This is a genomic window from Frankia sp. CcI156, assembly GCF_001983015.1.
GTDB classification, from domain to species: Bacteria; Actinomycetota; Actinomycetes; order Frankiales; family Frankiaceae; genus Frankia; species Frankia casuarinae.
This window is the reverse complement of the sequence record NZ_MOMD01000055.1, coordinates 1-46,676: the sequence shown is the minus strand read 5'-3', so window position 1 is coordinate 46,676 and position 46,676 is coordinate 1. Positions and strand designations below refer to the sequence as shown.

Annotated in this window: 45 protein-coding genes and 1 pseudogene; 33 read left to right on the top strand and 13 right to left on the bottom strand. The window is 68.8% G+C overall.

The annotated features are described in order from the left end of the window. The first annotated feature begins 1,256 nt into the window (after window positions 1-1,256). From CcI156_RS18625 to CcI156_RS18600, 6 genes are read left to right on the top strand one after another with little or no spacing between them, the layout of a single operon-like run. Entirely contained in the window at window positions 1,257-2,459 is a 1,203-nt protein-coding gene (locus CcI156_RS18625) for a dehydrogenase (RefSeq protein ID WP_254847511.1), read from the top strand. 48 nt (window positions 2,460-2,507) lie between these two features. Beyond that, on the top strand, window positions 2,508-3,599 hold the full coding sequence (locus CcI156_RS18620; RefSeq protein ID WP_076807180.1) for a TauD/TfdA family dioxygenase: 1,092 nt from the start codon (window positions 2,508-2,510) through the stop codon (window positions 3,597-3,599). Further along, window positions 3,596-4,903 (top strand): AMP-binding protein, encoded by a 1,308-nt coding sequence (locus CcI156_RS18615; protein ID WP_076807178.1) that lies wholly within the window; start codon window positions 3,596-3,598, stop codon window positions 4,901-4,903. The genes CcI156_RS18620 and CcI156_RS18615 overlap by 4 nt, the downstream gene beginning before the upstream one ends. Then, window positions 4,887-5,540, top strand: a complete 654-nt coding sequence (locus CcI156_RS18610) for an HIT family protein (protein ID WP_076807176.1) — start codon at window positions 4,887-4,889, stop codon at window positions 5,538-5,540. The genes CcI156_RS18615 and CcI156_RS18610 overlap by 17 nt, the downstream gene beginning before the upstream one ends. Continuing rightward, window positions 5,537-7,117 (top strand): AMP-binding protein, encoded by a 1,581-nt coding sequence (locus CcI156_RS18605; protein WP_076807173.1) that lies wholly within the window; start codon window positions 5,537-5,539, stop codon window positions 7,115-7,117. Before CcI156_RS18610 ends, CcI156_RS18605 begins: the two co-directional genes overlap by 4 nt. Continuing rightward, window positions 7,114-8,253, top strand: a complete 1,140-nt coding sequence (locus CcI156_RS18600; protein ID WP_076807171.1) for a DUF6624 domain-containing protein — start codon at window positions 7,114-7,116, stop codon at window positions 8,251-8,253. The genes CcI156_RS18605 and CcI156_RS18600 overlap by 4 nt, the downstream gene beginning before the upstream one ends. Before the next feature lie 24 nt (window positions 8,254-8,277). Here CcI156_RS18600 and CcI156_RS18595 read toward each other — a convergent pair whose 3' ends face one another. Continuing rightward, the gene (locus CcI156_RS18595) at window positions 8,278-8,715 is read right to left on the bottom strand and encodes a ribonucleotide reductase (RefSeq protein WP_254847510.1); all 438 of its coding nucleotides are present in this window, start codon (window positions 8,713-8,715) and stop codon (window positions 8,278-8,280) included. Between the two features lie 1,234 nt (window positions 8,716-9,949). Between CcI156_RS18595 and CcI156_RS18590 the strand changes: the two genes are divergently transcribed. Then, window positions 9,950-11,746, top strand: coding sequence for a radical SAM protein (locus CcI156_RS18590; protein ID WP_035733813.1), 1,797 nt, complete (start codon window positions 9,950-9,952; stop codon window positions 11,744-11,746). Between the two features lie 22 nt (window positions 11,747-11,768). Here CcI156_RS18590 and CcI156_RS18585 read toward each other — a convergent pair whose 3' ends face one another. Beyond that, the gene (locus CcI156_RS18585) at window positions 11,769-12,389 is read right to left on the bottom strand and encodes a hypothetical protein (protein WP_035733777.1); all 621 of its coding nucleotides are present in this window, start codon (window positions 12,387-12,389) and stop codon (window positions 11,769-11,771) included. Between the two features lie 82 nt (window positions 12,390-12,471). On the opposite strand from CcI156_RS18585, the gene CcI156_RS18580 reads away from it, so the two are divergent. The 6 genes from CcI156_RS18580 to CcI156_RS18555 all read left to right on the top strand — a co-directional run bounded on the left by CcI156_RS18580 (window position 12,472) and on the right by CcI156_RS18555 (window position 17,688). Continuing rightward, window positions 12,472-13,572, top strand: a complete 1,101-nt coding sequence (locus CcI156_RS18580; protein WP_076807195.1) for an aldo/keto reductase — start codon at window positions 12,472-12,474, stop codon at window positions 13,570-13,572. After that, window positions 13,569-14,399, top strand: a complete 831-nt coding sequence (locus tag CcI156_RS18575) for an endonuclease/exonuclease/phosphatase family protein (protein ID WP_011436236.1) — start codon at window positions 13,569-13,571, stop codon at window positions 14,397-14,399. Before CcI156_RS18580 ends, CcI156_RS18575 begins: the two co-directional genes overlap by 4 nt. A gap of 904 nt (window positions 14,400-15,303) precedes the next feature. Next, window positions 15,304-16,083 carry a ribulose-phosphate 3-epimerase gene (locus tag CcI156_RS18565; protein ID WP_083718656.1) on the top strand — a complete coding sequence of 260 codons (780 nt, stop codon included), beginning with the start codon at window positions 15,304-15,306 and terminating at the stop codon, window positions 16,081-16,083. Window positions 16,084-16,137: 54 nt separating this feature from the next. Continuing rightward, window positions 16,138-16,341, top strand: a complete 204-nt coding sequence (locus tag CcI156_RS27875) for an SAM-dependent methyltransferase (protein ID WP_023841618.1) — start codon at window positions 16,138-16,140, stop codon at window positions 16,339-16,341. A 10-nt stretch (window positions 16,342-16,351) separates the two neighbouring features. Then, window positions 16,352-16,999 carry an SAM-dependent methyltransferase gene (locus CcI156_RS18560; protein WP_011436231.1) on the top strand — a complete coding sequence of 216 codons (648 nt, stop codon included), beginning with the start codon at window positions 16,352-16,354 and terminating at the stop codon, window positions 16,997-16,999. Continuing rightward, entirely contained in the window at window positions 16,996-17,688 is a 693-nt protein-coding gene (locus tag CcI156_RS18555; protein ID WP_011436230.1) for a hypothetical protein, read from the top strand. Before CcI156_RS18560 ends, CcI156_RS18555 begins: the two co-directional genes overlap by 4 nt. A 52-nt stretch (window positions 17,689-17,740) precedes the next feature. Here the strand turns inward: CcI156_RS18555 and CcI156_RS25865 are convergent, their stop codons facing one another. Further along, a complete protein-coding gene (locus tag CcI156_RS25865) occupies window positions 17,741-17,902 on the bottom strand; it encodes a hypothetical protein (protein WP_157493461.1) in 162 nt (53 codons plus the stop codon). A gap of 59 nt (window positions 17,903-17,961) precedes the next feature. Between CcI156_RS25865 and CcI156_RS25860 the strand changes: the two genes are divergently transcribed. The 13 genes from CcI156_RS25860 to CcI156_RS18495 all read left to right on the top strand — a co-directional run bounded on the left by CcI156_RS25860 (window position 17,962) and on the right by CcI156_RS18495 (window position 28,882). After that, entirely contained in the window at window positions 17,962-18,795 is an 834-nt protein-coding gene (locus CcI156_RS25860; protein ID WP_011436229.1) for a PHP domain-containing protein, read from the top strand. Beyond that, a complete protein-coding gene (locus CcI156_RS25855) occupies window positions 18,792-18,968 on the top strand; it encodes a hypothetical protein (protein WP_023841616.1) in 177 nt (58 codons plus the stop codon). The genes CcI156_RS25860 and CcI156_RS25855 overlap by 4 nt, the downstream gene beginning before the upstream one ends. 67 nt (window positions 18,969-19,035) lie before the next feature. After that, a complete protein-coding gene (locus CcI156_RS25850) occupies window positions 19,036-19,257 on the top strand; it encodes a hypothetical protein (protein ID WP_076807162.1) in 222 nt (73 codons plus the stop codon). Next, window positions 19,254-19,454, top strand: coding sequence for a hypothetical protein (locus CcI156_RS25845; RefSeq protein ID WP_023841614.1), 201 nt, complete (start codon window positions 19,254-19,256; stop codon window positions 19,452-19,454). Before CcI156_RS25850 ends, CcI156_RS25845 begins: the two co-directional genes overlap by 4 nt. Beyond that, window positions 19,451-20,410 carry an ROK family protein gene (locus CcI156_RS25840; protein ID WP_076807160.1) on the top strand — a complete coding sequence of 320 codons (960 nt, stop codon included), beginning with the start codon at window positions 19,451-19,453 and terminating at the stop codon, window positions 20,408-20,410. Before CcI156_RS25845 ends, CcI156_RS25840 begins: the two co-directional genes overlap by 4 nt. Beyond that, on the top strand, window positions 20,407-20,685 hold the full coding sequence (locus tag CcI156_RS18530) for a hypothetical protein (protein ID WP_011436226.1): 279 nt from the start codon (window positions 20,407-20,409) through the stop codon (window positions 20,683-20,685). Before CcI156_RS25840 ends, CcI156_RS18530 begins: the two co-directional genes overlap by 4 nt. Further along, on the top strand, window positions 20,678-20,965 hold the full coding sequence (locus CcI156_RS18525; protein WP_076807158.1) for a hypothetical protein: 288 nt from the start codon (window positions 20,678-20,680) through the stop codon (window positions 20,963-20,965). The genes CcI156_RS18530 and CcI156_RS18525 overlap by 8 nt, the downstream gene beginning before the upstream one ends. A 698-nt stretch (window positions 20,966-21,663) precedes the next feature. Beyond that, window positions 21,664-22,695, top strand: coding sequence for a replication-relaxation family protein (locus CcI156_RS18520; protein WP_076807156.1), 1,032 nt, complete (start codon window positions 21,664-21,666; stop codon window positions 22,693-22,695). A 297-nt stretch (window positions 22,696-22,992) separates the two neighbouring features. After that, a complete protein-coding gene (locus CcI156_RS18515) occupies window positions 22,993-23,502 on the top strand; it encodes a hypothetical protein (protein ID WP_011436223.1) in 510 nt (169 codons plus the stop codon). Window positions 23,503-23,889: 387 nt separating this feature from the next. Next, on the top strand, window positions 23,890-24,807 hold the full coding sequence (locus CcI156_RS18510; RefSeq protein WP_076807154.1) for a hypothetical protein: 918 nt from the start codon (window positions 23,890-23,892) through the stop codon (window positions 24,805-24,807). A gap of 402 nt (window positions 24,808-25,209) precedes the next feature. Then, window positions 25,210-25,815: a hypothetical protein gene (locus CcI156_RS18505; protein WP_011436221.1), complete on the top strand. Its 606-nt coding sequence runs from the start codon at window positions 25,210-25,212 to the stop codon at window positions 25,813-25,815. Next, window positions 25,809-26,834: a hypothetical protein gene (locus tag CcI156_RS18500; protein WP_035941819.1), complete on the top strand. Its 1,026-nt coding sequence runs from the start codon at window positions 25,809-25,811 to the stop codon at window positions 26,832-26,834. Before CcI156_RS18505 ends, CcI156_RS18500 begins: the two co-directional genes overlap by 7 nt. A 1,253-nt stretch (window positions 26,835-28,087) precedes the next feature. Then, window positions 28,088-28,882, top strand: coding sequence for a hypothetical protein (locus CcI156_RS18495; RefSeq protein ID WP_076807152.1), 795 nt, complete (start codon window positions 28,088-28,090; stop codon window positions 28,880-28,882). Window positions 28,883-29,155: 273 nt separating this feature from the next. On the opposite strand, the gene CcI156_RS18490 is transcribed toward CcI156_RS18495, so the two are convergent. The 3 genes from CcI156_RS18490 to CcI156_RS27120 all read right to left on the bottom strand — a co-directional run bounded on the left by CcI156_RS18490 (window position 29,156) and on the right by CcI156_RS27120 (window position 30,710). Further along, the gene (locus CcI156_RS18490; RefSeq protein WP_011436218.1) at window positions 29,156-29,365 is read right to left on the bottom strand and encodes a DUF397 domain-containing protein; all 210 of its coding nucleotides are present in this window, start codon (window positions 29,363-29,365) and stop codon (window positions 29,156-29,158) included. Further along, window positions 29,349-30,227 (bottom strand): helix-turn-helix transcriptional regulator, encoded by an 879-nt coding sequence (locus CcI156_RS18485; RefSeq protein ID WP_076807150.1) that lies wholly within the window; start codon window positions 30,225-30,227, stop codon window positions 29,349-29,351. The genes CcI156_RS18490 and CcI156_RS18485 overlap by 17 nt, the downstream gene beginning before the upstream one ends. 201 nt (window positions 30,228-30,428) lie before the next feature. Further along, window positions 30,429-30,710 (bottom strand): hypothetical protein, encoded by a 282-nt coding sequence (locus tag CcI156_RS27120; RefSeq protein ID WP_235609218.1) that lies wholly within the window; start codon window positions 30,708-30,710, stop codon window positions 30,429-30,431. Here CcI156_RS27120 and CcI156_RS18480 point away from each other — a divergent pair. Then, on the top strand, window positions 30,601-31,215 hold the full coding sequence (locus CcI156_RS18480; RefSeq protein WP_236701556.1) for an ATP-binding protein: 615 nt from the start codon (window positions 30,601-30,603) through the stop codon (window positions 31,213-31,215). The genes CcI156_RS27120 and CcI156_RS18480 overlap by 110 nt on opposite strands. A gap of 100 nt (window positions 31,216-31,315) precedes the next feature. On the opposite strand, the pseudogene CcI156_RS18475 reads toward CcI156_RS18480, so the two are convergent. Continuing rightward, window positions 31,316-31,856 (bottom strand): annotated as a pseudogene (locus tag CcI156_RS18475) (IS6 family transposase); the annotation flags it as partial. A 559-nt stretch (window positions 31,857-32,415) separates the two neighbouring features. Here CcI156_RS18475 and CcI156_RS18470 point away from each other — a divergent pair. The 5 genes from CcI156_RS18470 (at window position 32,416) to CcI156_RS18450 (ending at window position 38,607) form a co-directional block, all read left to right on the top strand. Continuing rightward, window positions 32,416-34,104, top strand: a complete 1,689-nt coding sequence (locus CcI156_RS18470) for a B12-binding domain-containing radical SAM protein (RefSeq protein ID WP_076807193.1) — start codon at window positions 32,416-32,418, stop codon at window positions 34,102-34,104. A gap of 6 nt (window positions 34,105-34,110) precedes the next feature. After that, window positions 34,111-35,196 (top strand): sulfotransferase, encoded by a 1,086-nt coding sequence (locus CcI156_RS18465; RefSeq protein ID WP_371681821.1) that lies wholly within the window; start codon window positions 34,111-34,113, stop codon window positions 35,194-35,196. Window positions 35,197-35,210: 14 nt separating this feature from the next. Beyond that, window positions 35,211-36,008: a class I SAM-dependent methyltransferase gene (locus tag CcI156_RS18460; RefSeq protein WP_011436211.1), complete on the top strand. Its 798-nt coding sequence runs from the start codon at window positions 35,211-35,213 to the stop codon at window positions 36,006-36,008. Window positions 36,009-36,133: 125 nt separating this feature from the next. Beyond that, on the top strand, window positions 36,134-37,597 hold the full coding sequence (locus tag CcI156_RS18455) for an MFS transporter (protein WP_083718650.1): 1,464 nt from the start codon (window positions 36,134-36,136) through the stop codon (window positions 37,595-37,597). A 134-nt stretch (window positions 37,598-37,731) separates the two neighbouring features. Further along, window positions 37,732-38,607, top strand: coding sequence for a phosphotransferase (locus CcI156_RS18450; protein ID WP_023841609.1), 876 nt, complete (start codon window positions 37,732-37,734; stop codon window positions 38,605-38,607). A gap of 224 nt (window positions 38,608-38,831) precedes the next feature. On the opposite strand, the gene add is transcribed toward CcI156_RS18450, so the two are convergent. The 6 genes from add to CcI156_RS18420 all read right to left on the bottom strand — a co-directional run bounded on the left by add (window position 38,832) and on the right by CcI156_RS18420 (window position 45,943). After that, the gene (add, locus tag CcI156_RS18445; RefSeq protein WP_076807147.1) at window positions 38,832-39,830 is read right to left on the bottom strand and encodes an adenosine deaminase; all 999 of its coding nucleotides are present in this window, start codon (window positions 39,828-39,830) and stop codon (window positions 38,832-38,834) included. Window positions 39,831-40,183: 353 nt separating this feature from the next. Continuing rightward, entirely contained in the window at window positions 40,184-41,371 is a 1,188-nt protein-coding gene (locus tag CcI156_RS18440; protein ID WP_076807145.1) for a cytochrome P450, read from the bottom strand. Window positions 41,372-41,416: 45 nt separating this feature from the next. Further along, window positions 41,417-42,730 carry an MFS transporter gene (locus CcI156_RS18435; RefSeq protein WP_083718648.1) on the bottom strand — a complete coding sequence of 438 codons (1,314 nt, stop codon included), beginning with the start codon at window positions 42,728-42,730 and terminating at the stop codon, window positions 41,417-41,419. Window positions 42,731-42,778: 48 nt separating this feature from the next. Continuing rightward, a complete protein-coding gene (locus CcI156_RS18430; protein WP_083718646.1) occupies window positions 42,779-43,891 on the bottom strand; it encodes a LacI family DNA-binding transcriptional regulator in 1,113 nt (370 codons plus the stop codon). Window positions 43,892-44,352: 461 nt separating this feature from the next. Then, window positions 44,353-44,766 carry a DUF6027 family protein gene (locus CcI156_RS18425; protein ID WP_076807143.1) on the bottom strand — a complete coding sequence of 138 codons (414 nt, stop codon included), beginning with the start codon at window positions 44,764-44,766 and terminating at the stop codon, window positions 44,353-44,355. Next, entirely contained in the window at window positions 44,756-45,943 is a 1,188-nt protein-coding gene (locus CcI156_RS18420; RefSeq protein WP_076807140.1) for a sulfatase, read from the bottom strand. Before CcI156_RS18420 ends, CcI156_RS18425 begins: the two co-directional genes overlap by 11 nt. Window positions 45,944-46,424: 481 nt before the next feature. On the opposite strand from CcI156_RS18420, the gene CcI156_RS18415 reads away from it, so the two are divergent. Then, window positions 46,425-46,676 (top strand): transposase (locus CcI156_RS18415; protein WP_254847507.1); only part of this gene is annotated, 252 nt, incomplete at its 3' end.

Sequence of the window (46,676 nt, the reverse complement as noted above, 5' to 3'; positions counted from 1 at the left end):
CGAGGACCTCACCACCTGGCAACAGCCTCCCGGCTGACCCCGACCCCCGAGACCCCAGCGGAGTGCCCCACGGTCACGCCGCCCACGATCATGCCCCAACGGGATTTCCGAATACGTACGCACGGAGAACCCGTCAACGCGGAACCCCAAAAGTGTGCCCGGATCGCCTGGTTTCCCCTCGACGAGATTCCCGACAGCACGTATCCATACACCCGTGTCGGCATCGATCTCCACAGGCGGCGGGAGAACTTTGCCATCTCCGGGTGGGAGACATAGAAAGCGCTACGACGGCATCCGTACCGTTTGCTAGCGAGCCAACTGATCCTTGCGAAAGCGGATCGAATATGTCCGGACCATCACACTCGGCCGGCGGTGGGACTGGATAGACGACATGTTGACGCCATTGGTGAGCCGGCAATCCGGTACTCCGGGTCCCGTGTCGGCTGTCATTCCATACCATGGAAATCTCAGCTCGGCTGGTCGTTCCTCTCAACCAGCGAGAGGACCGGCGAGTCGACACGGTCCGYCCCCTCGTCTCACCCTGCTCCCGAACGTTTCCCGAGTGTTCGCCATCCCTAGCGGCAATGATCTTCCTTCAAGTGAGGCATCTGCCCAGCTCACGGCGCTCCGCGGCCCCGAACCGAAGCTTCGCGCTGAAGGGAATGGTTCGCGCCCGTCCGCTGGGGATAGTGGCGTCACCTCGTGAGTTTCTCGTCCCGGTCAGTGGGCCACCCGGGGCGAGCGCCGCGTTGGTGCACGCTGCACCCTTTGGCCGGAAGGTTGGAATCTTGGCATCACGTGAGCGTTTCCTGACCCGCCGCTCGAACGACTCCTTCCCGCATGCCTGAGAGTATTCAAGTGTTGGAGAAATTCCTCGACTGCTCGCGCTTTTCTCTGGTCCGCCGCCGTCGATGCCAGGTGGAGGAAAGGGCGCATTGATATCGGCGGAGACTCGTGACCGGCATTTCACCCTGATTGCCGTCGATTCTTCTTCCCTGCTGCGCCTTCCGGTCGCTCTTGCCTCGCTACCGGCATGAGTCAGGTTGATTGCGCGGCGCACCTCTACCTGTAACCCATCGAGAGGAACGATGATGAATGCGCGGGTTTTCCATACCGTCGTGGTGGGTGCCGGCCCCGGGGGGTTGATTGCAGCCTACCGATCTGATGTGCCCGCGCCGGGCCTTCTCCTCCTCGACGGAGGTGACGATGTGGAGGAGCGGATTGGCGCTCTGGGCTCCGATAGCCGAGGGGACGTGGTGACCCGGGGGTTTGGCGGTGCCGGGCTGTTCTCGGACGGCAAGCTGTGCTTGTCACCGCGGATCGGGAGCACCGTCAGCCACAGATTCGATCCTTCTCGCGTTTCCGCGCGGCAGCACGCGATCGATGAGGTTCTTCGCTCCGGCGAGCGGGCCGACCTGCACGGCGGGGACGCCGAAGCCGCAGAAAATTTCGAGAAACGCGCGAAGGTCGCCGGATTAGAATATGTTCATTATCCGGTCCGTCACGTCGGGACCGACCAGCTACCTCGGATGCTCAGCCGGTTGCGGACGCGTCTGGYGGCGAGGGCGACGGTCGCCTGCCGTACGACGTGTATCGGTATCCGCCCGTCAGGACGTTCCGATTTCCGGTGGGAGCTGGAGTTGGATGGTCCCGGGGTCAGGCGGGTCCACGCGGTCAACGTCGTCCTGGCCCCGGGGAAGGTCGGCGCATCGTGGCTCGGGGACGTGGGTCGGGAGCTGGGCCTGGGCCGCGACGACGCCCAACCGAAGATCGGGTTCCGGTTGGAGGGAGCGAAGGAGTTCCTCGGACCGCTGCTGGAGATAGCCACCGACCCGAAGGTCATCTGGAGCGGGCCCGATGGGGTCGAGGTCCGAACCCACTGCGTGTGCTACGGCGGCGACGTCGTCGCGGCCGACTATCACGGGCTGACCCTGGTAGGCGGGCATGCGACCTCAGCGCATGCCGAGAACCGCTCCAACAGCGCGATTATTGCAACGGCCGGCCGGAGATTGCCCCTCACCGCTGACGATGCCCGCACGCTCGTGGCCGCGATCAACCGCCGCCACGGTGGGCTGATCGGCCAGCGGCTCGGCGCCTTCCTTCCGGACACGCCTCTGCCCACCAGCCAGGCGGTAGGCGAGTTTGTGCCGAGCCTGCCCGATGCCGCGCCCGGCGACTTCACCGCCGAGTTCCCGACAGCGATCGTGAGCGCGCTACAAACATTTCTTTTCCGGCTCGCCTCCCTGTGTCCGGGGGTTCTGCACCCGGATAACTTTCTCTACGGGCCCGCGGTGGAACGGTGGGCATCACGTTTCACGGTTACCGACGAGATGGAAGCCCCAGGCCAGCCGGGACTGTATCTCGTGGGCGACGGCCCCGGGCTCACCGGCGGCATCATCGGCGCGGCGGAAACAGGCTGGCTCGCGGGCGACGCCATTACTGCGCAGGCGCGCCGTTAGTGCACTTTTCGCCCATTAATATCGGCGACTCAACATCGGAGGTCCGCTATGGCGGAAACCATCGACTCCATTTTCATACCGACCGAGCTGACAGCCGGTCATGCACCGCTCTGGACCGGTCGGGAGCTGCATCCCGATGCCTATCTCCAGCGGATCGACGATGCGCACCGCGCCGACCTGGCCGCGGCGGTGCGCGCGGCGAGTGCCCGGTTGGCATCCCGAGACCTGTTCCACGACCGTGACCTCACAGACCAGGACGTTCTCCTGCCGCACCTGGACGCGCCGCTCGCCGCGCTCGCCACGGCGGTCGCCGTGGGACACGGCTTCGCCGTACTCCGGGGCTTACCTGTGGAGGATCTCGACGACCGCGAGTGCCTCGTGCTGATCCGCGGCATCGCGGCCCGGCTGGGACGGATCGCGACCCAGAGCCGCGACGGGCAGCTTGTCCGTCGCGTTCGGGCGAGTGGCCGGCAGCTCGGTGACGGCCGGGTACGGGGACACCAAACCGCGGAACGGTTGTGGTTTCACACTGACGGCGCCGACGCGACGCTGCTGCTGTGCCGGCGCCCCGCGGACCGGGGTGGGATGAGCCGCGTGGCGTCCGCCGCGGCGGTGCACAACGCGATGCTCGCGAGCGCGCCGAACCTCGTCGCCGAGCTCTACCAGCCGTTTCACTTCCACATGGCCGGCGGGAACATCCCCGGCGGCCCACCGACGTTCCTCTCGCCGATCTTCTGCGCGTACCGCGGGCTTTTCAGTGTCCGCTTCGTGCGGCACACGCTCCTGGAGACGCAGACGGTCACCGGTGTGYCGCTGTCCCCGACAGCTCTCGCGGCGTTTGACCTCCTCGACGAGGTCGCCGACCAGCTGGCCYGCGACATGGAACTTCGGCCCGGTGATCTCCAGATCGTCCACAACCACTGTGTTCTGCATTCCCRCACGGCCTACACCGACGCGCCCGACCCMCGGCAGGCCCGCCACCTGCTGCGCTGCTGGATCACCCTGCCGGCCCCCGACCGCCGGCCCGGTGCCGTCGAGCAGGGCCTGCGAGGCGGATGGCTCACGGACGATCTACAGCAGGCTGCCGCCTCCACCTGGACACCTCCCACCGCCGCCGGTCTTGCGGACGGCCCCACGTGACCGGCCCGCAGGCATGGCGGCAGGAGATCACCGTCGCCCTCGACCGACTGGCCCGTGATCGCCGCGACCAGCCCGCGGTGATCGACTCCGGGGGTGCGTGCACCTTCGGCCAGCTGGGCCGGGACGCCCACCGTCTTGCCCGTGATCTTGGCGGTGAGGGCGGCCGTGGCCTGCTGCGTCCCGTCACCGCCCGGTCGGAGGCGGATTTCCTCGTCGAGGTGTTCGCCACCTGGCTGGCCGGGGGAATCCCCCTGCCGCTGTCCGCCCGTGGGGCCGCGGTGTCGACACCGGATTTCCCGCGCGCTCCGGCTGGCGGATGCGAGCCGTGGAAGGCGATCGTCGGCGTCTGTGACGGCCTCTACCGCCCGCTGGTGACACATGGGGAGCCCCCGAGCGTCCCGCGGAAGGCGCTCGCGCTCGGCCTGCGCCCCGACGGGCGAGCATTGATCGGCTCCCCGTTGCACCTCAACGGCCCGTTCGAGTTCGCCGTGCGGCAGATCCTGCTCGGCGGCACCGTCGTGATCTGTCCGGTCTTCACCCCGCAGGTGTGGGTCACCTACGCGGGCCGCCACCGGCCGACCTGGGCGTTCCTCGTGCCCACGCAGCTGCGCCGGCTGCTCGACGACGCCGGCGAGACCGCCGTCGCGAAGGCCGCCTCGTCGGTGGACAGGCTGGTCTACTCCTCCCAGCCCTGCCCACCCGACCTCCGCGGGCGTCTGCTCGCGTTGCTGGGCGGCGACCGGCTCGCGGAGTATTACGGCACCGCCGAATACGACGGCACGCTGCGCGTCGGAGCCGCCGACGGTGGCGTCCCGATCGACGGAGCCGAGATACGGATCACCGGGCCGCAGCGGGTGCCGGTTCCCGCGGGGACGGTCGGCACGATCGAAGGGCGAAGCCGCGTGGGGCTCGCCAGCCACCCTGTTCCCGGGGCATGCCCACCATCCGGTGCGTGGCAGAGCGTCGGTGACCGCGGCCATCTCGACGGCACCGGACGGCTGCATGTCGCCTCCGTCGCCGTGCCTGGACGGGCGATCGTCGGCGGCGTCAACGTCGCCGTCGCCCAGGTCCGTGTCGTGCTCGCCGCTCACCCCGCGATCAGCGACTGCACGGTGTCGGTGGTCCCCGACGCCGTCTACGGCCATCGTCTGACTGCCCGCGCATGCACCCGGCATCCGACGCTGACGGCCGAGGAGATCCACGCCTACTGCRCCACCCGCCTCGCCGCGCCCGAACGGCCGAGCCGCCTTGACCTGATCCGTCTCAGCCCGTCGGAGGCCACTGCCCATGCCGTCGACCTGTGACCTGTGTGACGCCCTCGACCCGGCCGTCAGCGACTGCGCGCTGCAACGGCACCTGACCGTGGCAGCGCCCCGCATCCTGGYGGCGAACGCGTATGCCGCCGCGGTCCCCACCATCGGGGCGTACGTCGCCGGCTACCTGCTCCTCGTCCCCCGAAGCCATGTCCTGTCCCTGGGCGCACTCGACCGCACTGCTCGCGCCGGCGTCGACGCGCTGATGCGGGAGATGGCCGCACGTCTCGCCGATCGTTACGACAGCCCGGTGCTGGGCTTCGAGTACGGCCTGAACGCCGCCGGGCAGCGGCGGATCGAACACGGCCACCTGCACCTGCTCCCCACCGAGGCGAACCTGCGCGGGTGGCTGGCCAAGCGGCTCACCGGCCATCCCATCGCCTCCCTGGTCGACCTGCCCGCTGACCCGGCCCACTCCTACATCCTGGTGCGTGATCAAAGCGGTGCGTTGACCGTCTACCCGGTCCCGACCGGCACCCATCCCCGCATTCGGCTGCGGCACGTCGTCGCCGCCCTCGACCCACGACTGGACGGAAGCGACTGGGACTGGGAGAGCGATCCCCACGCCGATCTCATGCGCCGCACCGTGGACGATCTCGCCCCCACCACCAGCCGGCCGCTGCCATGACAACCCCGTGGACCCTCGCGGCTCTCTGGCAGCGCATCGCCGCGCAGCAGCCCCACCAGACCGCGYTGATCCACGGCGATCAGGCGTGGACGTGGGCGCAGTTCGACGCGGCATCAGCGGCCCTCGCCCGCACCCTGCGGCGGCACGGAGTGCAGGCCGGCCAGGTCGTCGCCCTCTGCCTGCCGAACATCCCCGAACACCTTGTCAGCCTCGCTGCCGTGCTCCGTCTCGGCGCAACGCCCGCGCAGCTCAACCCCCGCTACCGTGCCCGCGAACTCGACCAGCTTCACCGCCTGCTCCAGCCCGCCGCAATGATCGCCGATCCGGTCCAGGTCCCAGACGTCGCGACGCTCCACGCCCGCTGCCAACCTGGCCAGGAAGTACCGATCCGCCCCCTCGGAGGCCACGGGCTGCTCCTGACCTCCGCGGCCCCGCGGGCATCCTCGTCGCCGCCGGCGAATGGGCCGCGACCGCCTTTGATGATCAAATGTACGGGTGGGACCACCGGCACACCCCAGGCCGTGCTCTGGCGCGTCGCCGACATCCTGGACAACCTCAACGCCCACAACCCCTGGGCCCGCCACGACCTGTCCCGCCCTCTCACCCGGATGGCGTCCCTGACGCTGGCCGACGCGCGCATCGTCGTCGCCAGTCCCCTCAGCCACGGCTCGGGTCTGACGCGCGCGATGGGCGCGCTCTGCGCCGGCGGCACAGTGATCACCCTGCCAGGGTCGTCCTACGACCCCGACAGGGTGCTCGACACGGTCGTGCAGCAGCGCGCCGACACCCTGGCGATCGTCGGCGACGCCTACGCACGACCGCTCACGAGCGCGCTTGGCGCCCGCCTCGGCGCTGACCTGTCCGCTTTGCGGACGGTCACCTCGTCGGGCGCGCCGTGGACGGACCAGGTCAAGACCRAACTCCTCGCCCTGGTCCCACACCTGCGGCTGGTCGAAACCCTCGGCGCCACCGAGGCCACCGGCCTGGGATCATCACTCGCCCGCCTCGGAGACGTACCTGCGACCGGGTCCTTCGACCTCGGCCGACACGCCCGGGTGTTCCACGCTGATGGAACCCCGACCGCGGTCGGTGAGACGGGACAGGTCGCGGTCCACCGGCCGCTGCCCGTCGGTCTGCACCCCCACGGCACGCTTCCACCCCACCGCTACGTCCGCGCCTATGACGGCCGCACCTACCTCCTGTCCGGAGACCTCGTCCGGCTTCAGACGAGTCGGAGGATCGCGCTGCTCGGCCGCGAGCAGGACTGCATCAACACCGGCGGGGAGAAGGTGTACGCCCCCGATGTCGCCGCCGTCCTCCTGGCCCACCCCCACGTCGCCGACGCCGCCATCCTCGCCGTCCCCGACACGCGGCTCGGGAGCACCGTCGGCGGCCTCCTCCAGCTCCACGCCGGCGGCAGACTCGCACAGGTACTGGGTGACATCCGTGGCGACCTCGCCGGCTACAAGATCCCACGGGTGGTSCGGGTCGTCGCCGCCATACCCAGGACCCCGGCCGGGAAGGTCGACCTCGTCCGCGCCCGCCAGCTCCTCAGCGACCAGGAGGCCAGTTCATGACATCACCCGCCGTCGCCGCGTGGGCTGACCTCATCACGCTCGCCGAGCAAGAACAGCAGGCGCTCCTCGCCGTCCTGACCCGGCTTGTCACCGACCCCCGCCTCGAAGCCCAGGTCGCCGCAGCCCTGGACTACCCCGGCTGGCCGCTACCCCTCACGCTGCTACCGCACCGAGCGGCACACCTCACTGCCGGCACACCCGAACTCGCCACCTTCGCGTCCGTCTCGACTGCCGCGACGACCGCGGTCCTCACGACACTGAACCGATGGGGCTGGCCGTCTCCCGCCTCGTGCGCCRCCAGCGACGCCGCCTGGCTTCTCCTCCAACACGCCGACACCGAAACCGAGACCCGCCACGATCTCCTCCGCGATCTGGCGCGCACGTGGCAGCACCGCGGGGCCGACCCGCGACAGCTGGCTCTCCTGACGGACCGGGACCGTTCCCTGCGCGGTGAGGAGCAGCTGTACGGAACATTCGTCCTCATTCGTGACGACCGCCCGCGCTTCCTCTACCCGATTGCCGACATCAACCATATTGATGATCAGCGGAGTCGGATCGGACTGCCGAGTCTCGCCGACGACACGCCCTACGCCTACTGCCCGATCACCCCCTACCGGCAGGCCCGCAGCGCACCCGTCAACCTCTGGGCGCCGGCCACCAGCCCAGCCCCACAACTCCGGCGCACCCAGCAGCGGACACCACAGAGCCTCGCCGGCGATGCCACCCCTCGCCACGGCGTCTACCTCGCGGCGACGCTGCGCGACCGAGACGAGATCCGCCGTATCCGCGCCCGCCTGCCCCCGCCCCTGGAATCCACCGCCCGCTGGCTCGACCTCGACCCCCTCACCCGACCCAGCAGCCAGTTCGACGCAGGCATCGTCGTCAACCAACTCGCGGCCCAGCTCTGCATCCACGACATCGCCCGCGCGCGCCTTCTCCTCGCCTACCCGCTCAGCCGGCGCAGCGACGGCGTCACGGCCGAGATCGGCTGCGCGCTCGCCTACGGYAAACCCGTCATCATCGCCAAGGGCTCACCCCGATGCAGCTTCGACATGCTGCCTTCCGTCACGATCAGCGACGACATCGACAGCGCCCTGACTGCGGCACATCACGCCCTCACGGACCACGCCACCTGAACAATCCAGCAGGCAGAAGGCCCCTCAGCGCGAGACCTGGACCGGGATCTCGAACGGTACGAACATCGGCATCCCCGGCGTGTCCGACCAAACCTTCGGCACCGGCGTCACCCCGGTCGCCACCGTGGCGCGCTCCGACGGCGTGAGCACACCCAACGCGGCCCGCTCCTCCAACGRCAGGAAATCCAAGGCCAGACGCCGCACCACATAATCGATGATCGACGTGGCCTGTGGGATCTCCGCGTCGTCGGTTAGCCCCGCCGGCTCGAACCGCAGGTCTATGAACTGCCGAACGAACGTCACCAGCGGTACGTCGTGCGCCAGACCAGTCGAGATCGCCAACGAGAGGGTCTCGGTCATCCCGCGCAKGGTCGACCCCTGCTTCGCCATGATCAGATTGACGTCCGCCAGCGAACCGTCAGCGTGCAGGGACGTGATGACGAAGCCGTAAGCGCCGCCCACCGTGAACGACCTCGTCACGGACTCGCGATGCCGTGGCGCGCGCCGTGCCACGCCACTGGGCGGCTGGGTTCCCATCGTTGATGTTGCGTCAACCACAACACGTTCCTCTCGATCGGCGCGTCGATGCCGCATACTCACATCCGGAGACGATCACAACAGATAGCGCCACCACATCCCGAGCAGTGCCAGATGTTGTGGCCGATCCGAGATGTCAGCATAGGGCACCGGCCGTCCGATCTCACCGTGGAGGCGTCGGCGTGTCCGACCGCGCCCAGCCGCACTCGCCGGGCCCACCCCGGCCGCCTCGAACCACCCGCATGAACCACGCGCGCCATAGCCACAAGCCTGAACGAGCGCCGGTCCTCGACCAGGAGCGGGCTGGGTTGACCCGCGATGTACGCAACTGACGTTGTCGTCGGCTGGGCGCGGTCGTCGGGATTCCAGCGAGGCAGGCGGCGTGCGAGGGTCAACATGACCCAAACCGGTGAAGCACCGGGCGATCCCGGTGCATCTGTAGGTCTGCGCCGTCGCCAGTGCTGCCCAAGAAAGCGAACCGGACCGGCCAGCGTCGCACGCCCCATCAGCGCCAACTCGATCCCGGCCTGGGTGTGACCCCGGGCGCGCCTCCACGTTCGGATGGGCATTCGGTATCCACGAACAATTCCGCGTGAGATCCGAGATCGTCGTGGAAGTTACGGCGCCGTATGTCGCCGTCTGCGCAGGTAGCGGCATAGCGCGGCGCCGAACGAACTTCTTCGCGGAACGGGGAATGATTAGCAAGTCGCGGCGGCGGACAGTGACAGGAGCTACCCGCAGGCCGCCGAGGCTGCTCCGGTAACGGGCGCCCGCATCGCGGTCGAGCGCCGTCCCTCCGGAAGGCATAGCCGTGGAGCAGCATCCACATGAGCCCTTGGCTCGCTTGTCCGTCGCCCTACGCAGCGCCGGCGYGCGTCCCGACTTCCCGTCTCCGGATCGGTGGGAGTTGCTGCTCGATCCGGCTGTGTTCCGTGGCTGGGTAGAGCAGCGGTGCGCCGGCCACGTGGGTCGGGTCCGGATCGCGGGACCGCTCGATCGCCGTCTGGCCGTCGTCGAGCGGACCGACGGCCGGTGGGTCGTCGCGGATCTCTCCGGCCAGCCACACCGCTCCCGGGCCTGGCCAGCGTGGACGCGCGAACAACTGATCCTGGAGGACCCGGCGTCGTGGCTGTCGCTGGCCCACCTGGACGAGCGGGCCGTGTGGCGGCTGTCGCGGCCCAGCGCCCTGCTAGCGGCGCTGTATCACCCGGAGACGTTCCCGCTRCCGCGGTTTCCGTTGGGGATCAGCACGGTGGCGCGGGCGGCCCGGGACACGTTGCTCGGAACAGTGGCCTTGGCCGACATGCAGCTCGGGCTCTCCCTCGATGGCCTCGTCGCCCGCATCGACGGCGACCGGCCGGACATCCTCGGGGTCTCGGCGACGTTCGGCCAGTACGACCTGCTCGTCGAGCTGCTGGAATCGGTCTACGCCCAGGATGATCCGCCGCTGGTCGTCGCCGGTGGCAGTCTCACCCTGCGGGTCGAGCGGGTCCTGCTGGACAGGTTCCCGTCGCTGCTGGTCGCCAGGGCGGGTGGCGAGGCGACGATCGGCGCGTTGCTGGCGCACTGGCACGGCGACTGCGGCCTCGACGACGTGCCCGGACTGGGGTACGCGGGGGCACCACGTGGGGGTGGGCTGGCGGTCGGGCGGCGGCGGACCGCGAAGCCCGTCACCCGGGACGTGACGGCCGACGTCGTTCCGGAACTCGATCTGCTGCCGGCGACGTTCGACCGTCACGGTGTCGCGCAGTTGGAGACCAGCCGGGGCTGCACCAGCTACTGCTCGTTCTGCCCACGCGACCACAAGGGCAGTTGGGTGGGGGCCGGTACGGGCCGGTTGCCGTGGCTCCTGGGTGAGCTTTCGGCGGTCTTCGAGCGCTACCCGCAGGTGTCGCGGACGTTGTACCTGGTTGACGAGGAATTCCTCGGTCGCGCCCCCGACGCGACCAGCAGGGCGTTAGAGCTGGCCAGTCTGCTGCACCGGGCGGGGTTCGGGTGGGAATCCAGCTGCCGCGTCGACCAGGTCGTCGACCCCGACCAGAGCCATGGCTGGCACGTCGAACGCGCCGAGATGTGGCGGGCGCTGGTCGCCCGGGGCCTGCGGCGGATGCTGTTCGGCGTCGAGTCCGGCGTCGACAGCATTCTGGACCGGTTCGCGAAGGACACCACGGGCGAGCAGAACCTGCTGGCTGTCCGTACCCTGTCCGCACTCGGCGTCCCGACCCGGTTCACCTACATCACCTTCGACCCGCTGATGACCCTCGACGAGCTGAAGGCCACACATGCGTTCCAGGGCCGCACCGATCTGCTCCTGGCCCCGCAACCCGATCTTTCGCCCGCCGAGGTCGTCCGCGGAGTCCGGGACGCTCGGTTCGCCGCGGCGGCGGGCACGGGCCAGCCGTTCTACCAGGGGATCTCCTACCTGCTGGTCAGCATGGAGTGCCTGATCGGCGCCGCCTACACCCGCCGAGTCCAGCAGGCTGGACTTGCCGGGGCGGTGACGCCGTCGATGGGCCGGGTAGAGGCCCGCTACGCCGACTGGCGGATCGGAGTAGCCGCCAGCTGGGCGCAGCGCTGGGTCGACCGGCACTTCGCCCTCGACTACACGTTCAAGTCGCTGGAGAAGGTCCTCGACGGCGCCCCGCGCCGTCAGGTGCGTGAGGCCCGCGGCGTGCTCAAGGACGCCAGCTACACGGTCCTCGGCGACCTGATCACCGAACTCGACACCCGCCCGCTGCACCGTGATCCGACGGCCGAGGCGATCCTGGACGTGCGGATCTGGCAGCGGATTGAGAACCGTCTCGCTCTATTGCGGGGCGTCCTCGCCGCCGCTGTGCACGACCTGCTGCCTGTTCTCGGCCGGGAACACGCCGCACTGCTCGTCACCGAACACCGGCGATGGTCCGCAGCCGGCGGTTGGACGCTGATCAACGCGGCGGACGCCTGTGCCAGCTGACCGGCGGACCCGAATCGGAAGATCAGGCGCCGGTCTTTTCCGGGATCGGCACCCAGTTGAACTCTGGGCAGAACCGGGCGTAGGTGACCAGCTTCCAGGCCGCGTAGTCCTCCAGCCGGCCGGCTTGGCGCAGCAGGTGCTTGACCCAGGTGTGACACACCCGCTCGTCGTGGCTCATCGCCTCGTCGATCTGGTCGAGCATTCGGCAGGCGACCGCGAAGTCGTCCACGGTCAGCGCGCTCAGGTCGATCTCGACGTCGTCCACGGTGAAGCTGAACACCAGCCGGGTGGTGGAGAAGCTGGTGTAGCGCTCGCCGAGGAAGCGGGCGGTCCCGTCGAGCGTGGCCATCAGCTCGGCACGGCGTTCCACCGGGTAGCCGATGCCCAGATCCAGATCCGAGGTCTCCAGGTTCAACCGGGTTCCGAACGAGCCGACGTCCCGCGGCCGATGCCCGGTCCACCGCTCGATGAGTTCCGACGCCCTCGCGCGCACCGCGTGCAGGCGTTCGTCGTGGGCGCGCATCGCCGTGTAGAACGCCTCGGCGCGGTCGAACTCGGCGGTGGGGAAGTCGCTGCGGTCGGCCCACCCCTTCGCCCTGATCGCATCCAGGTTCAGCGGGGTGTCAGGGTCCGGAGTCGTCATGCCGGTGACCTTAACGTCACAGTCAGCGGCGCCCATGCACAGGCCCGTCCAGCAATCGTCGGCAGACAATGAGGTGAACGAGATGACGGAAGAACGTTTTCCCGCGCCCCGCGCGCTGGCCGGCGGGCTGACGGTGCACCCGATCGGCGTCGGCTGCTGGGCCATCGGCGGACCCGACCACAACCTGGGCCTGCCGATGGGCTGGTCCACCGCCGACGACCACGCCTCCCGCGCGGGGTTAGAACTCGCCTACACCCTGGGTGCGAACCTGTTCGACACCGCCGACGTCTATGGCCACGGCCACTCCGAACGTCTCCTCGGCCACCTCGTCGAGCAGGTCGACCGGGACAGTCTCGTGCTGTCGTCCAAGGTCGGCTACTTTGCGGGCACCGCCGCCCACGCCTATCTGCCCGCCGCGATGCGCCGCCAGCTGGAGACCAGCCTGGAGAACCTGCGCACCGACCGGCTCGACATCTACTTCTTCCACACCAGCGAGTTCGGCCCCGACGACCGCTACCTCGACGGCGCCGTCGCCCAGATGCGCGAGTTCCAACGCCAGGGCCTGGTGCGCTGCGTCGGGATGCGCGGCCCGCACCGCTACGCCCCTGACCGGCTCATACAGCCACGATCCGATCGGCCGGACAAGCACGCCCGGTTCCGGGTCCTGTTCGAGCGAATCCGTCCCGACTTCCTCGCCGTCCGACACAACCCGCTGACCCCACCGCCGCCCGCCGGCCAGCCGGACATCTTCACCCTCGCCGCCGACCACCACATCAGCATCCTGATCAACAAGCCGCTCGGGCAGGGCCTGCTCACCGGTAAGCACGACCCGCGTCGGCCACCCCAGYTCGGTGCCGGGGATCATCGGCAACGCAAACGCTGGTATACCCCGGATGCCCTCGCACTCGTCGAGCGCCACCTTGCACCTCTGCGCGACCGGTTCGGCCCGTCGACCCGCGACCTGGTCCGGGTGRCACTGGCCTACAGCCTCCAGCGCGCCGACAGCGCGGCCGTCCTTGTCGGCTTCACCACCCCCGACCAGGTCCGCGAGAACCTCACCGCCCTCGACACACCGCTGTCCGGCGACGACCTCAGCTTCGTCCGCGCCACTCTCGGCCAGCTCCAGCAGGACCTCGACGCCGCCGGCGAAGTCTTCCTCGACGAAACGGCCCTGCCCGAATGAACCCGCAGCAGTCCCTGTTCCCGAACCCGCCCACGCCGGTCGCTCCCACATCCACGACCGAGCTGCGGCTCGTCACGTTCAACGCCCAGCACGCCGCACCCGACCGGGCCCGCCGCCAAGCAGCCTGGCTCGGACAGCAACCCGACGCGGACCTCGTCGTGCTCACCGAGGTCGGCCACGGACCCGGTCGCCACGCGCTCCTCGACGCGCTCGCCCAGCACGGTTACACCCACCTCCACGCCCCGCGGCCGGACCAGCCCGACTACAGCACGGTCATCGCCTCCCGCCATACGCCCCTCGAACCCGTGCCCGCCGGCATCGACGTGCTTGCCCACCGCGCACCCGCCGTCGACCTGTGGGTCGGCGGACAGCGACTGCGCCTGGTCGGCCTCTACGTCCCGTCCCGCGGGCCGGCCGCACGCCGCAACGAGAACAAGCGCGCCTTCCAACACGCCGTCACCCGCGCCCTGCCCGGCGTCCTTGCCGGCTTCGACGGGCCGGTCGTGGTCACCGGCGACCTCAACGTCGTCGAACCCGGCCACGTCCCGCACTACCCGGTCTTCGGCCGCTGGGAGCACGACTTCTACCGCTCCTTCACCGACGCCGGCCTCACCGACGCCTACCGCACCCTGCACCCCGACGCCCCCGGCCACAGCTGGTACGGCCGCGGCGGCAACGGCTACCGCTTCGACCACACCTTCCTCACCACCGACCGGCTCGACCTGACCCGCTGCGACTACGTCCACGCCCCCCGCCACCACGGCCTCAGCGACCATGCCGCGATGGCCGTCGCCGCTGTCGTTGCTCCCCGGCAGCTCCAGCCATAGGTCGCCGGCGTCAGTTCGATTCCGCCGCGATCCAGGCGAGGACCACCCGCCGTACGAAGGCTTGACCTTCGGCGAGGTCCATGGCCGACGTCTTGCTCGGGGTGCCGGGCATCCGGGCGTGGCGTGCGGCCTGCCCGCTGATGCCGGGATGGTTACGGCCTGCGTGAACGCCCGCGCCTCGGCTTTCGTCACCCAGCCGAATGCGACCGGGTCGCGGCCGTCCTGCATGATCTCCCACACCTTGTAGAGCTCGACCCACCCAAGGTGCGTGGTCCGGCCGAGAATCGCCAGGGCCTCAGCGAGCGCCGGACCGCGGGCCGCGGCAGCCGCCTGCGGAGGGCCCGGCGGCGGTGGCGGCTCGGAGGCCACCGCGTCTCCTCCTATGACGACGCTCCCGATGCGGGTGGTCAATCTGATCGTCTTGGGCGTGAGGACGGCATGACGTCGATCACCGTCGTCGTACATCCCGGTCAGCTCGACGGCGTGGAAGCCGGTGCTGTTCAGCCAGCCGATGCCGTTGACCCAGGCGAGMACCTCAGCCGCTGCCTCGTGGAAGTCCGTGCCCTCGGGCCGGTAGTCCACCGCCGGCGAGGTGAGGTAGTAGTCCTCCGCGTCGCGGACGACCTGAGTGTCACCCGTGGGCAGGACCCGCGAGAGCAGGGCGAGGTCGGTCTCCCTGCCCCGTAGACGCGCTTTCAAGGCCATTCGCCCAGCATACGGTCCTTGGCGATCTCCAAAACCGGATTCATGCGGTGGAAGAAGTCGCCTGTCGGTGAACCATCATCGCTGGTCAGCAGCGTGCAATGGCGCGAATGGTTTCTTCGTGCGCGGGGGAATGACCAGCCTCGCGACGACTGCAACCATGATCTCGAACATTCCCCGGGGTCGAGAGGTTGCGCAGCCGATGACGACGGAGCAGACGCCCTCGGCGAGCCGGCCGACCGGTTGGCCGGCTGCACTTCCCCATGGTCGGCTTCTGCTTGACGTGTCGCTGTGGTCGGCGGATCTGGCCGCGCTCGGGGTGGAGCTCGATCGGACCAGCGGCGTCGCTGACGTGGTCCACTTCGACATCGCTGACGGGTCCTTCGGGCCTGACCTGATGTTCTCCCCGGCGATGCTTGCGGCCCTGCGCCCTCGGACGACGGTCCCGTTCCACGCCCACCTGCTGGCGCGCCGGCCGATAGCGCTCATCGACGCGGTCACGACCGCGGGCGCCGATCTGATCACGGTGCCAGCCGAGATCGATGACGTCGCGCGTGCCCTGCATCGCATTCGCGACAACGGCAACGCAGCGGGCCTGGCACTCGGGGTGGACACCCGGGTCGTCGATGCCCGCCCCTACCTCGGCGCGATCGACGTGCTCGTGGTCGTCTGCACACCTGGCGGCGCGCGGGACGCCGCGCTGACCMTGGCCGCTCTGCGCCGCCTGCACGCTGCTCGCAGACTCGTTGAGGCGACCGGGCACCAGCACACGGTGCGTCTCCTGGCCGAGGGAGGGGTCGGTGCGCGCACCGTGGGGCCGCTCAGTGTCGCCGGGGTCGACGGCCTGATCACGGATCTGCCCGTCCTCGGCGACGACCCCGCGGGCACCGCCCAGTGGCTTCGTAGCCAACGCCCGGCGGGACGGCGCCCTTTGCCGAGGCCGCCTCGGGACGGGCAGGGGTTCACGCGAAGGCTCCCCTAGCGTGTCTGGACCACAACGAAACGATCACCAATCCCGGCTGAGTCGACAAGGGGTATGACAGCAGTGGCGGAACAGGACAGCGCGGTCGCTGGCTGGAACTTCCAGTCGGCGGTTCCGGAGGCGGCGGTGCCGACGGGTCTGCGGCCCGAGGTGCCGCACCTGGCCCGGATCTACGACTACTGGCTCGGCGGCAAGAACAACTACCCGGCGGACCAGGCTGTCGCCGAGGCCATGATCCGGACAGTGCCCGATCCATGAAGGTGTGCTCGTGAACCGGGCGTTCCTGCGCAACGCGGTGCGCTTCCTGGCAGCCGACTGCGGGATACGGCAGTTCCTCGACATCGGCACCGGGCTGCCGGCAACCGACAACACCCACGAGGTCGCCCAAGGCGTCGCCCCGGACGCGCGCATCGTGTACGTCGACAACGACCCGCTGGTTTTGACCCATGCGCGGGCGCTGCTGACCAGCACGCCGGCGGGACGCACGGCCTACGTGGAGGCCGATCTCGCGGACCCGGAGTCGATCCTGTCCTCGCCGGTGCTCGCGGACACGCTCGACCTGACCAGGCCGGTGGCCCTGTCCCTGATCGCAATCCTGCACTTCTTCCCCGACGTGGCGGAGCCGTACGCGATCGTGGCCAGGTTGATGGACGCGTTGCCGGCGGGCAGCTACCTGATGCTCAGCCACGCCACCGGCGACTTCGACCCGGCGGTGGCCCGGGCGGCCGACTCCTACCGGTCGCAGGGCATCGCCGGGCAGCTGCGAAGCCGCGCGGAGGTGGCACGGTTCTTCGACGGGCTGGACCTGGTGAACCCGGGCCTTGTCGTGGCGCACCGGTGGCGGCCGGGCGGGCCGGTGGAGGAGCTGGCGGACGCGCAGGTGAGCATCTACAGCGCGGTTGCCCGCAAGCCATGATCCACACACCTCGGGTGCTGGTGCTGCTGCCAGGCGGTGGTCTGTCGCTGGTCGCGGGCATCGTCGCGGGGATGGGTCAGGCCGCCCGTGTCGTGGCCCTGGTGCCCTCGCTCGCCATCGGCGAGGCGGACAGCGGCGGCGGGCGGATCGTGGCCGACCTGGCGGCGGGGCTACCCGTCGCCGACTGCGCGGTGGACATGGTCGCCGTCGACGGCATCACCCCGGCGGATCCGACTTCGCTGCTCGACGAGGCGTGCCGGGTTCTCACCCGGTCGGGGCAGGTCGTGTTCACCGTGACGCTGGCGCATCTGCGTCAACCCGCCAGCGACCTGCCCGGTCTCACCGACGAAGACGCACGGCGGATCGGCCGGGCTGTCGGCGCAGCGGTGGCCGAGGCGCCGCATCCGTGGGACCCGCTGATCGAGGTGATGTCCACCGGCCGCCCCGGGTTGCACCCCGCCGACGTCAACATGCTGCGGATGACCGCCGACCTGGACCACCAGGGTGTCGAGGAGTACCTGTACACGTCAACACCCGTCGGCCCGTCACCGGTGGCGGCGGTGCGAGTGGGTCTCGACGCGCGGGTCGCACGCCGGTACGCGGCGGCCTGCCACCGGGCCGTCGACGTCCATGGTGCGCTACGACTGCATTCCCCGGTCATGTTTCTGCGTGCCCAGCGGGCCGCATGACCAGCGGCGACCGTCGTCGCGGGGGCCACCGGCTGGGACCGGCGCGATCGTCCTACAGCCGGATCGAGCTGCGTGCCGCGCTGGCGACCGCCACGGTACGCGCCGCGAGCAGGATCCGGAGGGGGTCGGTAGGGGTGTCCCTGCCGGCCCCGATCCGGCCCGGCACCGGCCCATGGATCGCGGAAGCCGGGAGCAGGCGGGCGAGCGCGCCCACGCGGGGGGCGTTCCTTCGCCTACGGGTGGACATCCCCACTTCCAGGGCCGGACGGCACCATGATTGATCTTCACGCGTACACGTCGGAGTCCGGTGGCAGTCTGATGCCGCACGAGCTGGTCGCGCAGGCCGTCGTGGCCGGCGTCAAGGTTCTCGCGATCACCGATCGGGACACGGTGGCGGGGATCGATCCGGCGGCCGCGGTGCTGCCGGCGAGGATGACGCTGGTGCCGGGTGTGGAGATCTCCTGCCAGGCGGTCGTCGGTGGGCGGCCGAGGCCGGTCCGTCTGCTCTCCTACCTGTTCGACCCCGACGATCGGGCGGTGAGCGAGCTGCTCGGCCGGGCCCGCGACAGCGCCGAGCTGCGGGCACGACGCGCCGTCCGCCTCCTGCACATGGAGGGCTACCCGATCGACTGGCCGCAGGTAGCCGCCCAGACCCGGGGCGGACCGGTCGGCCGCAGGCACATCGCGGCAGCCCTGGTCGCCGCGGGCATCGTGCCCACCCTCGACGCCGCGCTCGGACGGGGCTGGCTCGGGGCCGGCGGCCCGTTCCACGTCGCGTCACGGCAGCCGGACATCACAGCGGCGCTGACCGTGGTCCGCGGCGCCGGAGGCGTCGCCGCACTCGCCTATCCCTGCGCGTCGCTGCCCGTGGACCTTCTGAGGGATCTGGCGGCGCGCGGCCTGGCCGGCATCGAGGTTGATCACCCCGAGCATGACGAAGACACCCGCCGCCGGCTGCTCGATGTCGCCGGGGGGCTGCGTCTGCTGCCGATCGGTGGCAGCGGCTACCACAGACCACCAGGACGCCTCGGCTCCGAGACCACACCGCCCGCCGTCTACCGGCGGCTCATGGCCACGGCCACCGGCACCCCGCCGATCCGCGGATGAACGCCCGGCGGCGATGGCAGATCGTCGACCTGGACGACGGCGAACGGTGGGAGGAGATGGACCCGGCCGTACGCAGAGCGGTCGACGAAGCCGGCCAGACCGGCTGGGGGCTGGTCTACGTCTCGGTTGGCCTGGGCGTCGCCTTCCTCCTGTCCATGATCGTGTGCCGGTAGGACGGCCGCTCTGCCCGTCGCCCCTGCGGGCGGAGCGGCCTCGCACATCCAGGGGCGGGACACGTGGATGGCAGACATCGATACACAGGGGCGGGCGCGGCTCGCGGACCTGGCCGGGGCCGTGCCGCTGGCGTTCGCGGCGGCGCACTGCGACCGCGACCAGCAGGTACTGGCCGGCTTCTGGCGGCGCAGCCTGCGGGCCGGCCCTCTCTACGAGAKGTACTGCGCGGCGCTCGCGACCACCGACGGCGAACGACGGGTGCGGGAACGAGGGGAGGAACCGGGATGACGCTCACCAGCGTGGGAATCGTCGTCGCCGTCAGTGCGGCGATGAGCCTRCTCCTGGGGTGGTACGCGGATCTGATCCGCCAGGCCCTGCGGCAGGGACACCACCGCGAAGTCCGCGCCGCCCTGATCGCGGGAACGGGGAACGCCCTGATCATAGGGATGATCGGGGTGGGTGTCTGGACGGTGGTGCACCGATGAAAGTCCACGCTTTCGACATCGGCGCGTCGGCCATCAAACAGGCGATCGTCGATACCGGTCCGCCCTGCCAGATCGTCACCGCGCTTCCCGTGCTGCGGCTCCCCCCGACACCGACGTTCCACGCCGTGCAGGAACGCATCCTCGCGGCGCTGACCGGCGCGGTCGAGGTCGAGCGGGTCGCGATCGCGACGGCCGGCGCGATCGACGCCGACGGCACCGTGATCCGCGCCGGGGCCATCCAGGGCTACACCCRCATCCACTGGCCCACCCTGCTCGCCGGCTTCTTCCCCGACCTGCGAGGGCGGGTCTATGTCGTCAACGACGGCGCCGCCGCGACCTGGGCGGAATACCGGCGGCGCGGGCGCACCGGGACCCACGTCCACTTCGCGCTCGGCTCCGGGATCGGTGGAGGCATCGCGATCGGCGGACAGCTCGCGCAGGGCACACCGCCAGGCCCTGCCGGTCTCGGTCACATTCTCGTCGACCCGGTCAGCACGCTGCGCTGCTCCTGCACCCGCACCGGCTGCGTGGAAACCCTCGCTGGCGCGCGTGCCGTGCGCCGCGGCTACCAGCCGTCACAGCCCGCCGCGGCGCGGCGCACCTCCCCAGCCCCGCGCACACGGGTCCCGACCGTGGCCGAACTCGTCCACAAGACCCAACACGGCGACCCGGCGGCCCGCCGCACGTTCGAGGCCGCCGGCTACTGGCTGGGGGTATCCGCCGCGACCGTCCTGAACATTCTGGGCGCCGACGTGATCACCATCGGTGGGGGGCTCGCGCAGGCCGCCCTCAGCGCCGCCGGCCCCGACAGCGGCTACCTCGGCGCCGCCCAACGTGCGCTGCGCCAACGGGCGGTTCCCCGCCTGGCCGACCGGGCCGTTCTCACCCCCGCCGCCTACGGGCCGGACGGGCCGCTGATCGGCGCGGCTCTCCTCGCCTCCGAGGGTGAGCTGTGATCGACGAACAGCGGGCACAGGAGATCGCCGCCACCCTGCTCGGCCGCCCCGCCGAGGACCCGCAGCAGCCCTGGAGTCTCCAGGAGTTCCCCCAGGGCTGGCTGATCAACAGGACCGCGCACCTCACCGAGGAGTACGTCGGCGCGGCGGGGTACGTCATCGAGAAGAACGCCGGCCGCGTCATGTGCTTCCCCTCGTTCGTRCCGCCCCGCCGGATCTTGCACGAGTACGACGCGGTCGTCGACCGGGGATACCCGGAGCACGCCGATGATTGACACGGAAAGAGCCCGGGAGATCGCGGTCGCGTTCCTCGGACGGCCGAGCAGCGATCCGATCCGGCCCTGGAGCCTCATCGAGTTCCCCCAGGGATGGATCATCAACGAGACCGGCTATCTTGGCGAMGACTTTGTCGGCTCTCTGGGTCACGTGATCGAGAGGGAGGGTGGACGGGTGATGCGCTTCCCCACCCGTATTCCGACCGGCCGGATCATGACCGAGTACGACTCCGTTGTGGGGGCCGCGAGGGTCGCCTCGCCACACCAACAAAGTTCGTGAGCGGGCCGGACGAAGCAGCTCGCGTCCTCCAGGCCGACAACCTCGTCACGGCAACACCACGTGCGTCACATCCTCGAACTCCGCTGAGGCGCGACAGCGGGCGGCCCCGGTTGTCGAACACCCAGCCCCACCGGAGACGTGATTCGGGTCACAGCAAGTGAGGGGCTTTCGTTCTGGATTGTCGGACATGTGGCGATCGTGCTGCCCCTACCCACCGGACCCCCCGTCCGTGCGCCAAAGGAAGAGCCGCGTGACGTCGGCGATCAAGGGTGATGTCGCAGGTCAGAGGCTATCCGCTCCCTACCCGACAGGTCCCGGATTCGCGCTATGGACACGGTTTTCTGGGAGGCGGTGAGGTGGGCGCGGCGGGGTAACGGGTGGCCGGTTGGATTAAGCGACGATTCGGGTTAGCTTTTGTGGATCGTGTCATGTAACTGGTGCGCGGGGCCGTTTGAGCATCGGCGTTCGCTCGGTGCTGTCCCGGGCTGCCATGGACGTCGGAGCGTGCCCGTCGGACATCGGCACGGYACGATGCTTGCCGCGCTGCTTCGAGGGCGTGCGCAGCGGTGGGCGTCCGACGGAATGCCGCGACTGTCTGCGCCTTCCGGCCTCACGCGCCGTCCCGCTGCTCGGGTTYCGGGCTGCCGTCGTTCTCGTCGCCGTCGCCTGCACCGTCCTGGGTTGGGAGCCGCCACCGTATGATCACGAATCCTCCGCAGCAGCGTCATGTCGGCCGCCGTACCTACGCCCGGCCCTCCGCTCGCACGGTGACCGGAGGCGACCATCAGCTCTGGCTGGTTCGCCATCTCACTGCCCGGGACCGGTGGCTCGCCCGGATGGTCGGGGAGCATCGGGTACTGACCACCCATCAGATCACCCGGCTTGGCTGGACGTCGCAGCGCTCGGCGAACATCCGCCTGCTGGGGCTCTACCGGTGGCGGGTCCTCGACCGCTTTCAACCGCTGGTGTCCCGCGGCCTGGCGCCCATGCACTACATTCTCGACGTCGCCGGGGCGGCGGTCCTGGCCCACGAGGACGACCTGGACCCGAAGAAGATCGGCTATCAGCATGACCGGGCGAAGGGCATCGCCCACTCCCTGCATCTCGCGCACCGTGTCGTGGTCAACGAGATGTTCACCCACCTCGTCCACCACGCCCGCCAGCCCGACAGCGCCGCCCGGCTGACCGCCTGGTGGTCGCAGGAGCGCTGTGCCTTCGCGTTCGGGGACATCGTGCGGCCCGACGCCTACGGCCGCTGGGCCGAGCGCGGTGTCACGCTCGACTGGTTCCTCGAACTCGACCAGGGCACCGAAGCGACGCGTCGCCTCGCCGTGAAGCTCCTCGACTACCACAAGCTCGCGACCACCACCCGGATCACCACGCCGGTGCTGTTCTGGTTTCCCACCACCCGCCGCGAGGTCGCTGCCCGCAAAGCGCTGGCGCCCACGCTCCGTGGACTCGGCCAGCCGKCCCTCGTACCCGTGGCCACCACCGCCGCGGACCTCACCGCGACCGACGACCACCTCGACCCCACGCTCGCCCGCTGGCTTCCCCTGGGCCCGACCGGGCCTGGTCGCCTCAGCCTGCGTCACCTCGGCCAGTTCTGGCCCAACCGTCTCGCCGCCAGCGGCACGGACGCCGTCGCCAGCCCTCCGACCCGCGAGGGGCGGCTGCGCCCGCCACCGCCGATGCCCCCGACCGGTGTGGACGGGCAGTACAACGCCGCCTGACCGCCCCCACGCTCGCCGACGGTCCCGCCCTCGTGCCCACCCCCCGGCATGCGGCGGGACCGTCGCTGTTTCCGGCACCATCGGCCGCGGCACCTCACCTCACGTCTTCTCGGCGCGRCCCGGACGGTCGGGGCCGTGCACGGCCCGCATAGAGGTGAAGGGGCGGCACCGCCACCGGCCGGCGCGCGCGGCGTGTCCAGCCGAGGCGGACGGTCGGGACCGGCCCGCACCCGCATAGCAGGCAGGGACCGGACTCGGACCCTGCCGCGACCGTCACCGGAGAGGACAACAAAGCCCATGAACACCCACACCTGGACCCTGATCGAGGACATCACCGCCCGCGTGCAACGCGCCGTCCGCGCCGGCGACCAGCCCGCGATCCTCGGACTCCACGGCACACGGAACCTGATCGTCAGCGACTACGACTACCTCTGCAGCTGGGCCACCGCCCTCGCCTTCGAGATCCGCGCCGCGGCCCAGGCCCAGAGCAACGCCACCCACCGGTGGGTCCTCGCCGTTCCCCAGGTCTGGTACGACGACGGCGAGATCATCCAGGCCCGGCCGCTRCACACCGCACCCGTCCAAGCCGACGAGCAGGAGGCGATCACCTGGATGAGCTGCGACGACACCGACGGCGTCGACTACGGCCGCGTCCCGTTCACCCGCCGACCCAACGGCGAACCGGTCTTCGACGACCCCGAGTACTTCACCAGCCCCGTCCACTCGCTCCAGCGCACCCCCGGCGCCGCGCTGCACCGCCTTCTGACCGCCAACATCCCCGACCTCGCCTCCCATCTGCCGACGTGATCGCTGACCGGTCGCCTGAACGTCCCGCGGCGCGCTGCTTGGGGTCCGCGTCGCCCGCGGAGGAAGGCACTCGCCTCGGGATCGCCCAGAGTCCGCTGTCCGCTTCCGTGAAGTCCGGGTCCGGACTCGGTCCGGCCAGGGGCCGAAACCGGATCCACACCGCGTGGGACCGGGCCGGAGACGAACCGGACGCCGTACCGACCGTGGGCCGCAGGGCGAGCGCAGGGCAGGGGACGACAAGCCTTCCTGGCCCACCAACGGCTGACCTGCCGCGCTGTGACACGGGCACAGGCTGCCAGCGATCACTGGCCGAAAAAGATCAGCTGTGCCAGCTGCTCACGCTGGCCCGTGTCATCCCCTACCAGGGATCAGGAGGAGACGACAACCATGACTGTCGAAGGCGGGCGCGACAACGTCGGTTGTCGCGTGGACGATGACGCGCGCACGGCCGCGCTCGGCGCGTTGGCCGAGGCCCGGGAACGGGCGCGGTCCATCGAGACGGAGATCCGGACGCTCGCGGCACGGGCGGCGGCCGAGGGGGCGTCCTACGGCGATATCGGCCGCGCCCTCGGGATCACACGGCAAGGAGCCCGCAAGCGATTCCCCCGGCTCGTGGACGCCCGACAGCCCGCGACACCGCGGGTCGTCGGGGAGGAGCTGGAGGGCACGGGGAGCCCGGCTGGCCGCCCGTCGCCTGAGGTGTCGAAGCCAACGGCCTCCGACTCGACAACTCGGGTTGTCGAGCCTGCGGTGAGGCGGGAGGGGAGCGCGGTAGCCCGGCACTCCGGCGGCGCTGAGGAGAGACTGGATCTAGCCCCGACCGAACCCGCCGCGCCGGAGATCGTCTCGGACCAGGCGACAACCATGGTTGTCATCTCGGAGGAGCCGCCCCCGTCGCCGTTCTCCGACCCACAGGAGAGGGCCGCCGCGCCTTCCGCCGCGGCCCGGCCTCGTACGGCGCGTTCGCCGCGTGCGCGGACGACGCCGCCGTTGTCGGAGATGGATCAGGCGTTGGCCACTGCGGCGGGACTGACTGAGGACAGCGAGTACATCCTGGAACGGACCGGCAGCGGCTACCGCGTCCTGGTCGACGGCGTGCTGTGCGGCACCCTGCGCCCCGTCTATACGGGCATGGTCAGGAACCGGCCGCGCGGCTGGCTTCCCCAGGCACCAGGACACACCTCGGTCTTCCCTCCCGCACGCCACTACCCAACCCGCGACGAGGYCGTGTCCCATCTCCTCACCRACCTACGCCACCAGGCTGCCGAACGTCGACGAGCCCGCCGCCGCAGAGCCCACCGCTGACCCCTCCGTGCGCTCGCCATCCCCGACGCGCCCTGCCGCAGCCGCTCGCTCACGCTCACGGCTTCGGGCCGCAAACGCCCCCACCGAGCTGCGGATGGGACACGGAGCTGGCGCCGATCACCGACAACCGCAGATGTCACGCCCGAGCCGACCACGGCCAACGGCAGCGACCTGGAGGCCCCTTTCTCCCGCTGCCAGCGGTGAATGGTCCGTTCTGATGGCTCCTCCTGGTCCCTGGGCACCAGTCGCTCGCTGGCTAGAAAGGGTCAAATCATGCTGGCGTGCCGTACTGACTGAAAAGTTGGTACGAACGGTTCGAAGTCCGGCGGAGCAGGCTAGGAGAAGAGACGGTCCGCGGCGTAGAGGTGACGGACCGGCATCAGTCGATGCGAGGTGGACGCTGTGGCTTCTCCGTCCGCGACCGGCCGTCGCCACCATCTGGCCCGTCACACGGCCGCCAGCGCGCTGCTGGCTGTCACGATGGCCGTTGCGGCGTGCAGTTCGGGTAAGGACACGGGGCCGGAACCGGTGGCGCCCTCGACCGGTCCGGCAGCTCCTTCGCGGCTGACCGCGTCGCCGTCGCCGACGTCGCCGGCGGATCTCGCCGGTCAGCGGGCGGTCGCTGCGTATGACGGGTTGTGGCACGCGATCGCCGAGGCCAGCCACACCTCGAACTGGCGGTCCGCGGACCTCGCGCGTTACTCCTCCGGATCGGCGTTGCAGGTCGCCTCCGGGGGCCTGTACGCCGATCACTACAACGGGCTGGTGTCGCGCGGCGCGCCGGTACTGCATCCGAAGGTCACCTCGGTCAGCCCCACCCAGGCACCGACGACGGTGATGCTGTTCGACTGCGCGGACAGCGCGAACTGGCTGCGCTACCGCACCGCCGGCCCGTCGTTCACCGACGACCCCGGCGGCCGGCGGGCGGTCACCTCCGAGGTTCGGCTGCACCAGGACGGATCATGGAAGGTCACCCGGTACGCGGTCGAACCGGTCGGGTCATGCTGACCCGCAGCGTCCTCATCGGCGCCTGCCTGCTGGGCTTCCTCGCGACCACAGCACCCGCCTTCGCCGACAGCTACGCCACCGCGGACTGCGCGCAGAACCCCCACCCCGGCTGCGAGGTAAGCGCCGGCACGAACGGCACCGCGCCCACACCACCCCGCCGTGACGTCCGGCCCGGGCCGCCGGGCGGCACCTCGACCGGCCGCGGCGGCGGGGAGAAGAGCGCACGTCCGCCCGGTGACCTCTCACTCGACCCCTCGGAACTCGCGGGCTGCGCCTACACGCGCAGCGACTTCCAGCCCGAGGGCGACCCGATCCGGCCGGTAGCCTTCCGCCCAGCTCCACAGGGCAGCCGACCGCGCGTCGTCGCCGCCCTGGACCGCCTCGGCGCGCCACAGGTGCAACCCGTCGCCACCGCGGCAGACGGGCAGCCCGGAGCCTGGTACGTATACCAGTGCCAGGGCGACGGATGGCACGACGCGCTCTACCGGCCACCGGTATGGATCGCGGACGGGCAGGCCGGCCCCACAGCCACCGCACCCGACCCGGCCACCCTCGCCGAGCAGGCCCGCAACCAACTGCGCCTCCAAGGCCCCGCCATCGCCTTCAGCCCAACCAGACGGCAGCTCGTGCGACTACCAACCTGGATGTGGCTCGACCCCGCCAGCTGGCGACCCGTCTCCGCCACCGCCGCCGCCGGCGGAGTCTCGGTGCAAGCGGTCGCCACCCCCGCGCAGGTCGTATGGTCCATGGGCGACGGCACCGACGTGCGCTGCACCGGCCCCGGCACCCCCTACCAGCCCACCGTCGACCCGACGGCCGCCTCCCCCGACTGCGGCCACACCTACACCACCGACTCCGAAGACGAACCCGGCGGCGTCTTCCCCGTGTCCGCCACCGTCACCTGGAACGTCACCTGGGCCGGCGGCGGCCAGAACGGCACCTTCAACGGGCTCACCACCATCTCCACCGCCCAGGTCAGCGTCATCTCCGTGCCCGCACTGACCACCGGCGGAGGCTGACCACCAACCGCGACCCCTGCCCATCGGGGCAGCGAGTAGCGTGGGCAGCAGCCCATCGAGAATAAGAAACCGACCCTCAAACAATGCGACAAATCCGAAATCGCATATCCGAGAGTGAAATCGGAATCGGTGAGCAGGTCCCGCAGCAGCGGCAGCCCAAGCCGCCAGCGAGACACGTACCAGCCAGATGCCATACTCAAGGTAGGAACTCCACTGCCCGCGCAGCGCCCCTACCCGGTCGCCGCCGCTCATCTTTCCCGCATCCCGTGATAGGGACAGCTCGCAAGTAAACGCCCCGGGCCCTGCTGCCCACCGAGGCGACGTTCCCGCGGACACTGCCAGCATGGGCAGGTACCGGAACGCCGGCCCGCGTGCCCAGCGAGACATCCAACCTGGTCAGCGCGCTACTCAAGGTGGACCCGGCCCCCGCCGCTCCTGCGCAGTGCTCGCTTTCGTCGCGCTGCCCATCTGGCCCTTCCCCGCAGCCGTTGTGGGGATCGGCTGAGAATGAGCAGCCGGACCTGGGAGTTCGCGTCTATCTGAGCAGCGCTCCGAGGTGCGCGGCCGGGATACTTAAGCAGCGGATCGCCGGCTGCGGCAGTGCCCAGCGAACTGCCAGCGAGGCGTTTGCCCTGGTCAGCGCGCTACTCAAGTAGACCTGACCACCGCTGCTCATGCGGTCCGCATCTTCGGTGGCCGCTGCTCATCTATACCTGGCCCCTTCAGCCCGACCAGCACCCCGACGGTGGGCCCGTCCGTCAGCCAATCCGGTCGCCTGCTTGAGCCGCTACCCCCCACTCGCACGCTGGTGCAGGTCAGCGGCCTGCTGGCAGTACCAGAACACAGCCCGACTTTAGCTCCTCGGAGCTTTGTTAATAATCGATGGACCCTGTGGGGACTGGCCGTTCGCTGGCGGCGGTCGACTGGAATTCCGGGCACTACCGGCACGCCCTCCCGAATAGAAGACTTCCCCGCAAAGGAATCCCTCCATCCCTCCCGCTTTTCTATACATCTTCCATTCTACGATTTCACGCCTTCCGCCCTCTTCTGCTATTCGTCCGATTCTTATTTCGCCCTCCCCGTAGGCGTGATGGGTGCATCTTTGTCGACGAAAAATGGACGCGCGATGCCTGGGAAATTCCAGAAAAGATGGTCTGGGGATATTGATTTCTCGGTACCGGTGGGGGATTATTAGTTATCGGCGCGTTGCGCCCGGCGCGCGACGCCAATTCACCCTTCTGTGGAGTCTTTCCATGTCGCATGTCTTCTTTTCCCGTGAGATTCCGTCGACCGTTCCCGGTGAGGCCGCCACCCGCGAGGACATGGCGCGCGTCACCCAAGCCGACTGGGAGGCCATCGTCGGTCACGCCCGCCGCTACTGYCGGAAGCTCGACGCGTCCCGCTCCCGCAAGCGGGCCGACCGCAGCGCCACCATCAGCCGCAACGGCTACGCCCCCTATGGCACGGACGACGTGTCCGACGACGTCGCCCACGACGCCGTCCTGATCTACGCGCGTAGGCTCGGTGTGATCGTCCGGGACTGCGTCGTCGCGTCCGTCAATGTCGCCACCCGAGAGCCCGACCGCTGGCAGTACCAGCCCCAGGACGGGGAGATGTTCATCGTTGACCGTGGCACCGTCCGTGCGTGGGCGGTCAAGTCCGCCGCCCAGCGCAACGGCTACCGTCCCCCACGCCGCGAGACCAGCGCGGGAGAGATCGAGTCGCAGGCGCATCACCTCGCGGCGGTGACGTTCCTCGCTGGCGTCTCCGATGTCGTGYTCGCGGCGGCATGGGGAGACGGACGCGACTTCCCGACGCTGCGGAGGATCATGGCTGTCGCTCGCCGCGCTRAAGATCTTGGACGTACCGGCGTGTTCGCCATCGTCGCCCAGCAGATCTACGGCGGAAAGTACGGATCACGCCGCGCTGTGATCAAGGTTCGGGATGCCGCACTCGCGGAAGCACGCGAACTCACCTCGCGCTGCGACACGATCCGAGACGCTCTCACCTATCAGGACCGGCATCGGCGCATCAGCAACGACGACTGACCGCGCCACCTGGAGCCTCCGAGCCCACGGCTCGGAGGCTCCACCCATGTCCGGTCACCTTGTAGGCCGATGCGACGCCTGGTCCCGTCAAGCCGTCCCGCCTGATCATCGAAGACGGGAGACCGGCGGTGTCCCGATCGGTGTAGCGCAGATCACGCCGGGCTGAGCACGGCGCACAGAAGCGGTCGGCGTCGGGAGACGAAGACCGGGCGGAAGGCGCCCGTCTCACCCACGGCGCACGACTGGGAGATCAGCAACGCCGCTACGTCGCTGTCAGGAACCGAACTCGCCATCGCGTGCGCCAGCGAGGAACGCCGTCCACTCTGCCGCCGTGAACACGAGGACGGGCCCGCCGGGGTCCTTGGAGTCCCGGACCGCACGGCCACCGTCGGGCAGCTCGGCGACTTCGACGCAGGCCCCGCCGTTGCCGTTGCTATGGCTGCTCTTGCGCCAGTGCAACTGGGTGTCACGGGTTGTGGTCATCGTCAACACCTTCCATCGCGTCGACGATCAGGCGGCGTGATGCGTCCTCATCGTGGGCTGATGCCCGCAGCCTATCCATCCGTTCCCGGTACTGACTGACGTCCGCCGGGCGATCAAGGTACAGGCTGCCGGTCGCCTGATCGATGTAGACGATCTCCGGTGTGTTGTCCCCGTCGGGGAAGCCCAGCAGGATGAACGATCCACCCATGCCCGCGTGGGCCCCGAGACGGAACGGCAGCACCTGGATAGTGATCTCGGGACGGCGGGACATCTCGATCAGGTGGGCGAGTTGGGCACGTGTCACCGTGGGCCCACCGACCACACGGCGGACCGCGGCTTCGTCCAGGATCGCCCAGAGCTGCGGCGGTGGGTCGGCGGCCAGCGCCTTCTGACGACCGAGGCGGAGATCCACGGCACGATCGATCTCCRCATCAGCCAGCAGCGGCGTGGCGRCCTGCATCACCGCGCGGGCGTAGTCGGCGGTCTGGAGTAGCCCGGGAACGAGCAACATCTCGAATGTCGCGATGTGGCTCGCCTCGGCTTCGAGCCCGACATACACCTCGAACCAGCGCGGAACCACATCCCCGTAGGTGTGCCACCAGCCCTGCTGCCGGGTCTCCTTGGCCAGCGCGAGGACCGCCTCACGTCGGGCGTCGTCGGTGATGCCGTAGGCGTGCAGAAGATCACTGACGTCGATCGCCCGGAACGAGACGAGCCCGTTCTCCATCCGGCTGATCTTCGCCTCCGACCCGCGGATCGCCTTGGCCGCCTCGGCGGCGGTGAGCCCGGCCGCTTCGCGCAGGCGGCGCAGCTCGACCCCGAGCCTGCGTCGTCGAACCGTTGGCCCCGATCGTGCCGCCACGACCCCTCCACTCCGCCTTGCCCCGCTGGCGCCACAGTCTGGCACCGCTGCGTGCGTCGCCGCCCACACAGGACCACAACAAGTCCGAACGGACTTCCGATCGTACTTGCATCCGGAAGTCCACAGGCCCATCATCGGCTTGCCAGGGGGACGATCCGCGCAGATCAGGTCACGCAGGCCGCATCAGCGCGGGCACGTCCTTCACACCGTCCGCTGTCCCCGCCGGATGCACCGCCGCCAGGCCAGGCCCGGCGGGGTCAGCGTCACCAACCGCAACGACAGGCGGGGATGAGCTTGTGTGGTGCCGTAGACAGCCAGAGGCGACACGGCCAGGGCCGCGGGCATGAGCGGTGACCCGACGCCCATTGTCCGGGTGGCCGTGGCGCACTTCCCACCCACCGACGCCGCCGTRACCGACGTGCGCACGAGCACGGTTCGCACGCTGACCGCATGGTTCGTGAGCCGCGCCGCAGTCTCGATCACCGAAGCCGTCGCCTGTGAACTGGCGTCCAATGCCGTCAAGGCCAGCCACCCGCGCGACGTGGTGGCGATACGGCTCACCGCCGCGAGCGGACACGTGCTCGTCGAAGTGTGGGATAGCAGCGAGGTGGGTCCGCAGCTCACCAGCCCCGACGCCTTCGACGAGCACGGACGCGGTCTCACCCTTGTCGATGCGCTGAGCACCCGATGGGGATGGTTCCGGGCGCGTACCGGCGGAAAGGTCGTCTGGGCGCAGATTCCGGGTGGATTGCGCCCGACGACGGCCATCACGGCTCCGGTGATGCCGACACGAACGCCGGTGGCAGGGCCGCAACCGGTGGAACCGGTGGCCTACCGCACCGACCAGCAAACCCTGCGGCGGGTCGCGGACGCGCTGCGCGCTCTGGACCCCTGGCAGCACCCCCGCCGACCCGAGGCGGTCACCTCTGGCCAGCACCTCGCAGCCCAGAGAAGGAAGCGGGGATCAGGCCTGCGGACCGTCCCATGAGCAGTGATGGAAGACATCCGCGGCGGCCTGCGGGCCACGGGATGATCCACCTGGAGATCGCCAGCGAGCTTGACCAGCGATACCCGTTCCGTCCCGCGCGGCGATCGCATMGGCTGTAGTCGTGCCGTGATCCGGCCGTGGTCGGCCTCGATCGGATTGTTCGCGTACTGGTCGTCGATGTGAGGAGCGGCAGGGAGCTGTTCGTCGAGGACTCGTGGGTAGAAGGCGGCCCGGTCGGTGGTCACCTCGACGGGCCGCCGGCCGTGGGACAGGGCGCGGGTAAAGAACCGGCGGGCCGCGGCGAGATCCCGCTTCTCGCCGGCCACCACGTCGATGACCTGGCCGACCTGGTCGACGGCCCGGTACAGACAGGTCCATCGTCCGGCGACCTTCACCGACGTTTCGTCGACGAACCAACGATCATCCGGTGTGTGCCGGCATGGCCGGGCCGCGTCGATCAGCAGCGGGGTGAACCGGCGCACCCACCGGTAGACCGTGACGTGATCGACCTCGGGGCCGCGTTCGGCGAGGAGTTCCGCCACGTCGCGGTACGACAGGGCGAACCGCAGGTACCAGCGGACCGCCAGGGTGATCACCTCGGGTGGGAACCGGAACCCGGCGCACTCCGACGTCGGAACCAGTTGTCACCAGTGGACGGACACGACGTCGACGCATCACTCGATCACGACCGATCGGCGGTCGCGGACAGCGGACTCCGCCGATGCACCAGAGCCCCCGCGGGTCGTTCGCAACCTCGCCGATGGCCGGTRGTTCTGCCAGACAGGCGCAGCGGCGGGCGACTGTTTTCAGGAAGCTGCGACCCGGCGGCCCATGGCACCTTTGGGTGAGGGCCAGCCTGGTGTGGGAACTGTCGTGAACAGTCGAGGGCCATGCCGTATCTGTTACCTCCTGGCCTCGGCGCATCGACGCTGCCACCTGCCCCGACACTTCGCCGCGGCGCACCAGGAAACATTTTATGATCTGCTTGAAAGCAACTTCATTCGAGTGTCGCGCGGGCGGTCTGGCACTAGTTATTCCGGGTGGTTTCGGTTTTCCTGTCGTGACCTATTGGGCTGCGGTGTTACGATTGGGATATCGGTCATCCGGCGCCCGTCGACGACTAGCGCCATGCACCTGGTAGTCGGCCGAATCGTATTCCGGTGGCCACGCCGATATCACTTCTTCAGGGAGGACACTGCAATGGCACGTAAGTCCCTGGCACTTGAGCTCTATACCAACGCCGACGACACCGTCGACCACCGCTACATGGCTCAGATGCGAGAGCAGGATTCTACTCCGGTGGCGACGAACCCATCGCTGCCTCGCTTCACACTGGTCGTCGGCCCCTCTCCTTTCAGTATGCCGCGTGGGTGGGAGTTCTTCCTCACCTCCCCGTACGAGGGCGCCAGCTACATCTCCACTGTCCTGCACAACGCGGGCTATCCGGTGCGCATTATCGACGTGCGGTACTCGCTGGACCCGCTAAACGAGGCCTACAATGCCATCGTCGGACAGACCGACGTGCTGGGCGTGTGCACATTCGAGGACAACTTCCCCTTTTGTCGCGAGCTTATGGCTAAGATGAAGGAAGCAGAACCGGACGTGCCGATCATCTGCGGCGGCTCGCTGGTCACCTCGGTGCCGCACGTGTTCATGAACGACACCGCCTGCGACATCGCAGTGATCAGCGAAGGCGAGATCACAATCCTGGAGCTGATGGAGAGCTACGCGGCGGGTCGTTGGGAGCGCGACCTGCCCAGTATCCGTGGGATCTGCTACCGCACCAAGGAGGGTGAGGTCAAGCGGACGCCTGCTCGKGGTCAAATGATGGATCTCGACGCGCTGCCCAGGATGCGGCTGGAGCTGTGGCCGCAGTCTCAGGGTCACAATGGCCTCCAGCCTCAGATCATCTCCTCCTACAGCCGCGGCTGCAAGATGGACTGCTCCTTCTGCTATCGCACCACTCCGCAAGTACGGGCCAAATCCCCGGAAAAGATGGATCGGGACATGGCTTGGCTGAAGACTCGCTATGGCATTGACTTCTGCTTCTTTGTCGATCTGACCTTCAGCTCGCACCGCGGCCAGACCATCGAGATGTGCGACGTCATCAAGCCATACAACATCGGCTGGACGTGCCTGACGCGGTGTGCGGACATGGACAAGCCAAGGGCCGATGCCATGCGTGATTCGGGCGCCGATATCATCCTCTACGGCGTGGAGTCGCTRGGCAAGGACGTGCTCCGTGAGGCCCGCAAGGGCAGCAGCGAGAACCTGACTATCCGGGCGATGAACACCACCTTCGACGCTGGCGTGCGCTTCGGGTCCCTRCTCATCGTCGGACTGGCCAACKAGAGCGAGGAATCGCTGAGACACATGGTGGAGTTCGCCGAGACCTACAACCATGTCACCCGAGTCAAGTACCTGTCGGCCATGCCGGGAACCACGGTCTACCAACAGGCCATCGCCTCCGGTCTTATCCGCTCCGAGATTGACCACCTGAATTGGCTCTCGACCGAGCAGGCGCTGTATGAGGACGAGTTTCTCAACGTCAGTGGCCTGCCCGAGCAGGTCTGCCGCGATGCCTACAAGCGCATCTATGACTCCTACGAGCCGGGGCCGGTGATGAACTTCAAGCACTTCCCCGAGAACTTCCAGTACTTTCATCCGCAGCCCGACGACGGCCTGGAGCGGTCGACGTCATACGCGGGCCGCAACTGGCGGCGGGAGTTCAGCTCTGCGGCAGGCCCGTTGGCCCCCGGCTCGGAGYGATTCACCCTGGACAGGTGCGCCAGCCCGGATGTGGCCGCCCTGGGTAGTAGCCTGATCCCCAGCGGGGCCGCGCGGATGGTTAAGGCCGCCCCGGCGCATGTCGCGGCCGCATCGGCTTGAGCGGCGGTGGTTGTGGTGAGCGCCGCCGTTCCACCACCTGGGTCGGCGCGCCCTGTCCTGATTATTGGTACTGAGCGATCCGGGTCGAATCTTCTGCGGCTCATGCTCGACGCACACCCCGCCATCGCGGTCCCGCACCCGCCGCACCTGATGAGGTACCTGGCCCCGCTGGCAGCGTCCTACGGAGACCTCGGTGTTGCGGCCAACCGCACACGGCTGGCCCGCGACGCGCTGCGGATCGTGCGTGCTCACCTGCATCCTTGGCCGCATCCGGTAGATCTCGCACGCGTGGTCCGCGAGTCCGACGCCTCCACGTTCGGCGTTGTAGCCGCGATCTACGAACAGTACCGCGAGGCCGAGGACAAGCCGCGGTGGGGGTGCAAGAGCACGTTCATGGTCGACCACATCGACGAGGTGCTACGCCGCTATCCCGACGCCCGGTTCGTCTGGCTGGTCCGGGATCCCCTAGACGTCGCTGCCTCGGCCAAGCGTGCGGTCTTCGGCCCAAGCATGCCCTATCGGATGGCCCGGCTATGGCTACGCGAGCAGCGGTGCGCGGACGCGGCGCTGGCGCGGCACGGGCCCGCGGTGGTATACCTGCTTCGCTACGAGGACTTGGTGACCGAGCCAGAGGGCGCGTTGAACGAACTCTGCTCCTTTCTCGGCGAGCCCATGCATGCCGGGATGTTGCACCATCATCTCACATCGGGGGCGCGTCGGATCGGCGCGCTCGCCGAGTCTTGGAGACGGGCCGCGCAGCCGGTCGGCGCCGACCGGATCGGCGCGCACCGCACCGGCCTGACCGCCGCCGAGCGTAGGCAGGTGGCTGCGGTGGCTKCACCGCTGGCCCGGCGGCTGGGCTACGACCATGGCTCGGACGCCGACGCCGCGCCGGAGGAGGTGGCGCCTTCGATGGTCGCCATGGCGCTGCGCTCGGCTGGACTGCGCACCGTGATCGAGGTGCGTTCGTTGTGCCGGGACCGTAACTACACCCGTAGGCTCCGGCGCGACGCGACGGTGCGCTCGCTGCGGCTGACAGCGTGGGCGCGCACCCGGGTGCCAATGGAACTGCCCCAGTTGAGAACCCGGTGATGAATGGGAGACGCGTGAAAATCAACAGGCTGGAGCTCGGCCGGGAAGGGACCGGGATCGACCGTGAAAACGTCGTCGGCCACTTCAGTGCCCGCGCTCGCACCTATGACATGTCCAGTTCCTGGTGTACCGACGACGAGCTAGGCGCAGTGATCGTGCGTGTCGCCAATGCGGGTCCGACCGACCGCGTGCTGGACGTTGCCTGYGGGACCGGATTGGTATCGCGACTGTTTCACGGCAGGGTTGGCGCAGTCATCGGGGTCGATATCACCGAGGACATGGCTGCTCAGGCCCGGCCACACCTCGACGAGCTGGTCATCAGCCCTGCGGAGGAACTGCCCTGGCCCAATGCCAGCTTCGACGTCGTGGTGTGCAGGCAGGGCGTGCAGTTCATGCGCCTRCCCGATGCGGTGCGCGAGATGGTGCGGGTACTGCGGCCGGGCGGGCGGCTCATACTGATCAACCTGTGTGCCTACGGACCGGACGACCGCGACGAATACTTCGAGGTGCTGCGTCTGCGCAATCCGGTACGGCGCCACTTTTTCCTACCCGAGGACATGGCGAAGCTGGTTGCCAGCTCGGGGTGCACCGATCTGCGGACCGAGCGGTATGTCTCGATCGAGGACGTCGATGTCTGGTCGGACAACGGCGCTATCGACGAGTCCGCCCGAGAGGCCATCCGCGAGGTGTACCGCTCTGCCTCGCCTGAGTTCAGCCGCCTGCACTCGGTGCACCAGCGAAACGGCCTGTTTGTCGATCACATGCTCTTCGTGATCGCCTCCGGCTGCAAACCTGGCGGTGACGTTGCATGACCGCGGTAAACGCTTCATCTGCCGGCTGACCCTGGAAGCCGCCGCGTTCGCCGGCCTGCCTGGGCCTCGGTAGCCCACCGAGGCCCAGTGTCAGGCAATCTTTATCCAATCAGGAATCGGGTGAAATGGTTAATAAGAGGGGGAGTCGGGCGATTCGCGGCGGGCGCGACCTTGACGCTGATAAATCCAGCCCGACTGGTGCGCTCCTTCTGCTGAACATCCAACACCTGCTGATCGCGATGGACTTCACCGTCGTCTTCGTGGCGCTGCCAACAATGGGGGACGACCTCGGTCTCACTGATCGTGGGCTGACCTACGTCACCGCGACTTACGGGCTGGCCTTCGCTGCGTTCCTGCTGTTGGGTGGCCGAGCCGCGGACGTGTTCGGGCGGCGCCGGGTGCTCTTGGTGGGACTCGCGCTATTCGTCGTCGCCTCGGTAGTCGCGGTGTCAGGCTCGGCCGCCGCGTTGCTGGTTGGCCGCAGCATGCAGGGTGCCGCCGCGGGCCTCATCACCCCGGCCGCCCAAGCCTTGGTCGTCACGCGATACCCCGAGGGGAAACAGCGTACGAGGGCGCTGAGTTGGTGGGGTGTCACCGGTGCGGGCGGCCTGGCCCTGGGGGGACCGGCCGCAGGGGTACTGACCTGGGCACTGGACTGGCGGGCTGTCCTGCTGGTCAATGTCCCGATTGGGTTGCTGWGCTTGGTCTTGGCGCCACGGCTGATCGCCGTCGACGCGACCAGGGAGACCGAGGCTGGGCCCCGGTTCCGTCTTCCCGCGGTCCTAACGGCAGGCGCGGCGATGGGTCTTCTGGTATGGACGGTCGCCGAGGGTCCGGTCTCTGCCGCTGCGGATACCCTGGTCCGGGCAACGGCCGTAGTGGTGCTACTGGGAGCATTCGTGCTTATGGAGCGGCGGAGCACAGATCGGCTGATGCACCGCGATATCTTGCGCGTCCGTCCGGTGGCTGTCGCCGACCTGATGTCGGTGTTTTTCGGTGCCGCCCTCGGAGGGCAGTTCTTCGCTATCACCCTGTATCTGCAGGCAGTGAGCGGAATGTCCGCGCTCGTCGCCGGACTGATGTTTATTCCGGTTACGCTTTTCATGGTCGTAGGCAACAAGGTCGGAGTCCTGCTGATCGCTAGAATCGGCCCCATCCGCAGCCTGCCTGTCGGGCTGGCAATTGCTGCGGTGGCCGAGGTGGCGATGGCGTTCTTGCCCACCGGTGGTGGCGTGCCGTTGCTGGTTCCCGCGATGATCCTGCTCGGTCTGGGCCAKGGCATCGCGTTCGTCGCGATCACCGTTGCTGCCACGRCCACCGTCGCAGCTGAGCGGCAGGGTGTTGCGTCCGGACTACTCAACGTTGGCATGAACATTGGGCAGTCGATCGGTCCCGCCGTGCTCGCCGCGATTGTCACCTGGCGGTCCACTGCCGCCCTCGACGGCGGGGCGGGCCAGGCCGAGGCGAACAACCAGGGTTTGCACGGCGCTTTTCTGGCCATCGCCGCGATCGTGGTCGTGGGACTGCTGGTGTGCGGGGTGCTGCTGCGGTCGGGACCGGGCCGAGTCGAATCGGTCCACGCAGGCTGATGCCGGCGGACGTGCCCGGGGGTGCCGTCACCGTGTGATCGGTTCGTCTGGCTATGCAGCACCGACGCTGCAGGTTGCCCCACGTCACTTCATCCAGATGCGGGTGGCTGACTCATGGTCAGTATGATGCCGTCGTGGAACTCAGTTTGGCCGATGCCGAGCGGCTGCGTCGGATCTTGGGTGATCGTGTGGTTGCCGCCCGCGCGATCACCGACAGAGGCTACACCCCGAACCGTCGTTGGGTCGTCGAGCTGGCCGGGGGCCGTTCTGTCTTCGTCAAGCAGGCGGTCAATGAGGAGACAGGGGCCTGGCTACGTACCGAGCACGCGGTCTACTCCTCACTGGGTGGGTCGTTCCTGCCTGAATCGCTAGGGTGGGACGACGACGGCGCGACTCCGATGCTGGTGCTGGAGAACCTCTCCGACGGCGAGTGGCCGCCGCCGTGGACTCCCGAGGCGATCGAGGCAGTGCAGACAAGCCTGGCCGAGCTGCACCGGGTGCCCGCCCCCGCCGACCTGCCGGCTATCGAGGCCAGCCCCTACTGCCAGCAGGGCTGGCGGCTGGTCGCAGAAGACCCCGGCCCTTTCCTCTCGCTCGGCCTGTGCACGCACGGCTGGCTGGACCGGGCGCTGCCTGCTCTGCTCGGCGCGGCCGACAGCCAGACGCTCGCCGGGCGTTCCACCCTCCATCTCGACGTACGCAGCGACAACGTCTTCCTACGCAAAGGCCGTGCGGTCCTGTTCGACTGGAACCACGCCGCCATCGGCAATCCTGAGTTTGACATCGCGTTTTGGCTGCCGAGCCTGCGTGCCGAGGGCGGTCCGCTACCCGAGCGGGTCGTAGCCGACCTCGACCCGGCTATGGCYGCGCACGTGGCGGGTTTCTTCGCCGCGCGCGCAGGCCAGCCGCCTATCCCCGACGCACCGGGGGTCCGCGGCATCCAGCTGGTTCAGCTACGCATCGCCCTGCCCTGGGCCGCGCGTGTGCTGGGCCTGCCGGCTCTGACCTGACCTGCCGCGACCCGGTGCTCGCGGTGCCACTGCGGGCAGATGTTCGCCGACGGGTTTGTTCGGGGTGTGGAGAGCGACCTCTGGCGGCGGCGACACGGCTGGGCCGAKGCCCGCGTCTGGCAGCGTCTGCCTGGCACTGCTGCCCGAGCGCAACGTCGCCGGACAGATTGTCCTGTACCAGGCATTGGTCGACTCGTCACACATCCCCGCAGTGAGCAGGATGGTTATGAGACTTTCGGCCATGTCGGTAGCAGCGGACCGAAGGCGCCCTTGGCGGCGTTGCGGCATAGCAGTTCGGGTTCGTCATCGCTCCAGCCGAACTCCCGGGCGAGCGAATCCAGCTCGGCGGTGAGAGTGGTAGCAGCGGTGGTGCGCGCGTCGGTGTTGACCGTTGCGCGGATGTCCTCGTTCAGGAAACGCGCCACTGGATGTGCCGCCAGCGCGGGCACGGCCCGCGTCAGCACATTGGAGCGTGGACAAGTTTCCAGCACGATCTGATCCCGGCGCAGACGATCCAGTAGCGCCGCTTCCTCGACGCTGCGTACCCCATGCCCGATACGCCAGGCGCCGAGCACGTCCAACGCTTCCCACACGCTCTCGGGACCGACCGCCTCGCCCGCGTGAACGGTCACCGGGATACCTTGGCTGTGCGCCAGGTTGAATGCCTCGACGTGTCGCGCGCCAAGGACCCGCTCGTCGCCCGCCAGATCCAGACCAGCGACGACGTGCCGTAGCCGCGCGGCGGCGTCGGCGACCATGAGACTGATCTCCGGAGACTGCTGGCGTAGGCAACATACGATCAGCGCGGAGCCGACTCCATGTGCGCGCGTTCCCTCCGCCAAGCCGTCGGCCACCGCGATAATCGCATCGTCGATCGCCATGTCCGCGCGGGTGTGCAGCTGCGGAGCGAAGCGGGCTTCACCATAGTCGACCYCATCGGCGGCCCAGTCCGCGACCAGTTCAGCGGCGRTCCGGCGCAGCGCATCCGGGGTCTGCAGCACGTCCAGGGCAATGTCGATGTATGTCAGGAAGGAGGGCAGATCTCCCACGTCCTCCGGTGCGACGGCCAGACGCTCGATGGGCGCGACGAGGGTCAGTCGTGCTGCTGCGGCCATGTTGGCCAGTGTGTTCAGCCGGACCGAGCCGTCGAGATGGCAGTGCAGTTCGCACCGGTTCACGGCATCGGATCCGCGTTCCGAAAGCGACTGGTGGAAAATAGGCACCGAGGCCCTTCAGCCCTTCCTACCAGGGCCACGCAAGCGGAGTGGCCGCTTCGTTGTCGGTCAACGAGCACACGCCCTTCACCCACCCGCTCGTCCAGCGTCATCTGCGCATGAGCCTCTCCAGCCCGCACCCCAGTGTGATGCCTGGGGACGGCTATATTGATCGAACTGAAAAGGCGTGGCTTGAGCCAAATCCAGGTATGCATGGCGCCCTGCGAACCACCTGCGCGAGCAGCATGCGTCGCGCCAGAAGTGTTGTCGCCCGCGCACGCCGGCTATTCGAACACGGTGGCGGACGTCAGCGTGACCGCGGTCAGCGGCCAGTATCCGAATTGACCGTCACGTGGTGGGCGCTATCGGGACACCGATACCGGGAGTTTCACCGCAGACCGCAGACCCAAGCTGCTGGACCATTCCACCTGGCCTGCCAACTCCAGGTTCGGCGCCATGTCGATGATCGCCTCGATCGACTCGGTCATCTCCAGCCGGGCCAAGCCCGCGCCGATGCAGTAATGGCTGCCTTTGCCGAAGCCCAGGTGCGGATTGGGTGAACGGCCGACGTCCACCTCGTCCGGACGTTCAAACACACCAGGGTCGCGATTGGCGGCCAGCAGCATGARCAGTACCCGAGAGCCTTCGTGGAGGTGCTGCCCGGCCACGGTCATCGGCTCGGTCACCACTCTGGGCACGAGGGTGAATGGGGACTCGTAACGGATGAACTCCTCTATCGCGGTCGGGATCAGTGAGCGGTCGCGCTCCAGTCTCTGCATCTGGTCGGGGTGGGCGAGCAACGTGGYCACCGCGTTGGCGATCGCGGCCGAGATCGGGTCGCAGCCGCCGGTCATGAACTGCGCGAACGTGCCCACCACCGCGTGCGCGCCGACGTCGGCCACGGCCAGCATCGGCGAGTCGTCGCGGCCGGTGCGGCGATGTTCCTCCACCAGGTGGTAGACATAGTCGCACATCTGGTCGTAGGACTCCGCCGCAGCCATGGCCCGCGACGCATCCGGCTGCGGCGCACTGATGAAGTCGATGATGTGGTGCGACCAGCGGGAGCAGTTGTCCCACTCCTGCTCTGGAACACCGAGCACCTCCGAGATCACCGCCGTGGCCAGCGGTCTGGCGAAGTCGCTGTTGACGTCGACGACCTCCGCTCTGGCCCGGTCCAACAGTGACCGCGCCGCGGCGCGGACCGCCTCTTGGCGTTTCTGCACCGCTCTCGGGGTCAGCACGCGTTGCACCGACCCGCGCACAACGGTGTGGTAAGGCTCGTTGGAGAAGACCATCCAGCTTTCGTAGAATCGTTGCAGGTCGGCGAATTTCGCCAGGTCTTCGGCGGACAGTTGGGCCATGAATGACGTCGGGCCCTGTGAGGACAGCCGGTGGTCGTACAGGCCCATCTCGACGTCGGCGTGCCGAGTTACCAGCCACGCGCCGACGGCGTCATCCCAGTACATCCGTTGGTGTTCGCGGATCGCACGGAAGGAKGTGTGCCAGTCCCGCAGGGCGTCGGCATCACCGAGGTCGGGTAGGGTCGCCATGTGGATGTCCTCTCTCAGATCAGCAAAGGGGAGCGACGAGTGTGATTAGCTCACGGTAGCTACATGATCGCCTACGGGGGTGGTGGTGGATGGCATGAAAGGTTGGGGTGCCAGGGAAGTCGCGATCGCGGCGACGGTGGCGACACCGCAGAACAGCAGTGCGACATCGACGGTCATGCGCGTGCCGGAGGCAATCGCTGTGGYGGCCAACGGGAGGAAGCTGGCGACGGTGACACCAACTTGGTACGTCACCGCAAGCGCGGAGAATCGCCGGGTAGGCGGGAACAGCTCGGAGAGGAATGCCGCGAGATTACCATAGCAGCCGCCGTGCCCGATCGATATGGCCATGACGTAGATTGCGCTCACCGCGAGTAGGTTTCCACTGTCGAACCACAGCAGCGCCGGGACGGTGGTCGCTGCGGCGACCGCGTAACCGAACACCATCAATGGTTTGCGCCCGATCCGATCCGACAGTGTGGCGAACAGCGGTATCGAGAGACACTGCAACGCGGCGCTGATGACCAGTGCAGTCAGCGCGACATCGTGGCGACCACCTCCTGTGGCCACGGTGGACAGCAGGAAGACGCTGTAGAGCGAGACCGTGCTGCCCACTCCGAGCGCCGCCAGTAGCCCGCACAGCACGTGGCGCGGCTGCTCGCGCAGGACCTGTGCCACCGGTAGCCGCACCACCTCGCCCGCGGCCCTGGCCTGGCTGAACTCAGGGGTCTCGGCGATGCCCAGTCGCACGTACAGTCCGATGCCCACCAGCACCACAGAGGCCAGGAACGGGAGACGCCAGCCCCAGGACAGTAGCTCCTGCCTGGGCAGCTGGGCCAGCGCCGTCCAGGTGAGGGTGCTCAACGCGAGGCCGACCGGGAACCCCAGCAGCGGCCAGCTGCTGTACCATCCGCCCCGGCCCSGTGGGGCGTTCTCCACCGCCAGCAGCACCCCGCCGCCCCACTCGCCGCCGATGCCGATCCCCTGCAACACGCGCAGCACGATCAGCAGCGCGGGGGCCAGCACCCCGACCTGGTTGCTGGTAGGCAGCAGGCCGACGAGAAACGTGGCCATCCCCATCACGCCGAGAGTCAGCACCAGGATCGACTTGCGCCCGACCCGGTCGCCGAGGTGTCCGGCAAGCAGGCCACCGATTGGCCGGGCCAGAAAGCCGGCTGCGTAGGTCGCGAACACAGCCAGGATCTGGGCCTGAGGCGAGCTCTTAGGGAAGAACAGCGGCCCCAGTACCAGCGCCGACGCGGTGGAGTACAGGTAGAAGTCGTACCATTCGATGGCGCTGCCGATCATGCTCGTCAGCAGGATCCGTAGCGCCGACCGGTCCCGGTTATGGGGGGTCGGCAAATGTCTGCTCCTCAACATCGGGGACGGGTTCATGTGGGTGAGCCCGGATCAGACGTCCGTAGTGGACGTACTGGTCCGAGCGGGCGCCGGGGCGCACCCGCAGCTGAGACGCGGAACCARCCGCACGCCGAAGACGGTTACCCGGGTGTCGCCCGGTCCGGGGTTCAGGGCCTCGTTTACYGCCATATCGGCGAAGCCCGCGATGTCTACCGCCACGGTCGACAACGGCGGCGCGGCGAACTCACCTTCCKGTAGCCCGTCCATGGCCAGCACGGCCAGGTCGTCGGGCACCCGCACCCCCGCAGCCCGCGCCGCAGCGAGCACCCCGTGCGCATGCTCCTCGGTGGTAGCGAAGATCGCGTCCGGCTGGTAGCTGCCCGCTATGGCCGCCAGCGTAGCGCGCATGGCCTCGGCACGGAGGAAGCCGCTGCGCAGCACCGAGGTGACGGGGGCGCCCGCAGCCCRCAGCGCGGCGGAGAACCCCCGCTCGCGGTCGGCCACCGGGGACTCCCGGTCCGGACCGCTCAGACACAGCGGCCTCTTACGGCCATGGCCGACCAGGTGCTCGGCGGCCAGCCAGCCCCCTCGGTAGTCGTCGCCGATGACCAGCGGCCCGTGGAAGCCGATGACTCGCTTGTGGAGCAGCACCACTCGGCAGTCCAGCATCGACAGGACGTGTCGGATCCCGGGGGTATCCGCGGAGTTGACTACGATGAGCGCGGCGGGGGAGAGCCGTGAGAATGCGTCAAGGTAGTGCTCTTCCGCGCTAGGGGAAAACGCCGTGTTGCCTACCAGCAACAGGTGTCCCCGGCGGGCCGCTGCCCGCTCGACCGCGTGGACTAACCGTGCGAAGAACGGGTTGGCTGCGTCGGGCACCACCAGCCCCAGCAGCATTACCCCGCGCATGCTCAGCCCTCGGGCCAGGGCGTTGGGCCGGTACCCCAGTTGCTCAATCGCAGCTAGCACTCTGGCCCTCGTGGCGCCCGCGACCGGTCGCGGGCCACCGTTGACCACGTAGCTGACCACTGCCGTCGAGGTGCCCGCCAACCGCGCCACGTCGTCGCGGGTGACCCGCCCGCCCGCCACCGGCTCACGCTCGCGCACAGTCGGGCCGGCCGGCAGCCGAGCGGCCAGTTCAGTGGCTTGAGTCCTGATCGTCATGGTTGCGCTGCTCTCGACAGGCTGCTACGACGCGGGGCGCGCACCTGCTCGACGACCGCCACCGGCAGCCGGCGGCGTTGCCGGACCACCCTCCAGCAGCGACTGAACCGGCTCGGGGGGCGCCTGCGGTCAGCGACCATTAGGCCCAACCAGGTCCGGGCCACCTGCGGGCGCGGGCCGTCGACCATTCCGCACCGCTCGCCGGCCACCCAGCCTGCGTCGTCCACCGCAGGCAGCGTGCCCGCCGCACGTTAGTCGGGTACGTGCCGCCCGAGTTCCGCGCGCAGCGCGGTGGGCAGCCGACGCTGATCGTCGAGGGCGAGGATGATCGTGTCCGGGGCCAGTCTACGACCGTCGAGCGAACCCGTAGAGCTGCAGCCGCGGGGTGCAGGTGAATGGCGCAACAGCGTGCCCCTGACGCTCCGCCGGCCACCCTCGCCGCGGGTGGGAGCCCGCCCGCCTCACTCACCGGCCACCGGGTAGACCGTTGGATCGTCCAAGGGAACCTTGAGCCAGGAGAGCATCTGCCGCAGCTGATGGTAGGYGGCGAGCCGATGTTCGTCGGAGTCGGCCTCCTCGGCGGTGCGTACCGGCTCCCACATCCTGCGCACCATTGTGGGCCCCAGTTCCAGTAGCCCCGCGCTGCCGCCGGTGGCCCATCTCGCCAGCACGTAGCGCACCAGCGCGCCGACCGGGATCTCCAGCCTGCTCGCCAGGGTGCTCACCGTGGTCAGCGGTTCGAGCCGGGTGTAGTCGGCGACCTCGGCACGGAAGTTGGCATCCGGGTCTTCCGCGGACCACTCCCCGCGCCAGCGCAGCAGCCGTACCACCGGCACGCCCTCGGCGTCGGTCCACGAGGATGCGTCAAGACTCATCCGAACCCCTTCGCGGGGCCTGGCCGAAGAACCCGTAGGGCGAGCGTTCCGCCGGGTCGTTAACCAGATCGTAGAGCTCCACGTTCTCGGTTCCGCGTTCCCAGATGATCTTGTGGTCGGGTTTGCGGACCGCGGTGAGCGCCTTGAGGTGGCGCCAGCGCGGGTCTGCCTTGGCGAGTTCGAGCCGGTAGAACGTCTCGCAGTAGGCGGGCAGGTCCTCGGCGGTGGTGCCCGACTTCATCATTGGCACCAGCGACACCCCGTCGGTCTCCGGCGCGGGAACGTCCACTAGTTCCAGGATTGTGCTCATCACGTCGGCCAGCCGAACCTGGCTGTCCACCACAGTGCCCGGCGAGCCTGCCCACGACGCACGCACGATCAGCGGGACTCGTTGGGTCACGTCGAACAGCAGGGTGCCGTGCCCACGCTCCTCAGGATGGCCCAGCTCGCCCGCATGGTCGTCGGGGTACCAGCCGCCGAGGTCCTCGCCGTGGTCGGAGAACAGCACGACAGCGGTGTCCTCGAGGACAAGGCCGCGCTCGACCAGCCCGTCGAGCAGGTGTCCGACGCTGCGGTCCATGTAGGCGACTTCGCCCTCGTAAGGGTTGCGCACGGGAATGCCCACGTCCTCCGGTGGTTCATAGGGCCAGTGGGAGTCGAAATAGTGCGCGAACAGCAGCACCGGCCTCGGCCCTTGGCGCTCGAACCACCGCAACGCCCGTTCGGTGACCATCGGCGCCCGCTTCATCGCGGTGCCGCGCAGTTCGACGTCGACCACCCGCAGCGCGTCACCACCGTCGGCCAACGGGGGAACCCAATCGTCATAGTGGTCGAAGCCGCGGCCGAGACCGTMCCAGGCGTTCATTCCAGGTGAGGCGACGACCGCGCCGGTGGCGTACCCCTGCTCTCGCAGCACCTCGGCGAGTGTMGTCACCTCAGAGTTCATCGATTCCTGGAACAGGTGTCGCACCCCGTGTACCGGTGGCTGCCTGCCCGACAGCACCGTGGCATGGCTGACCGGGGTTAACGGTGAAGAGGATATCGCCTGACTGAACATGACGCTGGACTCGCTGAGTCCGCGCAACGTCGGGAAGATTCCTGAGTATGYGACGTCGGCGCGCAGCGTGTCCAGGGAAATAAGCAGAACATTTTTGCGCGATGTGCTCTTTTGTGACATGCAGATGGAGTTCCCCTCGCGCGCCGAAGATGACCTCTCGCTCAGTCGAGTCTAGGGCGGTCGGCGCTCGGTAGCAAGGCCCAGGCCATATATACGACTGACTCCCCTGTCTGTCGAGGCGCGCGTCCTTCATCGGCTGCGGGGAGCCGCTCGTGGTTGGCCTGGTAGACCTACATGAAGCTGCTTTCGAGCAGATCATAAATTGATCCCTGGTGGGTCGCGGGGAAGAGGATGGATCAGGTGGCAGTACCGATAACGAGACGGGCAGGTAACTAGAGTTTCGCAGTTTTCTTGATCCAGATCAGTGTCTGGCAACGGCTGGATAATTTTCCCGATTGCTTTCGGGTGGATGATTCCCTGGTGCCTGCCGGTGGTATCGCGGTGCGTGGCGGAGGGGTGGAAGGCCAGCGCGAGGGGCTGGTGGCGGGAGCATCAGCGTTTCCTGTACCAACCCGAAAGTTGGACGCCGATGCTCCCGGACGTGACGATACCGGTTTCTCTGGCGGTGCTGCTGGAGGGTTTCCGGCCGTGTTTCACCGCGCCGTCGTTCCGGACGTTCCGGGCGCTCGTCGTGGGGATGCTCGCCACCGGCGGGCGGCGCACGGTGTGCGGGATGCTCGTCGGCGCGGGCCTGTCCACGCTGTGGCCGCACGACCGGGCGCACCGGTTTTTCGCGCGGGCGGTCTGGTCGCCGGAGAAGGTCGGCCTGGCGCTCGCCCGGCTCGTCGTCGAC

Coding starts and splice junctions, on each gene's coding strand:
- CcI156_RS18500 (WP_035941819.1), top strand. CDS start 25,809: ATGCTGACCCGCAGCGTCCTCATCGGCGCCTGCCTGCTGGGCTTCCTC.
- CcI156_RS25855 (WP_023841616.1), top strand. CDS start 18,792: ATGAACGCCCGGCGGCGATGGCAGATCGTCGACCTGGACGACGGCGAA.
- CcI156_RS18585 (WP_035733777.1), bottom strand. CDS start 12,389: ATGACGACTCCGGACCCTGACACCCCGCTGAACCTGGATGCGATCAGG.
- CcI156_RS18555 (WP_011436230.1), top strand. CDS start 16,996: ATGATCCACACACCTCGGGTGCTGGTGCTGCTGCCAGGCGGTGGTCTG.
- CcI156_RS27875 (WP_023841618.1), top strand. CDS start 16,138: ATGACAGCAGTGGCGGAACAGGACAGCGCGGTCGCTGGCTGGAACTTC.
- CcI156_RS18490 (WP_011436218.1), bottom strand. CDS start 29,365: ATGACCACAACCCGTGACACCCAGTTGCACTGGCGCAAGAGCAGCCAT.
- CcI156_RS18575 (WP_011436236.1), top strand. CDS start 13,569: ATGAACCCGCAGCAGTCCCTGTTCCCGAACCCGCCCACGCCGGTCGCT.
- CcI156_RS25860 (WP_011436229.1), top strand. CDS start 17,962: ATGATTGATCTTCACGCGTACACGTCGGAGTCCGGTGGCAGTCTGATG.